This window comes from Streptomyces sp. NPDC004539 (genome assembly GCF_040610055.1).
Lineage (GTDB): Bacteria > Actinomycetota > Actinomycetes > Streptomycetales > Streptomycetaceae > Streptomyces.
In genome coordinates, this window is sequence record NZ_JBEXLS010000013.1 from 1 (window position 1) to 57,169 (window position 57,169).

The window sequence follows — 57,169 nt, forward strand, 5'->3', positions numbered from 1 at the left end:
TGAGACTTCGAACACCTCCCCCAACGGCACGGGAGCCTCGTGCGTTGCGCACGCTGTCGACATCACCCGATCGATGGCCAAGCTGAAAACGCTCAGTGAGTGAGTTGCGGGTGAGTCGCAGGCAGTGGGTCGGTGGGTGATACGCGGTTGATCGGGTGCGGGGTCGGCTTGTAGCGTGCCGGGCATGTCGAGCCCCGAGTCGGACAGAGCGCAGCCGCTGGTTCCGCGCGGCTGGACGGTAAACGGTTACTGAGGCCCCTTCGGGGTCGTTTCGGCGTGCGGGACCTGTGATCGGCGTTCGCGCTGTCCCTCGTCTCTCGTCATCCGCTGGAGCGACTTCCCTTGCCTGTTTTTCTGTACGTCCTCGGCCTTGCCGTTTTCGCGCAAGGCACCTCTGAGTTCATGTTGTCCGGGCTGGTTCCCGGTATCGCGCGCGACTTGTCCGTGTCCGTCGGGGCCGCCGCGAGTCTGACGTCCGCGTACGCGGTCGGGATGATCGTGGGGGCGCCCTTGATGGCCCTCGTCGGGGCGCGGTTGCCTCGGCGGACGGCGTTGGGCGGGTTCCTGGCGGCGTTCGTCGTCGTGCATGTGGTGGGGGCGGTGACCTCCGACTTCGCGGTGTTGTTCGGGAGTCGGGTGGTGGCCGCTGTCGTCAACGCGGGGTTCCTGGCGGTGGCGTTGTCCACCGTTTCCTCGCTCGTGGCACCGGAGTTGGCAGGGCGGGCGACGTCCGTGCTGCTCGCGGGGGTGACGTTGGCCTGTGCGGTGGGGGTGCCCGCGGGGGCGTTGCTCGGGGAGTGGTTCGGGTGGCGGGCGGCGTTCTGGGCGGTGGCGGGGTTGTGTGTGCCGGCGTTGGGGTGGGTTGTGCGGGTGGGGGGTGGGGGGTCTGTGAGTGGGGCCTCTGGGGGGTCTCCGGGTCGGGCCTCGGGTGGGGCCTCGGGGGCGTCTTCGGGTGGGGTGAGTGGTTCTGGGGTTCGGGCCGAACTCCGGTTGTTGGGACGGCCGTTGCTGCGGCGGGCGTTGGGGGTGGGAGCTGCTGTCAACGCGGCCACGTTCGCCGGGTTCTCGTATCTCGCCGTGATCGGTACGGAGGTCGCCGGGCTGTCCGAGGGGGTCGTTCCGGTGTTGCTCGCGGTGTTCGGGGTGGGGGCGTTCGTCGGGGTGACTGTCTCCGGGCGGGTGGGAGAGCGGTGGTTGGGGGTGGTGCTGCTCGTATTGCCGTTCGCCTGGGCGGTGTTGGCCGTGACCGGGGAGTGGGGCGGGGTGCTGTTCGGTGGGGCCCTGGTGGTGGGTGGGCTGTCGTTCGGGGCCGGGTCGGCTTTGGTGGGGCGGGTGTTGTACGTCGCGAGTCCGGAAGCGCCGGTGATGGCGGGGGCGTTCGCCACCGTCGCGCTCAACTTGGGGGCGTTCGTCGGGCCGTTGGTCGCCGGGGGTGTCACCGAGGTGAGCGGGGATTATCGGGACGCGGTGTGGGTGAGTGTGGGGTTCGCGGTGTTGGCGGTGGTCGGGGGTGGTCGTCGCCGGACGCGGGATGAGGAGGGTGCTTCTCTCGGGTGATCTCGCTGGGGTTGGCCTCGGCTGGCCGGCAGCCTTGTCTGGCTCATCGGGCTTGCCCTGGCCTCCGGCCTCGCCCTGGCCTCCGGCCTCGCCCTGGCCTCCGGCCTCGCCCTGAGCGTCAGCCTTGCCCTGAGAGTCAGGCTTGCCCTGAGGGTCGGGCTCCTCACCTCGCCGTCAGCTTCACCTCCCCGTCCAGGCACCAGTCCAGCACCGACGGCCAGGGCCCGTACCCGTCGTCCGGGGTCAAGTGGCCCGCGCCCGGGAGGACTTCGGCGGTGATGCCGAGGGGGTCGCCGTAGGCCCGCTGGGCGCCTTCCGGGCAGTACGGGTCGTCGTCCCCGGCGACGATGCGGGTCGGGGACGGCGGGGTGAGGCCGGTCAGCGGGGGCAGGGCGAACCCGGCGATCTCGGGGAAGTCGGCGGCGGTCGTGACGGGGGCGGCGAGCAGGACGCGCTCGACGGTGTCGAGGCCGGGGAGGTCACGGGAGACGGCGTGCAGCCAGGTGACGGTGGCGAGGCTGTGCGCGACGACCAGCTTGCGGCCCGGGGTGGTGAGGTGACGCTCGAACTCGCCCAGCCAGACAGCGAGTTCGGGGGTGTCCGGGTCCGGCAGCTGCGGGTAGGCGACGTCGTGTCCGAGGGCGGTCAGGCGGCCGGCGAGCCAGTGCTGCCAGTGGCCCTCGGGACGGTGGTTCTGCCAGCCGTGGAGGATCAGGAACGAGGAGGTCATGGGCCGATCATCCCCGGCCGGAATCCATCAGGTCCAGTTAATCTTTCCTGGTGGAACCCTTAAGCACGGCCTTCACCATCGACCTTCGCCGCCTCACCGTCCTGCGCGAGCTGCAACGCCGAGGCAGTGTCGCGCGGACCGCCGAGGCGCTGCACCTCACGCCCTCGGCCGTCTCCCAGCAACTCTCCGCGCTCGCCCGTGAGTTCGGCGTACCGCTCACCGAACGGGACGGCCGGGGCCTGCGGTTAACCGGTCAGGCCCGGGTGCTCCTCTCGCACGCCGACCTCATCGCCGCCCAACTGGAGCGGGCCCGTTCCGACTTGGCGGCGTACGCGGAAGGCGGGCGGGGGACGGTCGTCGTCGGCTGCTTCTCCAGCGGCATCCTCGGGTTGCTGCCCCCGGCACTGCGGGCCCTGCGGGAGCGGTTGCCGGAGCTGCGCGTGGACATCGTGGAGGCCGAACCGCCGGACCTGTTCACGGCGTTGGACGGTGGCCAGGTCGACGTGGCCGTCGCCGTCGACTTCGCGGCGGCGCCCGCGCACACCGACGCCCGCTACACCCGCGAGGACCTGCTGACCGACGTCCTCGACATCGCCCTGCCCCGAGGGCACCGGCTCGCGGGCCACGCCGAGGTGCGGTTGCGGGATCTCGCCACCGAGCCGTGGATCATCGGCCGGGCCTCCAGTTGCTGCGGTGCGGTGACCCGTTCCGTCTGCGCGGCGAGCGGTTTCACCCCGGACGTCCGGCACGCCGTGGACGACTGGGCCGCGCTGTCCGGGCTCGTCGAGGCGGGGGCGGGGGTCGCGCTGGTCCCCCGGCTGGTGCGATCCGTGTACGCCGGGCGGGAGTTGGCGATCCGGCCTGCCGCGGGGGCGGCTCCCTCGCGGAACGTGTTCGTGGCCGTGCGGGCGGGGGCCGAGGGGGACCCGGTGCTGAGGGTCGTGCGGGAGGAGTTGCGTGCGGCGGCGAACGTTCTTCGGGGCTGAGGCGTCACGGTCGTGACGAGTCGTACGTCCGCTGGTCGGCGTCCGAGTCGTCGGCCGTCAGCCGTAAGTCGCCACTCGCCAGTGGTCCGTCGTCCTGAGGGGGTTCTGCGGTGAGAGCCGTAGCAAGCCGTTTCACCGTGTTGCTGTTCCTTGCCGCCGGGTGGGCTGTCGGCGGCTGCTCCGCAGGTGGCGGGGAGGGCGCGGCGTCCTGCGCGTTCGTCGCCGACTACGACGGGCGGCGGTACTCCGACCTGTCCGGGGCCGAGTTCACGCTCGGGGAGGCCGTCGGCACGGCGGTGCTGCCGGCCTGCGACGACACGGGCGGGGACGGGGACCCCGGGATCGGGGAGCGGCAGGTGGTGGCGTACTCGGTGGTCGGGGTGGACCCGGCCATGGCGATCGTGGTGGACGAGGTCGCCGACACGTTGCTGGTGGCGCACGAGACGCGGGACCGGCTTCCGCCCGAGGTGAGGAAGTTGCTCAGGCGGTGATCCGGTGGCGGGCCACTCGTTCCAGCAGGGCGGATCTGCGTCGCGGCCACTCCTCGGCGGTGAGGGAGAAGATCGCCGAGTCGCGCAACGCGCCTTCCTCCCCCGGGTACTTGGAGGGGGACCAGTTGCGCAGGACGCCTTCGAAGGTGGCGCCGACGCCGGTGATCGCCGCGCGGGAGCGGGCGTTGCGGGCGTCGGTCTTGAGGTCGACGCGGGAGACCCGCCAGACCTCGAACGCGTGGCGGAACAGCAGGAGTTTGGCCTCGGCGTTGACGCCGGTGCCCTGGGCGGAAGCGGCGAGCCAGGTGTGGCCGACCTCGACCGCGTCCAGGTGGTCCGGGGTGCGCCAGGCGCGGGGTTCGCAGTAGGCCGTCACACCGACCGCGCGGCCGGTGGCGGTGGAGATCTGCGCGTACGGGGCGATCGATCCGTCGGCGGCGCGGGCGAGTTGGAGGTCGAGGTAACGGTCGATGTCCTCGGCTCGGGGGACCCAGGTGAAGTCGTACGTCTCCCGGTCCTCCTCCGCCGCGAGCGCCAACTCGGCCGCGTGACGCCGCTCCAGGGGCTCCAGTCGTACGAAGTCGCCTGCCAGGAGCGGCTGTTGTCCCGCCTCGAATCTCACCCGGTGACGTCCTTCCCCAACTGCGTGCTCAACTCCGCGAAGGCTTCGTGGAAACCGGGGAAAGTCTTGCGGACGCAGCCGGGGTCGTCGAACGAAATACCCTGCGTACGAAGGCTCGTGACCGCGAAGGACATGACGATGCGGTGGTCACCGTAGGTCTTGATCTCGGCGGGCTCGGGGGTGCCGGGGTGGATCTCGATCCAGTCGGGGCCGGTCGTGACGTCGACACCGAGGCGGCGCAGGTTCTCCGCGCAGGCGTCGAGGCGGTCGCACTCCTTGACGCGGGTGTTGGCGACGTCCTCGATACGGACCGGGCCGGTGGCGAAGGGGGCGATGGCGGCGAGCGTCGGCATCGTGTCGGAGATGTCCCGCATGTTGACCGTCACGCCGTTCAGGCTGCCGGTGCCCCGGACCGTGGTGCGGTCGGCCGCGATCTCGACGTGCGCGCCCATCTTGCGCAGGACCTCCACGAAGCCCAGGTCGCCCTGGAGCGCGCCCTGTCCGAGGCCGGGGACGGTGACCTCGCCGCCGGTGAGGGCGGCTGCGGCGAAGAAGTAGCTGGAGGTGGAGGCGTCGGGCTCGATGGGGTAGGTGGTGGCGCGGTAGCCGCCGGGCGGGACGGTGTAGACGCGTTCGCCCGAGCCGGCACCGTCTCCGTTTCCGTAAGCGGTTGCCCCCTGTTTCACCTCCACTTTCACCTCCACCCCGAACGCCCGCATCATCGCGATCGTGATCTCCACGTACGGCACGGAGACCAGGTCGGTGACCCGGATACGCAGGCCGGTTCGGGTGAGGGGGCCGAGGAGGAGCAGCGCGGTGAGGTACTGGGAGGACTGACCGGCGTCGAGGACGACCTCGCCGCCCTCCACCCCGGCCGCGTGGACGGTGAGCGGGTGGTGCCCCTCCGCGTCCACGTGGCGCAGGTCGACTCCCAGGTCGCGCAGGGCACGGGTGAGCGGAAGGAGAGGGCGGCGGCGCATCTGGGGCGAGGCGTCGAAGCGGAACGTGCCGTGGCCGGCGGCGGCCAGCGTCGGCAGGAAACGGGCGGTCGTCGCGCCGTCCCGGCAGTAGACGTCGGCCTCGGTGACCGCCGGGCCCTGCGGGCGGCCGTCCACCTGCCAGGCGTCCGGCGACCGGCCGACCCGGTAACCGAGGCTGTTCAGCCCCTCGGCGAACCCCTCCGTGTCGTCCGAGCGCAGGGGGCGTACGAGAGTCGTGACACCGTCCGCCGCTGCGGCGAGGAAGAGGGCGCGGGCGGTGAGGGACTTGGAACCGGGGATGTCGACGAGGGGCATGCCCCTCATGATCTCGCGACGGGAGTGCCGGGCGCGGGAACGTCCAGGGGATGGAACGGGGAGTTCGTCAGGTCGGCGGAGGGGGCGGGGGTGTCGCGGGCCGTGGGGACGGTGTCGTAGGTGTCCGGGTTTGTGGGAGCGGTTGTGGAACGGGGGGTGTTGGGGCCGTCTGCGGGCATTGCGTAACCGCTCCCACAACGGGCGGCGCCGGGATCATGGTCCGGGGTTGTGTAACCGCTTCCACAACGGGCGCCGCCAGGATCGCCGTCCGGGGTTGTGCAACCGCTTCCACAACCGGTGCAGCCGGAACCACCACCCCGGCTTGCGCAACCGGTTCCACAACCCGCGCCCTCCCGTCGGCCTCCATCGTCTGTGCAGCCGCTTCCACAACCCCCCGCCCCGGTGCCAGTGACGTCAGCGCCACGCCGCCCACCAGCAGCGCCGCCGCGCACCACCGCAGGGGGCTGATCTGTTCGCCGAGGAAGAGGGCGGCCGAGGACATGCCTAAGACGGGGACGAGGAGGGAGAAGGGGGCGACGGTGGAGGCGGGGTGGCGGCGCAGGAGCCAGCCCCAGGCGCCGAAGCCGAGGACGGTGGAGATCCAGGCGACGAAGAGGACGGTTCCGACGCCGGCCGGGTCGAGGGCGCGCAGGGCGTCGAGGTCGCGGCGCGGCCCTTCCGTCAGCAACGACAGGGCGAGCAGCGGCAGTACGGGGACGGTGCTGACCCACACCATGAAGTTGAGGGCGTCGGGCGGGGCGGCCTTGCGGGTCAGGACGTTGGACACGCCCCAGCACGCGGCACCGGCGACGACGAGCGCGAACGCCCCCAGCGGCCCGGACGTTCCCTCGTCGACGGCGGCGACCCCGATGCCCGCGAAGGCGACGCCCATCCCGAACACCCGTAGCCGCGTGGGCCGTTCCCCCAGTACCGCGAACGCGATCAGCGCGGTGAACACGGCCTGGATCTGGAGGACCAGCGAGGACAGCCCGGCCGGCATCCCCGCGTCCATCCCGACGAAGACGAACCCGAACTTCGCGACGCCGAGCGAGAGCCCCACGCCCACGATCCACTTCCACGCCACCTTCGGCCGCCCCACGAGGAACACGGCGGGCAGGGCCGCGGCCAGGAAGCGCAGGGCGGAGAAGAGCAGCGGCGGAAAGTGGTCGAGACCGATTTCTATGACCGTGAAGTTGACGCCCCAGACCGCGGCGACGAGGACGGCGAGGAGGAGGTGTGCCGGACGCATGCGTCGAGCATCCGCTGTACGGACTGTGTAGCACCAGCGATGATTGCTGCACGACAGAATGAAGCAACGCTAACTCTTGGGAGCCCGGTCATGCTCGACCTCCAGCGCCTGCGGGCCCTGCACGCGGTCTCCGTCCACGGCACGGTCGGCGCCGCTGCCGCCGCGCTCGGGTACACCTCCTCGGCGGTGTCGCAGCAGATCGCCAAGTTGGAGCGGGAGACCAGGACGGTCCTGCTGGAGCGGGAGGGCAGGGGTGTGCGGCTGACCGACGAGGCGTGGGAACTCGCCGAGACGGCACAGGAGTTGCTGGCGATCGTCGAGCGCGCGGAGACCGGTCTCGAAGAGCGCCGGGGGCTGCCGGCGGGGCGGCTGACGATCGCCGCGTTCGCCTCGGCGGCGCGCGGGCTGATGCCGTCCGTCCTCGCGGACCTGGCCCGTCGGCATCCGGCCCTGGACGCCCGGCTGGCCGAGGTCGACCCGCATCTGTCGGTGGACCTGGTGGCCAAGGGCGCGGTCGACCTCGTGGTCGCCCACGACTGGGACATCGCCCCGCTGCCGGCCCCTACGGGTCTGGAGCAGGTGCACTTCGGGGACGACCTGTGCGATCTCCTCGTACCTGAGGACCACCCCTTCGCGGGTCGTACGGGGGTGCGGCGCGAGGAGTTGGGCGGTGAGCGGTGGATCTGCCAGCCGCCGGGGCGGGTGTGCCACGACTGGCTCCTGCGTACCCTGCGGTCGGCGGGCCACGAGCCGGACGTGGTCCATCAGGCGGACGAGAACCCGACCCTGGTGGCGCTGGTCGCGGCGGGGCTGGGGGTGGCCCTGATCCCGCGCCTGGGCCGGGGCCCGCTCCCGCCGGGTGTGGTCGAGGTCCCCCTTGAGCCGGTACCCGTACGCCATCTGTACGCCCTGTGGCGCAAGGGCGCGGCCCGGCGCCCGGCGATCGCGGAGACGGTCCGGACGCTGCGCGAGCACTGGCCGATGGTGACGGCACGGTGAGGGTCGTCCCGTAGTACCTCAGAGGGAGCGGCCCGCCCGCCGCCCGCCGCCCGCCGCCCGCCGCCCGCCGCCCGCCGCCCGCCGCCCGAGGGAGGGAACCGCTCGCGCCCCCGCCACGTCCAACCCGAAACTGCCGGACGTTTCACCACGGTGCGGTGTCGGCGTTCGCGGCTGGCCGTGATCGCCGACCCACCCTCTCCGCCGTACCGAGGCCGGCAGCGTGCCGTCATCGGCGTGCCCCCCTCCAAAGCGCCGATGGCGGCCCCCAGGGGGCGCACGGTGCGCGGATGTCCCGGCGAGCGCCCTTGTCCGGCCGGACGCCGCCTCCCTGTGCCGGTCGGACGCCGAGTGTGAACTCCTCATGTCAGCGCCGCCGACCGGCGGATTCGAGGCCGTAGGGTGGGCCGATGCGCGCGGGGATCGGGCTCAGGGAGGTGGCCGAGCGGGCCGGGGTGTCGATGCGGACCGTGTCGAACGTGGTCCGCGGGACGGGCCGTTTCTCGGAGGCGACGCGGGAGAAAGTCGCCCGTGCCGTCGAGGAGTTGGGGTACCGGCCGAACACGGCCGCCCGGCGGCTGCGCACCGGCCGCAGCGGGGTGCTGCTGCTGGCGGTGCCCAATCTGTCGATGCCGTACTTCGCCGAACTCGCCGGTCACGTCCTGCGGGAGGCGGCGGCCCACGGCTGCACGCTCCTCGTCGAGGCGACGGGCGGCGACCCGGAGGCGGAGTTGGAGATCGCCCTCGGGAGGACCGACCCGATGGTGGACGGCGTCATCCTGAGCCCCCTCGCGCTGGACGACACGAAGGCGTCGACTGCCGTCCGCAGCAAGCCTCTTGTGCTGCTGGGCGAGCGACTGCACGACCTTCCCCACCCGCACGTCACCATCGACAACACGGCGGCGGCCCGGGAGGCGACCGCCCGGCTGCTGGCGCGCGGTCGGCGCCGTATCGCCGTGATCGGCCGGCAGACCGTCCCGCACGCGGCGACCTCGACGACGCGCCTCAAGGGGTACCTGGAGGCGTTGGCGGCGTGTTCCGTGCCGTACGACGAGGCTCTGGCGCCGCCCGTCCCCGCGTACGACCGCGCGTCGGGGGCGGCGGCGCTGCGCACTCTGCTCGCGCTGCCCCGGCTCCCGGACGCCGTCTTCTGTTTCGCGGACGCGCTCGCGGAGGGGGCGCTCCACGTGGCCCGGGAACGCGGGGTGCGGGTGCCGGAAGACCTTGCAGTAATCGGTTTCGACGACGTCGAGGCGGCCCGGTACACCGCTCCCCCGCTGACCACGGTCGCCCCCGACAAGTCCGGGCTGGCGAGGCTGGCGGTGACGTCGCTGCTGAGCGGGATAGCGGGGGCGGACCGGGCCTCGCTGCTGGTCGCGGGGCATCGGCTGGTGGTCCGCGAGAGCGGGTGAGACCCGCCTCCGCTCCCGCACGCCTCCCCGCGCACCTCCCCTGCTCCTCCTTTCTTCTCCTTTCTTCTTCCTCCCTCTTCCCTTGCCCCACAGGTGAGTTGCGCCGTCCGCGCGCCCTATGCCCTCTGGTGCCACGGCCGTTGCTCCGATAACTTCCGCCGCACACACCAACTTCACAGGTATGCAGGGAGGGTGCACGCGCATGCGCAAGGCGCTCAGATGGCTGCTCGCGCTCACGGTGCTGATAAGCACGCTGGGCACGGCGACGGCGGCGACCGCCGCCGAACCGGAGGCCACCGACATCAAGGACCGGCTGCTGGCGATCCCGGGCATGAGCCTGGTCCAGGAGAAGCCGTACCCCGGTTACCGCTTCTTCGTGCTGAACTACACCCAGCCGATCGACCACCGGCACCCCTCCGCCGGGACGTTCGAGCAGCGCATCACGGTGCTGCACAAGGACGTGAACCGGCCGACGGTCTTTTACACAAGCGGTTACAACGTCTCCACGACGCCGGGCCGCCGCGAGCCCACCCAGATCGTGGACGGCAACCAGGTCTCCATGGAGTACCGGTACTTCACCCCGTCCCGGCCGGCCGAGCCCACCGACTGGAGCAAGCTGACGATCTGGCAGGCCGCCAGCGACCAGCACCGCATCTTCGAGGCGCTGAAGCCGGTCTACGCCAAGAAGTGGCTCTCCACGGGCGGTTCGAAGGGCGGCATGACCGCCACGTACTACGAGCGTTTCTACCCGCGTGACATGGACGGCGTCGTCGCGTACGTCGCCCCCAACGACGTGGTGAACGACGAGGATTCGGCCTACGACCGGTTCTTCGCGAGCGTCGGCACCAAGGAGTGCCGCGACCGGCTGAACGGGGTGCAGCGGGAGGCGCTGGTGCGCCGGGAGCCGCTGGAGAAGCGGTACGCGGCGTACGCGGCCGACAACGGGTACACGTTCACCACCGTCGGCAGCCTCGACAAGGCGTACGAGGCGGTCGTCCTGGACTACGTGTGGGGCTTCTGGCAGTACAGCCTGCTGTCCGACTGCGCGTCGATCCCGGCGGACGCGAAGAACGCGACCGACGACGAGATCTGGGACTCGGTCGACGCGATCTCCGGGTTCTCCTTCTACACGGACCAGGGTCTCGACCCGTACACCCCGTACTACTTCCAGGCGGCCTCCCAGCTCGGTGCGCCGACCATCCGCTTCCCGCACATCGAGCGGAGGTACATCCGGTACGGGTACCAGCCGCCGTCGAACTTCGTGCCCGCGAGCGTGCGCATCCCGAAGTTCGACCGGTTCGCGATGGCCGACGTGGACAACTGGGTGCGGCACAACGCCCGGCAGATGCTCTTCGTGTACGGGCAGAACGACCCCTGGGGCTCGGAGCGGTTCCGGGTCGGCAAGGGCACGAAGGACTCGTACGTGCTGACCGCGCCGGGGCTGAACCACGGCGCGAACGTCGCCGGGCTCGTCCCCGCCGAGAAGGCGTTCGCCACCGCCCGCATCCTGGAGTGGGCGGGTGTCCCGGCCGCCGCCGTGGAGGCGGCGAAGCCGCTGGCGAGGTTCGACGCGAAGCTGGATGTCCGGGACGTGGAGCGGGAGCCCGCGCTGCGTCCGTGAGTCCTACGGGTCACCCGTAGTACCTGAGAGCCACCCTGACGGCCGACCGGCCCATATTCCGGTCGGCCGTCGTGTCATTTACGGACTGTGTGTATAGTCCCGGCCCATGGATTCCGGAGTCGAGCTCGTCAAGCGCGCGCACGTGGACCTGCTCAGGGTCGCCACCGCGCTGTGTAGCTGACCCGTCACGCCGCCGTTCGGCACATCCTCTTCTTCTCGTTCTCCCGCTTCGTACGCTTCCGTGCCATCTTCGCCGGGCGTTGATTCAACGTTGCATCCACCTTGGTGACCCGTCTCCTGGAGATCCCATGACCGTGCGCCTGCACTGGTTCCTGCCCACCACGGGCGACGACCGTGACGTCGTCGGCGTGACCGCCCGTGACTCGCTCCAGTCCCGGAAGACCACCCGCCCGCCGACGCTGGACTACCTCGCGCAGGTCGCCCGCGCCGCCGAGTCGGCCGGTTTCGAGGCCGTGCTGACCCCCACGGGCAGCGACTGCGAGGACTCCTGGCTCACCACGGCCGCGCTGATCCCGCAGACCACCCGGCTGAAGTTCCTGGTCGCGTTCCGCCCCGGCGTGATCGCGCCGCCGCTCGCCGCCCAGATGACGGCGACCTACCAACGGCTGTCCGGCGGACGGCTGTTCCTCAACGTCGTCACCGGTTCGGACGCCGACGAGCAGCGCGCCTACGGCGACTTCCTCTCCCACGACGAACGCTACGGCCGCACCGCCGAGTTCCTCGACCTGTTGCGGACGGCCTGGGCGGGCGAGGCGTACGACTACGAGGGCGCCCACTACCGGGTCGCGGGCGGGCGGCTGCGCAAGCCGCCGGCCGAACTGCCCCCGGTGTTCTTCGGCGGCTCCTCGCAGGCGGCCCTCCCGGTGGCCGCCAAGTACGCGGACACGTACCTCACTTGGGGTGAGCCCCCGGCTGCGGTCGCCCAGAAGATCGCCCGGGTAAGGGAGTTGGCGGCGGCCGAGGGGCGGGAGCTGTCGTACGGCATCCGGCTGCACGTGATCAGCCGGGACACCGCCGCCGAGGCGTGGGCGGAGGCCGACCGGATTCTCGGCAGTCTGGACCCGGCCGCGATCGCCGCCGCCCACGAGCGGTTCAAGACCTCGGAGTCGGCCGGGCAGCGGGCGATGGCCGCGCTGAGCGGCGGACGCACGGACCGGCTGGAGATCCACCCCAACCTCTGGGCCGGATTCGGTCTGGTACGGCCCGGCGCCGGTACCGCGCTGGTCGGCAGCCACGAACAAGTCGCCGAGCGCATCGAGGAGTTCGCCTCGCTCGGCATCGAGCACTTCATCCTCTCCGGCCAGCCGCACCTGGAGGAGGCGATCCGCTTCGGCGAGTGCGTCCGCCCGCTGCTCGCCCGCCAACTCGCCACCGCCTGAACCGACTTCACGAGAAGAGAGAACCGAGCCATGTCCCGTACGCTCGACAGACGAGCCGCCCTCCGCCTCTTCGCCGCCTCCGGCCTCGGTCTGGGCCTCGCCGCCTGCGCCGGACCGGGCGGCGGCGGAGCGTCCTCGGCGAGCAGCGACTCGCCCACGGCGCTCGCCACTTCGGGAGACGTCAGGGGAACCGTGTCCTTCGCCCACTGGCGGGCCGAGGACAAGGCGGTGATAGCCGAGCTGGTCGAGTCGTTCGTGAAGAAGTATCCGGACGCGAACGTCGAGCAGGACATCTCCCCGTCCGCCGACTACCAGTCGACCGCGCTGCGCCGCATCCAGGGCTCGAAGACGGGCGACCTGTTCACCGCGTTCCGGGGCGCGCAGTTCCAGCAGATCGTGAAGGCGGGCGTGTACGCGCCGCTGACCGGCACGGACGTGGTGGGCAAGTACCAGCCGAGCCTGATCACGCCGGGCGCGCAGGCGGGCCAACAGTACGGCCTGCCCTACCAGTTGGTGTTCAACATGCCGCTCGCCAACACCGACGCGCTCGACAAGGCGGGGCACACCAGCGCGCCGAAGGACTGGAACGGCTTCCTGCAACTCCTCGACGATCTCAAGGCGAAGGGGTACACGCCGATCGCCTGGCCGGGCGGGGACACCGCGAACGCGGGGCAGTTGCTCAACACGATGGTCATGAACAACGCGCCGAGCGACGACATGTTCACGAAGATCGAGTCGGGCGCGTACAAGGTGACCGACGACTGGTTCCTCAAGACCCTCGGCCAGTACGCCCAGTTGGCGCCGTACTTCCAGGCCCGCGCGACCGGTTCGACGACGGACGCGGTGACGCAGTTGTTCGCCTCCGGCAAGGCGGGGCTGCTCGCGACCGGCTCCTTCCAGATGGCCGGGGTGCGGGCGCTGGGGGCGAAGTTCCCGTTCGACCTGGTCGCGCCGATCACGACGACAGCGGGGCAGGCCAAGTACGAGGGCGTGTTCAACGCGACGTTCGTGCTCGGCGTGAACAGCGCGTCGAAGGTGCAGCCGGCGGCGTACGCGTTCCTGGAGTTCCTCAGCGACCCGGTGAACGCGGCCTTCTACGCGAACGGCACCGGGCAGCACGTCACGGTGAAGGACGTCGCGTACACGAACACCGACCTCAAGGCCGTGTCGCCGTGGCTGACCCGCAAGACGCTGCTCGCGCCGCGCTTCCAGTTCCTGAACCTGGACATCCGCTCGGCCGTCGAGAACGCGGCCGTCGCCGTCGTCGGGGGCAAGAAGCCGGCGCAGGCGGCCGAGGAGGCCCAGCGTGTCATCGACCAGAAGCGCGCGTAACCGCCGTGCGCCGCGGGCACTGTGGTTCTTCCCGGTGCCCGCGCTGGCCCTCTACCTGTTCTTCTTCGCGTACCCGACCGTGCAGGCGGTGCAGTACGCGCTGACGGACTGGGACGGCTACAGCGCCACGTACCACAGCGTCGGACTGGACAACTTCCGTCAACTCGCCACCGGTGACGACGTGTTCAGGAACGCGGCGGAGAACAACCTGAAGCTGATGGTGGTGGTCGTCCTCGCCCAGACGGCGCTGGCGCTGTTCCTCGCGCTCTACCTGGTCCGCACGACCCGCGCCTCGACGTTCCTGCGCGCGCTGTTCTTCCTGCCGACGGTGCTGTCCTCGGTGGCGGTCGCCTTCGTGTGGCGGTTCGTGTACGACCCGGACGGCGGGCTGCTCAACTCGGGCCTGCGCGCAGTGGGGTTGGGCGGTCTCCAGTCGGTGTACCTGGGTAACCCGGACACCGCCGTGTACTGGCTGGCGCTGACGCAGGTGTGGTTCCACGCCGGTCAGATGATGGTCGTCTTCATCGCCGGACTCCAGGCGATCCCACGGGAGTTGTACGAGGCGGCCGAGCTGGACGGCGCCGGGCGGTGGGCCAGGTTCCGGTATGTCACCTGGCCGTTGGTGGCTCCGGCGACCGGGATCGTCGTCGCCTACACGACCGTGCAGTCCTTCAAGGCGTTCGACCTGGTCCTCGGGCTCGGCGGCAACCCCCCTGGCCCGGCACTGGACTTGCTGTCCACCCGGGTCTACACCACCTTCTCCAACAACCAGTTCGGCTACGCCGCCGCCCAGTCCCTGCTGTTCATGGCGCTCATCGCGCTGCTCACCTGGGTCCAGCGGCGGGCGATCCGGAGGGCGACGCGATGACGAAGACCCTGCGACCCCTGGTCCTGATGCTGGGCGCGGCGACGGTCGTACTCCCTTTGCTGGTCGTGGTGTTCGGCACGTTCAAGACGTTGCCGCAGCTCTTCGACTCGCCTTTGTCGCCGCCGAGTTCACCGACACTGGACAACTACCGGCGCGCGGTCGACGAGGGCGGGCTCGGGGCGGCGTTCGGCAACAGTGTGATCGTGACGGCGGGTGCGGTGGCGCTGACGCTGGTCCTCGCGAGCCTCGCCGCGTTCTTCTGCGCGCGGGTGCCGGGGCGGGCCGGCTGGATCGTGTTCGGTGTCCTCGTCGCGGGGCTCGCGGTGCCCGCGCAGGCGGCGATCGTCCCGCAGTACGTGCTGTTCGACCGGCTGGGGCTCACGGACAGCCTGCTCGGGCTGGTCCTCGTGGACACGACGATGACGCTGCCGACGGCCGTGTTCATCCTCGGCGGTTTCCTGCGCACGATCCCCGAAGAGCTGTACGAGGCGGCCGAGTTGGACGGGGCGGGGCCGCTTCGCTCGTTCGTGTCCCTCGCGCTCCCGCTGACCCGGCCCGCGCTCGCCACGACCGGCATCTTCCTGTTCGTCATGGACTGGAACGACCTGCTCTACCCGCTCCTGTTCATCCGCTCCCACGAGCACCGGACCCTGCCGCTGGCCCTGCTGGACTTCCAGGGCGAGTTCCTCACCCAGTACCCCTTGCTGTTCGCGGGAGTCGTCATCGCGTCGGTGCCGGTGGTGGTCGTGTACGTGCTGCTCCAGAAGCACTTCGTGTCGGGGCTGACGGCGGGGGCGGTACGGGGGTGAGCCATGACGGCAACCCGTCCGATGACAACAACTCGTTCAACATAATGAGTTGACGTGTTTTCGTTCAAATCCGATGCTGGGCGCATGACTTCAGACCCGTTCACCGCACCCGACCCCGAACAGGCCCGCGCCCGGCGCGTGTACCCCTCCCTCTTCCGGATAGCCGAACGGCACGCGGCCACGGACGCGCAGCGCGCCCGGCAGACCAACCCCGCAATCCTGGCGCCGCACGAGGCGGTGCGGCTGGTGGCGTTCCTGCTCAGCGGGGCGGCCCTGAAGGAGGACGGGGAGGAGGCCGTCGACCGGGCGGACATCACCGCCGCGTTGACGCTTCTGCCGCTCGTGCGGGCCGAGTTGGACGAACTGGAGGCGGGGCTGCTCCAGATGGCCCGGGGGCGCGAGATGACCTGGCAGGAGATCGCGTTCGGGCTGGGCCTGGGGACTCCGCAGGCAGCCCGGCAGCGGTACGAGCGGCTGGCGAGCCGGGTGGGGGACGAGGGCGAGTAGGCGTCCGGGCGGGGTCAGTCGCCGGTCCGGCAGGTCGTCAGCACAAGATCCACCCCGACTTGACCTCCCCGCGCCCCACCTGTCCCTCCACCCGCACGCACCGGTGTCCGGCGTGGACCGTGACGGCCGGGGAGGTGCGGGTGTCGGACCAGCCGCGCCGTACGGGGGCGTTGCCCCGGGCCTGGACGGTGACGGAGATGCTCTGCTTCGGGCCGGGGCGTTTGGCGAGGGTGACCGCGCAGACGTAGCCGGGGCGCTTGTAGACGACGACCGTGCCGGTGGAGAAGGGGAGCGTGCGGACCTTGCGGCCGAAGCAGGCGGTGGGGACGGGCTGTTTCCCGGCGGCTCTGTCCGGCGCCGCCGCCGCGATCGCCGGCGTCGCCAGGGCGAGCACCCCGGACGCCGTGAGGACGGCCGTCACGAGCGCCAGCCGTCGTCGTATCGCGCGTTTCTCCATGGTCCCCACCCGTGAGTCGTCCGCCCGTACTGATGTACGGACGCATGACATGTGTCGCACGGTTGCACGACCGTCACGAGGACACGGCTCCCCCGCGTACCCCCTGAGAGTCAACCCTCTGGTCCCCCCGTACGCATCCCTCCCGAGGACTACGCGCGGGCATCGGTCATGAGGAGGACACCGCGTCGACCGGCTCCCCCACGAACGTCCGCCACAGCACGGCGTACCGGCCGTCGCGGGCGAGGAGTTCCTCGTGGGTGCCGTCCTCCGCGACCCGCCCGTCGGCCATGACGACGACCCGGTCGGCGCGGGCGGCGGTGGTGAGGCGGTGGGCGACGACGAGGGTGGTACGGCGCCCGGCGAGCCGTTCGGTGGCCTGGTTGACCTGCGCTTCCGTCGCGAGGTCGAGGGCCGCCGTCGCCTCGTCGAGGAGCAGGACGTCGGGGTCGACGAGCTCGGCGCGGGCCAGGGCGATGAGCTGGCGCTGCCCGGCGGAGAGGTTGCGTCCGCGCTCGGCGACCTCGTGGAGGTAGCCGTTCTCCAGCGTGGCGATCATCTCGTGCGCCCCGACGGCCCGCGCCGCCGCCTCGACCTCGGCGTCGGTCGCCTCGGGACGGCCGTACGCGATGGCGTCGCGGACCGTCCCCTGGAAGAGGTACGCCTCCTGGGGGACCACCCCGAGGCGGTGGCGGTACGACGTGAGGTCGAGGTCGCGCAGGTCGGTGCCGTCGGCCAGGACCCGTCCGGACGTCGGGTCGTAGAACCGGGCGACGAGCTTCACGAGCGTCGACTTGCCGGCTCCGGTCTCGCCGACGAACGCGACGGTCTGTCCCGCCGGAATCCTCAACGTGACGCCGCCGAGGGCCTCTTCGTCGTCGGTGTAGGCGAAGTGGACGTCCTCGAAGGCGATGTCGCCGCGCAGCGAGAGCACGTCGAGGGGTTCGTCGGCGGACTTCGTGGAGGTCGGTTCCTGGAGGAGTTCCTGGATGCGGCCCAGCGACACGGACGCCTGCTGGTAGCCGTCGAAAACCTGGGAGAGCTGCTGGACGGGCGCGAAGAACAGGTCGATGTACAGCAGGTAGGCGACGAGCGCGCCGGTCGTGAGCGTCGCCGCCTCGACCCGCCCCGCGCCCGCGACCAGGACGGCCACGGCGGCGACGGACGACAGGAGCTGCACGAACGGGAAGTAGACCGAGATCAGCCACTGCCCGCGCACCCGGGCCTCGCGGTACGACGTGCTGCCCGCCGCGAACCGGGCGGCGCCGTCGTCCTCGCGCCGGAACGCCTGGACGATCCTGAGGCCGGCCACCGACTCCTGGAGGTCGGCGTTGACGGTGGAGATCCGCTCCCGGGCCAGCTCGTAGGCGCGCACGCTCGCCCGCCTGAAGTAGTACGTGGCTACCACCAACGGGGGAAGGGTCGCGAAGACGACCAGCGCGAGCTGCACGTCGATGACGACGAGGGCGACCATGATCCCGAAGAAGGTGACGACGGAGACGAACGCGGTGACGAGCCCGGTCTGGAGGAACGTCGACAGGGCGTCCACGTCCGTCGTCATCCGGGTCATGATCCGGCCGGTCAACTCCCGTTCGTAGTAGTCGAGTCCGAGCCGCTGGAGCTGGGCGAAGATCTTCAGCCGCAGGGTGTAGAGGACTCGTTCGCCGGTCCGCCCGGTCATCCGGGTCTCGCCGATCTGGGCGGCCCACTGCACGAGCACCGCGAGGAGTGCGAGGAGCGACGCCACCCACACCGCGCCGAGCGCCGCCTCGGTGACGCCGCTGTCGATGCCGTGCCGGATGAGGACCGGCAGCAGCAGGCCGACGCCCGCGTCCACGGCGACGAGCCCGAGGCTGATCAGCAGCGGTGTCCGGAATCCGCGCAGCAACCGCCGTAGCCCGTAGGACTGTTCGGGGGTGACGGCGCGCGCCTCGTCGATGCCGGGGGTGTCGGTCGCCGGGGGCAACGCCTCGACCTGGGCGAGGAGTTCGGGGGTCGACGGGGTGCCCGAGAGGGCCGTGTCGCCGGTCCGCCGCTCCCCCGCCCACAGCCGGGGCGTGAGACCGCGCTCGGCGTCGAACTCGGCGTCCAGTTCGTCGCGTACGGTCGTGTCCTCGGCGGCCTGGACGGGCCGGGCGTGGCCGGGGCTGACGCCGCCGAGGCCGTCGGGGTCGGTCAACAGCCGCCGGTACAGCGGGGATCGGCGTTCCAGTTCGGCGTGCGTGCCGATGTCGGCGAGGCGTCCGGCGTCCAGGACCGCGATGCGGTCGGCGAGGTTCAGGGTGGAGCGGCGGTGGGCGATCAGCAGCGTCGTACGGCCGGTCATGACCTGGGCGAGCGCCTCGTGGATCTCGTGCTCGACGCGGGCGTCGACGGCCGACGTGGCGTCGTCGAGGACCAGGAGCCGGGGGTTGGTGAGGATGGCGCGGGCGAGGGCGACGCGCTGGCGCTGGCCGCCGGAGAGGGTGAGGCCGTGTTCGCCGACCTTCGTGTCGTACCCGAGAGGGAGGTCGGCGATGAAGCGGTCGGCCTGGGCGGCGCGGGCGGCGGCCTCGATCTCGGCGTCGGTGGCGTCGGGGCGGCCGTAGGCGATGTTGCTGCGGACGGTGTCCGAGAAGAGGAAGGAGTCCTCGGGTACTAGTCCTATGGCGGTACGCAGCGAGTCGTACGTCAGCTCGCGGACGTCGTGGCCGCCGATCAGGACCGCCCCGCGGGTGACGTCGTAGAAACGCGGCAGCAACAGCGACAGCGTGGATTTTCCGGAGCCGGAGGCGCCGACGATCGCGAGGGTCTCCCCGGGGCGGATCTCGAAGCTGAGGCCGTCGAGGACGGGGCGTTCGTCGTCGTAGCCGAAGGTCACGTCGTCGAACTCGACGGTGGCCGGGGCGTCGGCGGGCAGGTCCTTGGTGCCCTCGCGCATCGTCGGCTCGGTGTCGATGAGTTCGAGGACGCGTTCGGTGCCCGCGCGGGCCTGCTGGCCGACGGTCAGGACGAGGGCCAGCATCTTAACGGGGCCGACGAGTTGGGCGAGGTAGGTGGAGAACGCGACGAACGTGCCGAGGGTGATGTGGCCGCGGACGGCGAGCCAGCCGCCGAGGGCCAGCATCGCGACCTGGCCGAGCGCGGGGACGGCCTGGAGGGCGGGCGTGTAGCGGGAGTTGAGCCGGATCGTGCGCAGCCGTCCCGCGAACAGACGGCGGCCGACCTCGCGCAGTTTCCCGGTCTCCTGGTCCTCCTGCCCGAAGCCCTTGACGACGCGTACGCCGCTGACGGCGCCGTCGACGACTCCGGCGACGGCGGCGGCCTGGGCCTGCGCGTACCAGGTCGCGGGGTGGAGCCGGCGGCGGCTGCGGCTCGCGATCCAGATCAGCGCGGGGCCGACGGCGAGGGCGACGAGGGTGAGCGGGAGGGAGAGCCAGGCCATGACGGCGAGGGAGATCACGAACAGGGCGATGTTGCCGATCGTCATCGGCAGCATGAAGAGGAGGCCCTGGATGAGCTGGAGGTCGCTGGTGGCCCGCCCGACGACCTGGCCGGTGGACAGCTCGTCCTGGCGGCGGCCGTCGAGACGGGTGATCGTCCCGTACATCTCGGTACGCAGGTCGTGCTGGACGTCGAGGGCGAGGCGGCCCCCGTAGTACCTGCGGATGTACGTCGTGACGTACACCACGAGAGCCGCCCCGAGCAGGGCGCCCGCCCAGGGGGCCATCGAGCGGGAGTGGTCGCCGATGACGTCGTCGATGATCACCTTCGTGATCAGCGGGACGACCGCCATGACCGCCATACCCGCGAGGGAGGAGCCGAGGGCCAGGAGCGTGTCCTTCGGATACCGCCAGGCGTATCCCGCCAGCCGTCGTGCCCATCCCCGTTGCGCTGCCACGCGGTGCCCTCCTGATGTCCGGACGTACCTCTCCGGAGGGAGTCAACACAGGCAGAAGCGGATTTCATCCCTCCGCAACAATTCCGGGGATGATCTCCGCTTCTCTCACGCTTTCAGCGCGTCCTCACTCTCAGGTAGTAGAACCGCGTCGTCTGTACGGCGTTCTGGTTGTCGTCGCTGACCAGGGTCACCCGGAGCCGGTCACCGGTCCGGCCGGTGACGGCCATGCCCTCGATGTTGTCGAGCAGCGGGTTGGGCTGGGGCTGCTTCGCGGTGGCGCCGAGGCTCGGGCAGTCGGCGAGGTCGGCGAGGAGCGTCTTGCGGACGACCCTGACCCCGGGCTGCCCGGTGAGGTACTCCACACCGCTCGTGTCCGTCGCGCGGCGCGGGTCGGCGAGGTAGAGGCGGACGGTGTTGCCGACGCCCGCGGTGAACCCCCGCTCCAGGACGAGGAGCCGTCCGTCGGGCAGCGCCTGCACCTCGGGGACGCCGAGCCCGGCGTCGGTCCGGTAGGCGTACTGCGCGCCGAGCACGAAGCCCCGGCCGTGCCGCCTCCAGGTCTGGAACCGGACGGTCCCGGCGGTGTCGCCGCTGAGCGCGTACTCCATGGAGGCCAGCAGCGCACGGCCGCCGTCCGTCCAGGTCAGCCCCTCGAAGGTGCCGTTGGACACGGCCCGCCCGGCGGGCGCGACCTGGAGCGCGGCGGGCACGGGGAGCCGGTCGAGGACGTGGCCCGCGCGGTCGTAGCGGCGGACCGACGGCTCGGTCTCGGAGGTGATCAGCCGGGTGCCGTCCCGGTCGATGACGAGCCCTTCGGAGTCGAGTGCCGCGCCCTTCTCGTCGGCGAGCTGAACGACCTTGCGGGGCTGGAGAGTTCGCCGGTCGAGGGAGAAGAGGGCCGACCGGTCGGAGAGGGCCGCGAGGGTGCCGTCCGGATCGAGGGCGAGCGCGGAGAAGTTGCCGGTGAAGTTCCCCTCGTACGACGTCTTGTCGAGGGAGTCGGAGAAGCCGTCGATGGCCACGGTGGGCGAACAGGCGTTGCCGCCCGCCGAGTCGACGGCGACGGCCGGGCCCGCGGCGGTCAGTGTGGTGGCCGCCGCCAGGCCGGCGGTGAAGGTCGCGAGTACGGTTCTCAGGCGCATGGACGGCACCGTAGGACGAGTGGGTGTCGTCCGGGGGAACACCATGCCAAGAGCGCCGGTTTCAGGACGCCTTGAGGTCCGCGTGGATCACCTTGGCGACGCCCTGGATGGTCGTGATCCCGTAGTTCATGGTGCTGTTGCCGTGGGTGAGCACGGTGATCGTGTAGTCGTGCCCGCCGCCGGTGAAGGTGCCGACGCTGTGCACGCGCCAGCCGTTGGTCGCCCGCTGGAGCCAGCCGTTCTTGACGCGGACGGCGACACCGGCCGGGGCGCCGTAGGGAGTTCCCCAGCGCTGGGACGAAATCACCTTGCTCATCAGGCCGTTGACGTAGGAGCGGGAGGCGTCGGTGAGGACGGTGTTCTTCGCGTGCAGCAGCTTCAGGAGCTTCTGCTCGTCGGTGACCGTGATCTGGGTGAGCCCCCAGTAGCCGTTCGCGCCCGGCTTCGTCTGGGTCATCGCGGCGGCCGTGAGGAAGTTCTTCACCTTGGTGACGCCGAGTTGCTTCCACAGGGTGCTGGTGGAGGCGTTGTCCGACTTGGTGATCATGGCGGTCGCGAGGGTCTTCTCGCGGGCGGTGAGGGAGCGCTTCGTCTTCTGCGCGTCCCAGAGAAGGGTGGAGAGAACGGTTACCTTGACGACGCTCGCCGAGTCGTAGGCCGAGGAGGCGCGCAGGGTGCAGTTGGTGTTGGTCGTGCGGTCGTAGAGGCCGACGGCGACCGTGCCCTTGCGGGAGGCGAGCGCGGCGGTGATGTCCTTCTTGAGTTTGGCGGCGAGGGCCGCCTTGGACGACGTACAGCTCACGGCGGGCGCGGCTGCCGAGGCCGGGGCGGCGGCGGTTATGAGCAGTCCGGTGCCGAGGGCGGCGACCAGGGCCGCTCTAGCACGTCTCGAAGTCGACAGAGTCATACCAGAGTTGACTCATACGTTCGAGGTAAGGGTTGTACGGTCCACCGACACGGTTGGGCAAAGGTTGCACAACGCGTTACCGCGCCCTGTGCGGTTTCACAGGTGACGGCCAGCTTCGGCACAGCCGCCGCCAACGCGGGCTTCGCACCATGCTCGGGTGACATCTGCCACCGATCCCCACCCCCACACGACCGAGTCGACCGTCTCCCCGGACCGGCCGCCGCCCGAGCCCGCAGCGCCCGGCACCCCGGAGAAGGCGCCGCGCTGGTCGCTGCCCGCGCTGCTCGCGATCCTGGTCCTGGCGGCGGTCCTCTACTCCTGGAACCTCTCCGGGTCGAGCCTCAACAGCTTCTACAGCGCGGCCGTGCTGAGCGGCACCGAGAGCTGGAAGGCGTGGTTCTTCGGCTCGCTGGACGCCGGGAACTTCCTGACCGTCGACAAGCCGCCGTTCGCACTGATGGTGATGGGCCTGTCCTGCCGCGTCTTCGGCTTCGGCACCTGGCAGATGATGCTGCCGATGGTCCTGGTCGCGCTCGGCACGATCTGGATTCTGCACTCGTCCGTGAAGCGGGTGTGGGGGCACGGCGCGGCGGCCGTCGCCGCGCTGGTCCTCGCGCTGACCCCGATCACCGTCGCCATCAACCGCGACAACAACCCCGACACGCTGCTGGTGTTCCTGATGGCGGGCGGCGCGGCCCTCGCGCTGCGGGCCGTCCACAACGGCAGGCTGCTGCCGCTGCTCGGTTCGGCCGCGTGCTTCGGGCTCGCCTTCAACACCAAGATGCTCCAGGGCTACATCGCGCTGCCGGCCGCGTTCGCGGTCTACCTGTACGCGGCGAAGCCCCGGCTGGTGAAGCGGATCGTCAACCTGGCTCTCGCGGGTGTCGTCCTCGCGGTCTCGTCGTTCTGGTGGGCGGCGGCCGTATCCGTAGTACCCGCGGAGGACCGCCCCTACATCGGAGGTTCGACGGACGGCAGCGCCTGGAACCTGATCATGGGCTACAACGGCCTCGGCCGGGTCTTCGGCGGCGACGGCAACATGGGCGGCGGAGGCGGGGGCGGTGGGGGCGGCGGAGGCTTCTCCGGCACCGCGGGGATCGGCCGGATGTTCAACGACATCCTCGGCGGGCAGATCTCCTGGCTGCTGCCGTTTGCCGCAATCGCTTTCATCGGCGCGGTGATCCTGTGCGGGCGCGCCCCGCGCACCGACCTGACGCGGGCCGCGGTCCTGATGTGGGGCGGCTGGCTGGGCCTGCACTTCCTCACCTTCAGCATGGCCGAGGGCACGATGCACCCGTACTACACGACCGCCATGGCGCCCGGGATCGCGGCGCTGTGCGGCGGCGGTGGCGCGATGCTGCTGCGGGCGATGCGGACGGACAAGCGGTGGGCGTGGGTGCTGCCGGTGGCGCTTGCGGTAACCGGTATCTGGGCCGTTGTGCTGCTGCGGCGGGCGTCCGGCTGGAACACCTGGCTGTGGCCGGCGATCGGTGTGCTGATGGCGGCGGCCGTCGTGGGGCTGATCGTCTTCCGGTCCGGGAACCGGGTGCGGCTGCTGGCGGCCTCCGTCGCGGCGGCGGTCGTCGCCTCGGTGGCGGGGCCCGCGGCGTACGCGTGGTCGGTGCCGTCGGGGTCCGGCGGAGGTATGGGGGGCACCAACCCCACGGCCGGTCCGACGACCGGCAGCGGCGGCTTCGGCGGCGGTCCCGGCGGGGGCAACCGCGGGGGCAACCGCGGGGGCGGCATGGGCGGCGGGCAGGGCGGGTTCCCCGGCGGCCAGGGTGGTCAGGGCGGCCAGAACGGGCAGTCCGGGCAGGGCGGTCAGCAGGGCGGCGGTCAGATGACGCCGGGCGGCGGGAACGGCGAGCTGCCGGGCGGGGCCCAGGACGGGACGGGGCAGAACGGGTCCGGCCAGAACGGCTCCGGGCAGAACGGCCAAGTCCCGGGCGGTCAGGGCGAGTCCGGTCAGTCCGGCCAGGCGCCCGGCGGCCAGAGCGGTGAACTCCCCGGCGGTTTCGGTGAGATGGGCGGTACGCCGCCCGGCGGCACCGGCGGCACCGAGGGCGGCGGCGAGTCCGGCACCGAGGGCGGCATGACCGGCGGCGGCCCCGGCGGTGGCGGCATGGGCGGCGGTGGCGGTATGGGGATGGGCGGCGCGAACAGCGAGCTGATCACCTACCTGAAGAAGCACCAGGACGGCGCCAAGTGGCTGCTCGCGGTGTCGAGTTCGCAGAGCGCGGCCCAGCTGATCCTCAGCAGCGGGCAGCCGGTGATCTCCATGTGGGGCTGGTCCGGCAGCGACAAGGCGATGACCCTCGCCAAGCTGAAGGAGCTGGTCAAGAAGGGCGAGCTGCACTACATCCAGATCGGCGGCAGCGGCATGGGCGGTGGCCCCGGCGGCGGTTCGAACGTCAGCTCCGAGGTCACGGAGTGGGTGCAGAAGAACGCGACGGCGGTGAAGGAGAGCGACTACAGCAAGAGCGCGTCGACGTCGACGGGTTCGACGGCCACGGAGTCCGGCTCCGAGTCGGCCGAGTCGGCTGAGTCGTCCGGGTCGTCCTCCACCTCCACGTCGAACACCTCGACGATCTACCGGCTGGACCCCTCGGACGTGAGCTGACCCTCACCCCGCACGTCAAGCGGCCCCCGACCCACCAGGGTTGGGGGCCGCTTCACGCGTTCACGAGGTCAACTCGCGTAGATCACCACTGATTTGCCGTTTCTTGACACCGAACAGACACGTCGGATTCATTTACATGACCTCATGTGCATGTCACGCTCCCCCTGTTGCCCCCCACTCAACACGCGTAGACAGGACACTCCTTATGCTGGCGACACGCATACGCCGCCGCTGGAAGTCAGTGGCTCTGACGACCACCGCGGTCCTGGTGGGCCTCACCGCACCAGCCATGACGGCGACCCCGGCCGCCGCCACGACGACCGCGTACGACGCGACGTACTACAAGGACGCGGTCGGCAAGACGGGCGCGAGCCTCAAGTCCTCGCTGCACACGATCATCAGCAGCCAGACGAAGATCTCGTACTCGGCGGTGTGGAACGCGCTGAAGGCGACCGATCAGGACCCCAACAACAGCAGCAACGTGATCCTGCTCTACAGCGGCGTCTCGCGCAGCAAGTCGCTCAACGGCGGCGACGTCGGCGACTGGAACCGCGAGCACGTGTGGGCCAAGTCGCACGGCGACTTCGGCGAGGCGACCGGCCCCGGCACCGACCTGCACCACCTGCGGCCGGCGGACGTCCAGGTCAACAGCACGCGCGGGAACCTGGACTTCGACAACGGCGGCAGCTCCGTCACCAACGGCGGCGGCAGCAAGGTCGACTCGGACTCCTTCGAGCCGCGTGACGCGGACAAGGGCGACGTCGCCCGCATGATCCTCTACATGGCCGTGCGCTACGACGGCGGTGACGGCTTCGCCGACCTGGAGCCGAACGAGAAGGTCAACAACGGCAGCAACCCGTACATCGGCAAGCTGTCCGTCCTGAAGGCGTGGAACGAGCTGGACCCGCCGAGCGCCTTCGAGGAGCGCCGCAACCAGGTCATCTACGACACGTACCAGCACAACCGGAACCCGTTCATCGACCACCCGGAGTGGGTCGAGGCGATCTGGTAGAAACCGGTATCAGCAACGAGGGCCCTCTTCCCGCCGGGGAGGGGGCCCTCGGCGTCGGCGGGGCACCGAGTCAGCCGCGCCCCTCGCTCCCCCGGCGGGCGGCGAGGGCGACCAGCGCGCCGACCGCACCCGAGGCAGCCAGCACCCCACCCATGAGCATCCCGTAGTACGCCCCGCCCGATACGACGCCGCTCACAAGCAGTGCCGCCATCACCGACAGGGCGACGGCGAGCGCCAGCAGCGCCGACGCCATCCCGCGCGCCTCCTCCAAGGCCCCTCCCCACAGCTCGGACACAATGATCCACAAGCTTACACAGCCGCCTCGGAAAATCCCCGACTCCCTTTTCCCGCAAGGGAGTTGGCCTTCCGGCGCCGGGCAACGGATCATGGGCGGAGCGGTCGAGCGGGAGGGGATGGGACGACGGTGAGCTATGCCCTGGAGATGAGCACGGGGGACATGCGGCAGGTGGTGCGGCTGCTGACGGCGGTGGAGCGGACGCCGGAGCAGGAGGAGCATCTCGGCAGGGTGCGGGAGCGCTGCAAGGCCCTGGACATCAGACTTCAGAGCCAGGGGGTCGACTTCGAGGTGCCGGTGATCCGGGCGCTGGAGGAGCTGATCGACGGCGCCCCGTCCCGGAACATGTGCCAGGCGTACACGCACGCCTTCCACGAGGTCGTGACGTCCTGTTTCTCGTACACCACCGACCTGGGCAGCTGGCGCCGGATGTCCTGGTTCCAGACGGTCTCCAACGACCTGGCGCGCAACGGCATCCCGGCCGCCCTGCTGCCCGAGACGTTCCTCTTCTCCGGCCCGCCCCTCCCCCTGCCCGACACCGGCGACATCCACCCGAGGATCGGCACCCTCTCCATGCGCCGGGCCGCCGAGGCCGCGACCGCCTACACCGCCGTCCTGGACCGGGTCCACCCCGACTGCCAGGACACGGTCCGCCGCTTCACCGAGGCGTTCCGCTTCGAGGTGGACGACTGGCGGCCCCACTCGACGGCGGACACCCTCTTCTTCTGGTTCGACTGATCCAGGCTCACCCGATGATCGCCGCCCCCAGCAGTTCCATCTCGGCTTCGGCGTGGCCGACTTGGACGAGCCCGGGCCGCAACTCCTCGCCCTGGGTGCCGAACTCCTCGACACGGGCCCGCCGAACCGCGGTTGGCGCGTCTACGCGAACCCGGCGGGACATCCCCTGTGTCCGGTCAGGCGGCGCGCACGGTAAGTCAGGCCCACAGCAGGGGAGTTCCGGCCGCAAGGGCGGGGTTCACGCCGCCACCGCCTCCACCACCGAAAGCACCGAGTCCGTCGGGATCACCCGCGCCAGCTTCAGTCCGGCCGCCTCGAAGAGTTCGGCGAAGTCGCTCGCGGTGCGCTCCCGGCCGCCGAGGGAGGCCATCATCATGATGTCGAGGGTCTTGGACTGGTGCGGCGCGTTGCCGGGCGGGACGACGGCGTCGAGGACGAGGACCCGCCCGCCGGGGCGCAGGGAGCGGCGGCAGTGGGTGAGGAGGGTGACGCAGTCGTCGTCGTACCAGTCGTGGGTGATGCGCTTCATCATGATGACGTCGCCGGCGGGCACGGCGGTGAAGAAGTCGCCGTCCTCCAGGGCCCAACGCCCGGCGATCTCCGGGTCGTCGGCCAGTCGGTGGCCCGCGAGGACGTGGGCGCGGTCGTACAACACCCCTTCCAGGCCCGGGTTCTGACGGAGCGTCTCCTGGAGGAGCCCGCCGTGACCGCCGCCGACGTCGACGACCGTCCCGGCGGCCGGGAAGTCGTACGCGGCGGCGATGACCGCGTTCTCGGGGTCGGACATCGCGGCCATCCCGACGTGGAAGACGGCCGCCGTCCGCTCGTCCCGCGCGAAGTGGTCGAAGAACGGCATCCCGAACATCACGTCGAACGCGGGCAGTTGACCGGAGAGACAGCCGGCCAGCTCCCCGGCGGGCTGCCACATGCTCCGATCGGTGATCATCTGTACGGCGCTGCGCGCGGAACCCGGCACGTCGCTGCGGAGCGCCTGCCCCGTCTCGGTCAGGGTGAACTCGCCCCGCGCGTCCTCCTCGACGATGCCCCGGGTCGCGAGCAGCCGCAGCACGCGGTAGAGCCCGCGCTCGTCGACGCCGGTCGCGACGGCGAGCTGGGCCGGGGTGCGGGGGCCGTCGGCGAGGTGGTCGGCGACCCCGATCTCGGCCGCCGCGCGCAGGGCGGCGGGATGAAGAAAGCCGAGCGCCTCGTCGATGAGGAAGGCGGCGGAACGGCGCAAGCGGTTGCTCTCCGTTTCCGGGGCCCCTGCCGTACCGGTCCCCCGACCAGCTTCGTCCTGCCGCATGCCGTCCTCCTCGCACCGAAAGCCGAAAGTAACTTTCTCAGCACTCAGAGTGACAGATGGGGTGAGTGGAGCGGAACGCCCGAAAGAGCCAACCTGTCCGGCCGACGGCGCCCTCCACGGACGCGTCGGCTACAGGTGCGCCGGCTACGGAGCTGTCGGCTACAGGTGCGTCGGCGCGAACATCCGCAGCAGCGCCGGCAGCACCACCACCGAAGGCCCGGGCTCGGCAAGGGACTTGGCGAGATCCTCGGCGAGCGTCTCCGGCGTGGTCCGCACCCCGGGCACCCCGAACGACTCGGCCAGCGCGACGAAGTCGGGGCGGGCCAGCTCAGTCCCGGTGGCCTCGCCGAACGCGTCGGTCATGTACTCCCGCAGGATGCCGTACCCGCCGTCGTCGACGATGAGCCAGGTCACGTCGTACCCGTACTGCCGGGCCGTGGCCAGCTCGGCGATCGAGTAGAGCGCGCCGCCGTCCCCGGACACCGCGAGGACGGGCCGTGTCGGATCGGCGGCGGCGGCGCCGAGGGCCGCCGGGAACGCGTACCCGAGCCCGCCCGCGCCCTGGGCCGAGTGCATCAGGTTGGGCGCGCCCGCGTCGAAGGCGGCCCATGCCCAGTAGGCAAGGATCGTCATGTCCCAGAACGACGCGGCCTTCTTCGGCAGCGCGCGCCGGACGGACGCCAACACCTGCTGCTCCAGCCCAAGTTGCTGACCGGACAGCCGCTCCCCCACCTTGGCGAGCAACTCCCGTACCCGCTCCGGCGCTTGGGGGTCGTCGCGGTCGTCGACCGTTTCGAGGAGCGCCTGCACGGCGAGCCGCGCGTCGGCGTGGATGCCGAGCGCCGGATGGTTGGACTCCAGCTTGCCGAGGTCCGCCTCGATCTGGATCACCCGGCCTCGCGGCGCGAACGTGTGGTAGTTGGAGGAGAGTTCACCGAGTCCGGAGCCGACGACGAGCAGTACGTCGGCGTCCTCGAGGAGGTCGGTGGTGTGCCGGTCCTCCATCCACGACTGGAGGGACAGCGGGTGGTTCCAGGGGAAGGCCCCCTTGCCGCCGTACGTCGTGACGACCGGCGCGGAGAGCCGCTCGGCGAGTCTGCGCAGTTTCCCGGCGGCGTCCGAGCGGACGACCCCGCCGCCGGCGACGATCACCGGGCGCTCGGCGCGGGAGAGCAGGTCCGCGGCGACGGCGGTGAGTTCGGGGCGGGGCGCCAGCTCCTCCGGGGTCGCGTCGACGCCGGTCACGACGGGGAGCGCGGCCGGGGCGAGCAGGACGTCCTGCGGGATCTCCACCCACACCGGTCCGTGCGGCGCGGAGAGCGCCGAGCGCCACGCCTCGGCGATCGCCGAGGGGATCTGGGACTGGCTGCGGACGGTGTGGACGGACTTCACGACGCCCCTGAACGAGGCCGCCTGGTCCGGGAGTTCGTGGAGGTAGCCGTGCCGGCCGCCGCCGAGGCCCGCGCGCGGGACCTGGCTACAGATCGCCAGCACGGGCGCCGAGGCGGCGGCGGCCTCCTGGAGCGCGGCGAGCGAGGTCAGCGCGCCCGGACCGGTCGACAGCAGCAGCGGGGCCGCCTCGCCCGTGACCCGCCCGTAGGCGTCGGCCGCGAACCCGGCGTTGTTCTCCACCCTGAGACCGACATACCTGAGACCGGAGCGGCGCAGCGCGTCGAACATGCCCAGCGCGTGCTGGCCGGGCAGTCCGAAGACGGTCGTCGCACCGAGGCCGGAAAGCGTTTCCACAACCAGGTCCCCGCCGATCCGCCCGGCGGGAGGGTTCAGCGCGGCCTCGGTCTGGGCCGCCGTGGGACGGAGGACGAGGTCATGGTCGTGAGTCACTGTGCGCGGGCCTCGGCAATCTGGCGGGACATGAGGGTGACCAGCTCGTACGCCGTGTGGGAGGCGGCGACGGAGGTGATCTCGGCGTGGTCGTAAGCCGGAGCAACCTCTACCACATCGGCGGAAACGAGGTTGCACCCGGACAGCCCGCGCAGAATCTCCAGCAGCTCGCGGGACGTCATACCGCCGGCCTCGGGGGTACCCGTACCCGGGGCGTGCGCGGGGTCGAGGCAGTCGATGTCGATCGAGACGTACAGCGGCCGGTTGCCGACCCGCTGCCGGAGCTGGTCGGCGACCTCGTCGACGCCGCGCCGCATGACGTCGGCGGAGGTGACGATCCCGAAGCCCATCTTCTCGTCGTCGGTGAGGTCCTGCTTGCCGTAGAGCGGCCCCCGGGTGCCGACGTGGGAGAGCGCGGAGGTGTCGAGGATGCCCTCCTCGACCGCGCGGCGGAACGGGGTGCCGTGCGTGTACTCGGCGCCGAAGTAGGTGTCCCAGGTGTCGAGGTGGGCGTCGAAGTGCAGCAGGGCGACCGGGCCGTGCTGCTTGGCGACGGCCCGCAGGAGGGGCAGCGCGATGGTGTGGTCGCCGCCGAGGGTCATCAACCGGGCGCCGCCGTACAGGAGTTGGTCGGCCGCTGCCTCGATCGTCTCGACGGCCTCGTTGATGTCGAACGGGTTGACGGCGATGTCGCCGCCGTCGGCGACCTGCGCGAGCGCGAACGGCGAGGCGTCCTGCGCCGGGTTGTACGGCCGCAGCAGCCGGGACGCCTCCCGGATCGCGTTGCCGCCGAACCGCGCCCCCGGCCGGTAGGAGACGCCGGAGTCGAACGGCACGCCCACGACGGCGACATCGGCCTTCCCGCCGACCTCGTCGAGCCTCGGCAGCCGTGCGAACGTCGCGGGTCCGGCGTAGCGGGGAATCCGTGAGGAGTCGACGGGTCCGCGCGGCGTCTCGTGCTCAGCCATGGTCAAGTGCCTTCTTTCTCACGCCTGTTGGGCGCGCCTTGAATGTCTCCTACGACGAGGTCGTCGCCGTGCGGAGCTGGTGGTCCGTCAGTTCCGGTGCGTGCCCGGCCAGTCGCTCACGCCAGGCGGCGAGGACGGCCTCGTCGGTCGGCGGGGTCGCGAGCGAGACCAGGACGTAGGCGGCGAGGGAGGCCAACAGGCCGTAGTACACGGGCTCGTTGGCGAGGATGCCGTACGTCGCCATCAGCGCGATCACCGAGCCGCCGCCGACCACGACCGAGGCCAGCGCGCCGTGCACGGTCCCCCGCTTCCACAGCAGTCCGCCGAGGATGGGGACGAGGAGGCCGCCGACGAGCAGGTTGTAGGCGACCGTCAGCGCCTCCACCACGTTGTTGAGCGCGACCGCCGTACCGATCACGGCGACCCCCATGACCAGGATGAACAGCCGGTTGTCACGGACCTCGTCACCGCTCTCGGCGCCGGCGGCCCGGCCGCGCAGCCGCGCCCAGATGTCGTTGTTCGCGACCGTCGCGCAGGCGATGAGCGCGCCGGACGACGTCGACATCACCGCCGCGAGCGCCGCCGCCAGCACCAGGCCGCGTACGCCGACGGGGAGTTCGTCCTTGACGATCGTCGCGAAGGCGTCGTCCGCCGAACCCAGGTTCGGGTACAGGACCTTGGCCGCCGTACCGATCACCGCGCCCGCGACGGCGTACGCGAGGCAGTACGAACCCGCCACGGTGCCACCCCACTTGGCGGTGCGGTCGGTCCTCGCGGTGAACACCCGCTGCCAGATGTCCTGGCCGATGAGCATGCCGAAGGTGTAGATGAGGACGTACGTGAAGATCGTCTCGCCGCCGATGCCCAGCGGGTCGAAGTACGACGTGGGCAACTCGTCGCGCATGGCGGCGAATCCGCCCGCCTTGACGACGGCGATCGGCAGCAGCAGGAGCAGCACGCCGATGGTCTTGACGACGAACTGCACCATGTCCGTCAGGGTGATCGACCACATCCCGCCGAGGGTGGAGTAGGCGACGACGATCGAGCCGCCGAGGACGATCGCGAGGGTGCGGTTCATGTCGAAGAGGACGTCGAAGATGGTGGCGTACGCGATGGTCGAGGTCACCGCCAGCATCAGGGTGTAGGCCCACATCACCACCCCCGAGACGATCCCGGCCCGGCCGCCCCCGTACCTCAGGTCGAGCATCTCGGAGACGGTGTACACCTTGAGGCGGGCGATGCGGGCGGAGAAGAAGACGCTGAGGGCGAGCAGGCCGAGGCCGATGGTGAAGACCATCCAGGCGCCGGAGAGGCCGTACTGATACCCGAGACCTACCCCGCCGATGGTGGACGCGCCGCCGAGGACGATCGCCGCCATGGTCCCGGAGTACATCACGGGGCCGAGCCGGCGCCCCGCGACGAGGAACTCGCTCTTGGAGCGGGCGCGGCGCATGCCCCACCAGCCCATGGCCAGCATCCCGGCCAGGTAGACGGCGATCACGGTGTAGTCGACGGCCATGGAATCCCTCACTCAGGCTGCGCGCCCTGGGGCGCTCGTTGTCGCCGTGCGGGTGACGGACTCCGACATTAGGTGGCCGGAAAGCGACTGCGAAGTGTACGTTTCCCACACCGTCGCGGTACAGGATGGAGGAAACGCACATGCATGGCGAACCGTCGGCCGCTTCCCCGCCCCCGGCGGTCCCGCCCACCCCGCCCGTCCCCCTCGCCGCCCTCCTGGCCCGCGAGGATCTCGCCCTGCGCCAGATCGCGGGCCCCGCCGACCCGGCGACGGTCCTGTACGGCGCCCTCACCTCCGAGATGGCCGACCCGTACCCGTACCTCCTGGGGGGCGAGCTGCTCCTGACGGCCGGCGTGCACATCCCGGAGGCGAGCGGGTCGGGGACCTACTTCGACGACTACGTCTCCCGGGTGATCGAGGCGGGCGGCGTGGCTCTCGGGTTCGGGGTCGCCCCCGTCCACGACACGGTCCCCCGGGCCCTGGTCGCCGCCTGTGAGTCGTACGGGTTGCCCCTGATCGAGGTCCCGGAGGCGACGACGTTCGCGGCGGTCGCCCGCGCGGTGTGGCAGCTGATGGAGCGGGCCCGCACCTCGGAGCTGCGCCGGGTGACGGAGGCCCAGCAGAGCCTCGCGGCGGCGGCCTCCCGTCCCGACCCGGTCCCGGCGGTGCTGCGGCAGCTCGCCCAGCGGACGGGGGGACGGGCGGTGCTGTTCGGGCCGGACGGGAGGGAGGTCGCGGCGGCGGGGACGGCGGGCGGGGGTTCCGGGACGTCCGGGGCTCCTGGAGGTTCCGGGACGCCCGGGAGCGACGTGGACGACGTGCTCGCCGCGCTGGCCCACCTCGTCACGACCCGTGCCTCGACGACGGCCACCGACACGGACCCGGCGACCGGGTTGCACCTGGCGGCGTACGCCTTGGGTACTACGGGGTCCACAGGGACGGGGACTACAGGGCCTACGGGGCCCACGGCCCTGACCGGCGGGCGCGCCGCAGGTACTACGGGTACTACGGGCGGCCCCACCCCCCGCCGCCCCCACGCCCTGGCCGTGGCCTCCCCCCACCGCACCCCCGCCGACCACACCATCACCTCGGTGGCCGCCGTCCTCCTCACCCTCCTCACCGACGAACGCCAGAGCACCCCCGAGACGACCCGTACGACCTCCCTCGTCCGCCTCCTCCTGGGCGCCCGCCCCGAAGAGGTGGCCCCGCTCCTCACCCCCGGCACCACTCCGAGCCCCGCCCCCGGCACCGCCCCCGCTCCCGACCCCGGCCACACTCCCGACCCCGCTCCCACCACCCCCCTCTCCACCCCCGCCCACTGGATCGTCGTCCACGCCCGCCGGACCAGCCCCGTCCCCCGGGAGACCCACACCCCCTCCACCCTGGCCGCAGCCCTCGGCACCCCGCTCGTCGACGCGGGCGCCGACGTCGTACGCCTCCTCCTGCCGGCCGGGGAGGACCCGTACCCCGCCCCGCCGCCTCAGCCGGGATGGACACTCGGGGCGAGCGCCCCCGTGGAACCCGTCGACTGGCCCGCCGCCGACGCGCAGGCGGCGCGGGCGCTCGCGCGGGCGCTGGCGACCCGTGTCCCCGTGGTCCGGCACACGGCCCGCACGAGCCTCACCGCGCTGATCGCCCCGCAGGACGCCGAGGCGCACGCTCGGACGCTGCTCGCGCCGGTCGCGGGCAGCCCCGCGCTCACCGAGACACTGCGCAGTTGGCTCTCGCTGCACGGGAGTTGGGACCGGACGGCGGTCGCGCTCGGCGTGCACCGCAACACCGTGCGCCAACGGATCGCGCGCTGCGCGGGGTTGCTGGGTACGGACCTGGACGATCCGGACGTACGGATGGAGTTGTGGTTCGCGCTCAGGGAACGCGCGGGTGGCGAGGGGTGATCGTCGACGTGACCCACGTCCCAGCGGCTGGAACTGCGCAGACGCGCACAGGCCGCTGGACCAGAATGGGGGCATGCCGATACCCCGGATTCCCACCCGCACCGAGCTCGTCGACCACCTGGTGAAGACCCGCATCGCGGGCCAGGTGGCCACGCCGCGCGAGAACAACCTCTCTCACTACCGTCAACTCGCCAACGGGGTGCGGAACTTCTGGCTCGGGCTGGAGCTGGGCGACCGGTGGGCGGACGAGCAGGACGTGCTGGCCGTGATGGCGGAGCGGGTCGGGGTGAACGACGATCCGGAGTACCGGTACGGGCAGGACACGATCGACCCGGAGCTGACGGTCGACGCGCTGGACCGGATGGCGGCGCGGCTGCGGAAGGCGGCGGACGGACATCAGCGGGTGCTGTTCGCGACGGGGCACCCGGGCGGGCTGCTGGACGTGCACCGTACGGTCGCGGGGGCGCTGCGCGCGGCGGGCTGCGACATCGTGGTGATCCCGGACGGCCTCCAGACGGAGGAGGGGTACGTCATGCAGTTCGCGGACGTCGCGGTCCTCGAACACGGCGCGACCCTCTGGCACACGCACTCCGGCGAGCCGATGCGGCAGATCCTCACCGCCCTCGAACGCACCGCCCGCGACCTGCCCGACCTCGTCGTCGCCGACCACGGCTGGGCCGGGTACGCCGGTCAGCACGGCATCGACTCCGTCGGGTACGCCGACTGCAACGACCCCGCCCTGTTCCTCGCGGAGTCGGAGGGCACGCTCCAGGTCGCGGTCCCGCTGGACGACCACGTAGTCAGCCCCCGGTACTACGACCCGATGGTGACGTACCTGCTGGCGGAGGCGGGGCTGAGATGACCCGTAGTACCCGTAGTACCTGCGGCGAGGCGCCCCACACCGGCCCCTACCCCTCCCGAGGGACCCTGACCACACCCTCCTGGATCACCGAGATCGCGAGCTGCCCCTCCCGCGTATAGATCCGCGCCTGCCCGAGCCCCCTCCCCCCGTGCGCCGACGGCGACTCCTGGTCGTACAGGAGCCATTCGTCGGCGCGGAAGGGCCGGTGGAACCACATCGCGTGGTCGAGGGAGGCCCCGACGACATCCCCTACGGCCCATCCCCCACGCCCGTGGGCGAGCAGGACGGAGTCGAGGAGGGTCATGTCGGAGACGTAGGTCGCGAGTACTACGTGGAGCAGCGGATCGTCGGCCAGCTTGCCGTTCGTGCGGAACCACACCTGGGAGTGCGGCTCCCGCGGCTCACCGAACTGACCGTAGGGCGGCTCCTCGACGTACCGCAGGTCGATCGCCTCGCGGGATTCGAGGAAGCGCTCGACGACCTCGGGGGCGAGATGCCCGTACCCGCGCAGCCGTTCATGGCTGGTCGGCAGGGTCTCCGGGTCGGGCGCGGGCGGCATCGGGGTCTGGTGGTCGAGCCCGTCCTCGTACAGCTGGAAGGACGCGGAGAGCGCGAAGATCGGCCGACCGTGCTGGACGGCGACCGCGCGGCGCGTGGTGAAGGAACGGCCGTCGCGCAGCCGCTCGACCGTGTAGACGATCGGCGCGCCGGGGTCGCCGGGGCGCAGGAAGTAGGCGTGCAAGGAGTGCGCGAGCCGGTCCGGCGGGACCGTGCGCCCGGCGGCGACCAGCGCCTGCGCGGCGACCTGCCCGCCGAAGACCCGGGGGACGACGGCGGAGCGGGACTGGCCGCGGAAGATGTTCTCCTCGATCTGTTCGAGGTCGAGCAGATCGAGGAGATCCTGAAGTGCCTCGGTCATGGCCCCTATTTCTACTGACTGATCGTTACGGGGGCCTTGCCGGATTCCTACAGGCCCATGTTCTTGGCGATGATCGTCTTCATGATCTCGCTGGTGCCGCCGTAGATGCGGTTGACGCGGTTGTCCGCGTACAGGCGGGCGATCGGGTACTCGTTCATGAAGCCGTAGCCACCGTGCAGCTGGAGGCAGCGGTCGATGACGCGGTGCGCGACCTCGGTGGTGAAGAGCTTCGCGGAGGCGGCCTCGGCGGGGGTCAGCTCGCCCGCGTCGAGCGCCTCGGTGGCGCGGTCGACGACGGCTTCGGCGGCGTCCACCTCGGCCTGGCAGGCGGCCAGCTCGAACTTGGTGTTCTGGAAGGCGGCGACCGGCTGGCCGAAGACGACGCGGTCCTTGACGTACTGCGTGGCGAACCGGATCGCGGCCTTGGCCTGCGCGTACGCGCCGTAGGCGATGCCCCAGCGCTCGGAGGCGAGGTTGTGGCCGAGGTAGGAGAAGCCCTTGTTCTCCTCGCCCAGCAGGTCCTCGACGGGGATCTTGACGTCGACGAACGCCAGCTCGGCGGTGTCGGAGGTCTTCAGGCCGAGCTTGTCGAGCTTGCGGCCGACGGAGTAGCCCTCGGCCTTCGTGTCGACGACGAAGAGAGAGATGCCGTGGCGGCGGTCCTCGGCGGTCGGCGCGGAGGTGCGGGCGCAGACGATCATGCGGTCGGCGTGGACGCCGCCGGTGATGAAGGTCTTGGCGCCGTTGAGGACGTAGTGCGTGCCGTCCTCGGAGAGCTTGGCGGTGGTCTTCATGCCCGCGAGGTCGGAGCCGGTGCCCGGCTCGGTCATCGCGATGGCCCACATCTCCTCGCCGGAGACGAACTTCGGGAGGTAGCGCTTCTTCTGCTCGTCGGTGGCGAGCAGCTTGACGTACGGGAGGCCGAGCAGCGTGTGGACGCCGGAGCCGCCGAAGGTGACGCCCGCGCGGGCGGTCTCCTCGTAGATGACGGCCTCGAACTTGTACGAGTCGATGCCGGCGCCGCCGTACTCCTCGGCGACCTGGATGCCGAAGACGCCCAGCTCGGCGAGCTTGTAGTAGAACTCGCGCGGCGCCTGCCCCGCGGCGAACCACTCGTCGTACACGGGTACGACCTCGGCCTCGATGAACGCCCGAAGGGTCTCCCGGAACGCCTCGTGATCCTCGTTGAACACCGTACGGCGCACGCCGCCACCTCCCACTACATGTCTAAGCGCTTGCTCATACCCCAAGATACCGGTGGGTAGCGAGCAGCGTCCAGAGATACAGGTCACTCCGGGGGAACAGGCACGCACGCGCGTGCATCATCCGCCGGAAAACGCGCTCCACGCGTGCGTGGACGACGCGTACGACACACCCCACCCCGACGCGCACGAGGCACCCCTCCCCGACGCGTACGACACACCCCTCCCCATCACCCCCTCACTCCCCCTCCGCAGCCGCCGCGAACGCCCCCCGAGCCATCCGGTGCAGCAGCAGCGCCGTGTCCCCCCTCCCGGGAAGCGACCCCGCGCGCCCCAGGTGAGGCGTGGAGTTCAGGAGCCCGAAGACGGAGTGGACGGCCGACCGCGCGGCGGGCTCGGCCAGCCCCGGATAGACCTCCCGGACGACGCCCACCCACAGCTCGACGTACTGCCGCTGGAGCTGCCGCACGAGCTTGCGGTCGCTCTCGCGCAGCCGGTCCAGCTCGCGGTCGTGGAGGGTGATCAGCGGACGGTCGTCCAGGGCGAAGTCGATGTGCCCCTCGACCAGGGAATCGAGCACCCGGGAGGGCGACGTACCGTCGGCCGCCTCCTGGAGGCGCCTGCGCGCGCCGGTGAGGAGCCGGCCGCTGATGCCGACGAGCAGTTCCGCGAGCATCGCGTCCTTCCCGGCGAAGTGCCGGTACAGACCGGGCCCGCTGATGCCGACGGCCGCACCTATCTCGTCCACTCCGACGCCGTGGAACCCGCGCTCGGCGAAGAGGCGCGCGGCTGCCCCGAGGATCTGGTCGCGCCGGGTCGAGGCGTCGGTTCTGGTGCCCATGAAATCGATTCTAGACAGGCTTGTTAGCGGTCGTTAACATGGAGGCATGAGTTAACGCTCATTAACGTCAGCCCACTGTTGCGGAAGGGGAGCGCGAGATGGCGCAGGAACCGGTGCTGACCAGCGCGGCAGACCCCGCGTCGGAGTCCTGGCGGGCCAACGAGGCGGCGCATCAGGCCCTCGTCGAGGAGCTGCGCGGCAAGCTCGCGGCGGCCCGTCTCGGCGGCGGCGAGAAGGCCCGCGCCCGGCACACCGCGCGCGGCAAACTCCTCCCCCGCGACCGCGTGGACACCCTCCTGGACCCCGGCTCCCCCTTCCTGGAGCTGGCCCCGCTCGCGGCGGACGGCATGTACGACGGCCAGGCCCCGGCCGCCGGGGTGATCGCCGGCATCGGGCGCGTGAGCGGGCGCGAGTGCGTGATCGTCGCCAACGACGCCACGGTCAAGGGGGGCACGTACTACCCGATGACCGTGAAGAAGCACCTCCGCGCGCAGGAGGTCGCCCTGGAGAACCGCCTCCCCTGCGTGTACCTGGTGGACTCGGGCGGCGCCTTCCTCCCCATGCAGGACGAGGTCTTCCCGGACCGCGACCACTTCGGCCGCATCTTCTACAACCAGGCCCGCATGTCCGGCGCCGGCATCCCGCAGATCGCCGCCGTCCTGGGTTCCTGCACGGCGGGCGGCGCGTACGTCCCCGCGATGAGCGACGAGGCGGTGATCGTCCGCAACCAGGGGACGATCTTCCTGGGCGGCCCCCCGCTGGTGAAGGCCGCCACCGGAGAGGTCGTCACGGCCGAGGAGCTGGGCGGCGGCGAGGTCCACGCGCGCGTGTCGGGTGTGACCGACCACCTCGCGGAGGACGACGCGCACGCGCTGCGCATCGTCCGGAACATCGTCGCGACGCTCCCCGCGCGGGGCCCGCTCCCCTGGGCGGTGCGCCAGGCCACCGAGCCGAAGGTCGACCCCTACGGCCTGTACGGCGCGGTCCCGGTGGACCCCCGCACCCCGTACGACGTCCGGGAGGTCATCGCGCGTGTCGTCGACGGCTCCCGGTTCGCCGAGTTCAAATCGGAGTTCGGCCAGACGCTGGTCACCGGCTTCGCGCACATCCAGGGCCACCCGGTGGGCATCGTCGCCAACAACGGCATCCTGTTCTCCGAGTCGGCCCAGAAGGGCGCCCACTTCATCGAGCTGTGCGACCAGCGCGGCATCCCCCTGGTGTTCCTCCAGAACATCTCCGGGTTCATGGTCGGCAGGGACTACGAGGCGGGCGGCATCGCGAAGCACGGCGCGAAGATGGTCACGGCCGTGGCGTGCACGCGCGTGCCGAAGCTGACGGTCGTGATCGGCGGCTCGTACGGCGCGGGCAACTACTCGATGTGCGGCCGGGCCTACTCCCCCCGCTTCCTGTGGATGTGGCCCGGCGCCAAGATCTCCGTCATGGGCGGCGAACAGGCCGCCTCGGTCCTCGCGACCGTCAAGCGCGACCAGCTGGAGGCGCGCGGCGAGCAGTGGCCCGCCGAGGAGGAGACCGCCTTCAAGGACCCGATCCGCGCCCAGTACGACCGCCAGGGAAACGCCTACTACGCGACCGCCCGCCTCTGGGACGACGGCGTGATCGACCCCCTGGAGACCCGCCAAGTCCTCGGACTCGCCCTGACCGCCTGCGCGAACGCGCCCCTGGGTGCACCCCAGTTCGGCATCTTCCGGATGTGAGGGCTGCCTTTGCGACTAAACCGCCGCCGCTCTCGCGGACCTGGTTGCTCGCCGTCGTGGTTCCTCAATTGATGGTTGCGGTGATCTAGTGGAAAGAGAATCCTTCATGTTTGGGACCGTTCTGGTCGCCAACCGGGGCGAGATCGCCGTCCGCGTCATCCGCACGCTCCGCGCGCTGGGCGTCCGCTCGGTCGCCGTGTACTCGGACGCCGACGCGGACGCGCGGCACGTCCGCGAGGCCGACACGGCCGTACGGATCGGCCCGGCGCCCGCGGCGGAGAGCTATCTGTCGGCGGAGCGCATCCTTGAGGCCGCCGCCCGCACCGGCGCCCAGGCGGTCCACCCCGGGTACGGCTTCCTCGCGGAGAACGCCTCGTTCGCGCGCGCGTGCGCCGAGGCGGGGCTCGTCTTCATCGGGCCGCCCGCCGAGGCGATCGCCCTGATGGGCGACAAGATCCGCGCCAAGGAGACCGTCGAGGCGGCCGGCGTCCCCGTCGTCCCGGGCGGCCGTGACCCCGAACTCGCCGAGGCGGCCCGCGCGTTGGGCGCCCCCGTGCTGCTCAAGCCCAGCGCGGGCGGCGGCGGCAAGGGCATGCGCCTGGTCCGGGACATGACCACGCTGGACGACGAGATCGCGGCGGCCCGCCGCGAGGCCCGCGCCTCCTTCGGGGACGACACGCTCCTGGTCGAGCGCTGGATCGACCGCCCCCGGCACATCGAGATCCAGGTCCTGGCCGACGGCCACGGCAACGTCGTCCATCTCGGCGAGCGCGAGTGCTCGCTCCAGCGGCGCCACCAGAAGGTCATCGAGGAGGCCCCCTCGGTCTTCCTCGACGCCGCCGCGCGCGCGGCGATGGGCGAGGCGGCGGTGCAGGCGGCCCGCTCCTGCGGGTACGTCGGGGCGGGGACCGTCGAGTTCATCGTCCCCGGCGCCGACGCCTCGCAGTACTGCTTCATGGAGATGAACACCCGCCTCCAGGTGGAGCACCCGGTCACCGAACTCGTCACCGGCATCGACCTCGTGGAGTGGCAGTTGCGGGTCGCGGCCGGGGAGAGGCTGCCGTTCGCGCAGGAGGACATCGCCCTCAAGGGGCACGCGGTGGAGGCGCGGATCTGCGCGGAGGTCCCCGCGCGCGGGTTCCTCCCCTCCGGGGGGACGATCCTGAGGCTCCGCGAGCCCGAGGGCGCCGGCGTCCGCACGGACTCCGGGCTCAGTGAGGGCACGGAAGTGGGCAGCCTGTACGACCCGATGCTCGCGAAGGTCATCGCGTACGGGCCCGACCGCGAGACGGCCCTGCGCAAGCTCCGGGCGGCCCTGGCGGAGACGGTCACGCTGGGCGTGCAGACGAACGCCGGGTTCCTGCGCGCGCTGCTGGCCCATCCGGCGGTCGTCGCGGGCGAGCTGGACACGGGGCTGGTGGAGCGGGTCGTGGCGGACCTGGTCTCCGACGCCGTACCGGAGGAGGTGTACGAGGCGGCGGCTGCCGTACGTCTCGACGCGCTCCGGCCCGCCCGGGAAGGGTGGGTCGACCCCTTCTCCGTACCGAGCGGGTGGCGGCTGGGCGGCGTGCCCAAGCCGGCCGCCTTCCACCTCAAGGTGCAGGAGCCCCGGGAGTACGCCCCGCGCGGCACCCACACCGTCACCGGCGACCAGGTGACCGTCACCCTCGACGGCCTCCGCCACACCTTCCACCGGGCAGCCGACTGGCTCGGCCGCGACGGCGAATCCTGGCACGTCCGCGACCACGACCCGGTCGCCGCCTCCCTCACCACCACGGCCCACGCGGGAGCCGACGCCCTCACCGCCCCCATGCCCGGCACGGTCACGGTCGTCAAGGTCTCCCCCGGCGACGAAGTCACCGCCGGCCAGAGCCTGTTGGTCGTCGAGGCGATGAAGATGGAGCACGTCATCGCGGCCCCCCACGCGGGCACGGTCACCGAGCTGGACGTCAAGCCGGGCACGACGGTCGCCATGGACCAGATCCTCGCCGTGGTGACACCCCAGCCCCGCGAGGAGGCCCCCGATGCCTGAACTCCCCATGACCGTCCGGGCCGACGGCCTCCCCGGTCGCGTACGCATCCACGAAGTCGGCGCCAGGGACGGCCTCCAGAACGAGAAGACGACCGTCCCCACCGAGATCAAGGCGGAGTTCATCCACCGCCTGGCCGCCGCCGGCCTCACCACCATCGAGGCGACGAGCTTCGTCCACCCCAAGTGGGTCCCCCAACTGGCGGACGCCGAGGCCCTGTTCCCGCAGATCAGCGAACTCCCCGTCGATCTCCCCGTGTTGGTCCCCAACGACCGCGGCCTCGACCGCGCCCTCACCCTCGGCGCGACGCGGATCGCCGTCTTCGCGAGCGCCACCGAATCCTTCGCCAAGGCCAACCTCAACCGCACGGTCGACGAGTCGCTCGCGATGTTCGAACCGGTCGTCACCCGCGCGAAGGAACACCAAGCCCACGTCCGCGGCTACCTCTCGATGTGCTTCGGCGACCCCTGGGAGGGCCCGGTCCCGATCGCCCAGGTCGTCAAGGTCGCCAAGGCCCTGTACGACATGGGCTGCGACGAGTTGAGCCTCGGCGACACGATCGGCGTGGCGACACCGGGCCACGTGAAAGCGCTGCTCACAGCACTCGACGACGCCCAACTCCCTATCTCCGCCCTGGCCGTCCACTTCCACGACACCTACGGCCAGGCCCTCGCCAACACCCTGGCCGCCCTCCAGCACGGCGTCACCACCGTCGACGCCTCCGCGGGCGGCCTCGGCGGCTGCCCGTTCGCCAAGTCGGCCACCGGCAACCTCGCCACCGAAGACCTCGTGTGGATGCTCCAGGGCCTCGGCATCGACACCGGCACCGACCTCGGCCGTCTCGTCGCCACGAGCGAGTGGATGGCCGGCCGGCTGGGCCGCCCGAGCCCGTCCCGCACCGTCCGCGCCCTCTCCCACCAGGACCACCCGGACCACAAGGAACAGTGATGGACTACCGCCTCTCCCCCGAGCTGGAAGAACTCCGCCGCACGGTCGAGGAGTTCGCGCACGACGTCGTGGCCCCGAAGATCGGCGACTTCTACGAACGGCACGAGTTCCCCTACGAGATCGTCCGCGAGATGGGCCGCATGGGCCTGTTCGGCCTGCCGTTCCCCGAGGAGTACGGCGGGATGGGCGGCGACTACCTGGCACTCGGCGTCGCGCTGGAGGAACTGGCCCGCGTCGACTCGTCGGTGGCGATCACCCTGGAGGCCGGCGTCTCGCTCGGCGCGATGCCGATCCATTTGTTCGGCACGGCCGAGCAGAAGCGCGAGTGGCTCCCGCGCCTGTGCACGGGCGAGATCCTCGGCGCCTTCGGCCTGACGGAACCGGACGGCGGCAGCGACGCGGGCGCGACGCGCACGACGGCCCGCCTCGACCCAGAGACGAACGAATGGGTGATCAACGGCACGAAGTGCTTCATCACCAACTCGGGCACGGACATCACCGGGTTGGTGACGGTGACGGCGGTCACCGGCCGCAAGCCGGACGGCAAGCCGCTGATCTCGTCGATCATCGTCCCGTCCGGCACCCCGGGCTTCACGGTCGCGGCCCCGTACTCGAAGGTCGGCTGGAACGCCTCGGACACCCGCGAGCTGTCCTTCGCGGACGTCCGCGTGCCGGCCGCCAACCTCCTCGGTGAACTGGGGCGCGGCTACGCGCAGTTCCTGCGCATCCTGGACGAGGGCCGGATCGCGATCGCCGCGCTGGGGACGGGTCTCGCGCAGGGCTGTGTGGACGAGTCGGTGAAGTACGCGAAGCAGCGCGAGGCGTTCGGGCGGCCGATCGGCGCCAACCAGGCCATCCAGTTCAAGATCGCCGACATGGAGCTGAAGGCCCACACCGCGCGCCTGGCGTGGCGGGACGCGGCGGCCCGGCTGGTCGCGGGCGAACCCTTCAAGAAGGAGGCGGCGCTGGCGAAGCTGCACTCCTCGACGGTCGCCGTCGACAACGCCCGCGACGCGACGCAGATCCACGGCGGCTACGGCTTCATGAACGAGTATCCGGTGGCCCGGATGTGGCGCGACTCGAAGATCCTGGAGATCGGGGAGGGTACGAGCGAAGTGCAAAGGATGTTGATTGCAAGGGAGTTGGGCCTCGTGAGCTGACAACATGCGAGCCACAGGGCGCTCATAGCTTTCGATCCAAGGCCCTCACCCCTAGGAAGATCTTCTGAGGTTAGGCTAACCTATCTTTCGATCTGTCCGGCGGTGATCCCGCACGTTCGAAAGCAGCCACCCTCATGCCCAACGCCAGAGCCACCCACCTGACCCGCCGCGGCATCCTCGCCGCCGGCGGTGCCCTCGGCCTCGGAGCCGTCCTCGCGGCCTGCGGGGACGACGACGCGAAAAGCGGTGGCTCTGACTCGTCGTCGAGCCCGAGCGCGAAGGCCACCGCCGCCGGCCCGTGGACGTTCAAGGACGACCGCGGCACGACCGTGAAGCTCGACAAGACCCCCTCGACGATCGTCGCCTTCGTCGGCGTCGGCGCCGCGCTCCACGACTACGGCGTCGAGGTGAAGGGCGTCTTCGGCCCGACCAGGACCGCCGACGGCAAGGCCGACGTCCAGGCCGGCGACATGGACGTCACGAAGGTCGAGATCCTCGGCAACATCTGGGACGAGTTCAACGTCGAGAAGTACGCCGCCCTCGCGCCGGACGTCCTGATCTCCACCATGTTCGACTCGGCCGGCACCCTCTGGTACGTCCCCGAGGCGTCCAAGGACAAGATCGCCAAGCTGGCGCCCAGCGTGGGGATCTCGGTGTTCGACCGTCAGCTCACCGCGCCGCTGGAGCGGATGTGGGAGCTGGCCGAGTCGCTCGGCGCGGACATGACGGCCGCGAAGGTGACCGCAGCGAAGAAGCGGTTCGAGGACGCGGCGACCCGACTGCGCGCCGCCGCGAAGGCCAAGCCCGACATCAAGGTCCTCGTCGGTTCCGCGAGCGCCGAGCTGTTCTACGTTTCCGGCAGCAACCTCTCCATCGACCTGGAGTACTTCAAGGCCCTCGGCGTGAACTTCGTCGAGCCGCCGGCCGACGTCCTCAAGGCGAGCGGCGGCTGGTACGAGTCGCTGAGCTGGGAGAACGTCGACAAGTACCCGGCGGACGTCATCCTGATGGACGACCGCACGTCCGCGATCCAGCCCGCGGCGATCACCAAGGAGACCTGGAAGAAGCTGCCCGCCGTCAAGGCCGGCCAGGTCATTCCGCGTTCGACCGAGCCGATTCTGTCGTACGACAAGTGCGCCCCGCTGCTGGAGAACCTCGCCGAGGCCATCGAGAAGGCCAAGAAGGTCTCGTGATCGCCTGATGACCGATTCCGCCGAGTCCCCGTTCCGTTTCTTTTCCCTTCACGTGACGAGGACTCGGCGGATTTCGCCGTCTCTCGTCCGTGTCTCTTTCGCCGGTGACGATCTCCGGCATTTCCATTCCCATGGGTACGACCAGTCCCTGTCGCTGTTCGTCCCGCATCCCGGCCAGCGAGAACCGCGCGTCCCGATCGAACTCGGCGACGGCTGGTGGCAGGGCTGGCGCGACCTCCCCGACGACGTACGGGCGGTGATGCGGTCGTACACCCTGCGGGAACTGCGCTGCGGGCCCGACGAGATCGACATCGACTTCGTGCTCCACACCCCGGCCGGGCCCGCCTCCGCGTGGGCCGAACGGGCCGCGCCCGGCGACCGGGTGCTCCTCCTCGGGCCGGCCGTGGCCGACAACCGGGCGATCCGTTTCCGGGCGCCCGAGGACGCCGATCTCCTGGTCCTGTGGGGCGATTCGACCGCGCTCCCGGCCATCGCCGCGATTCTTGAGGCGCTTCCGGAACGCCAGAAGGTCCGGGTGTGGATCGACGTCCATGACACCTCGGACGTCATTCACCTGACCGCCCCTCCCGACACCGAGATCAATTGGCTGGTCGGCGAGGATTCGCTCGCCCATCTTCGCGCCGCCTCATTGCCGCCCGCCGAACTTCCGTACGTCTGGATCGCCGGGGAATCCGGTTCGGTGAAAGCGCTTCGGCGGCATTTCGTCCAGGAGCGCGGCATCGACCGACGCCGGGTCACTTTTGTCGGTTATTGGCGACAGGGGATGTCCGAAGAGGAATTGCGGGCCGCCGGGGAGTAAACGTGATCACGGTCACCGCACGGTCGCGATTTCGAACAGCAAACTTAGGCTAGGCTAACCTTACTTTGATCACCTCGCGATCGTCCCCCACTCGCGCCGATCACCCCCCACGCCGCCACCGTCCCCTTCCCCCGGAGGACCCCCGCATGCGCTCGCACCTGCTCAACGACACGACCGCGGAGCAGTACCGCCGCTCCGTGACCGACGGAGTGGCACGGGTGGCCGCCAAACTCGCCGCCACCGACCGGCCGTTCACCGGCGTCACGGTCGACGCCCTCGCCCCCCGCATCGAGCGGATCGACCTCGACAAGCCGCTGTACGACACCTCGGCGGTCCTCGACGAGCTGGAGGAGGTCTACCTCCGGGACGCGGTCTACTTCCACCACCCGCGCTACCTCGCCCACCTCAACTGCCCGGTCGTCATACCGGCGGTGCTCGGCGAGGCCGTCCTGAGCGCGGTCAACTCCTCGCTGGACACCTGGGACCAGTCGGCGGGCGGCACGCTGATCGAGCGGAAACTGATCGACTGGACGACCGAGCGCATCGGCCTCGGCAGGTCCGCGGACGGTGTCTTCACCTCCGGCGGCACCCAGTCCAACCTCCAGGCGCTGCTGCTGGCCCGCGAGGAGGCCAAGACCGACGACCTCGGGAAACTGCGCGTCTTCGCCTCGGAGGTCAGCCACTTCAGCGTGAAGAAGTCCGCCAAACTCCTCGGCCTGTCCGCCGATTCGGTCGTCTCGATCCCCGTCGACCACGAGAAGCGGATGCAGACGGTCGCCCTGGCCCGGGAGTTGGAGCGCTGCGAGGCCGCCGGTCTCACCCCGATGGCCGTCGTCGCCACCGCCGGCAGCACGGACTTCGGCTCCATCGACCCGCTTCCCGAGATCGCCGAACTCTGCGCCCAGTACGGCACGTGGCTGCACGTCGACGCGGCGTACGGCTGCGGCCTGCTGGCCAGCGTGAAGTACCGCCACCGCATCGACGGCATCGAGCGCGCCGACTCCGTCACGGTCGACTACCACAAATCCTTCTTCCAGCCGGTGAGTTCGTCGGCCGTCCTGGTCCGGGACGCGGCGACCCTGCGGCACGCGACCTACCACGCCGAGTACCTGAACCCGCGCCGGATGGTGCAGGAGCGCATCCCGAACCAGGTCGACAAGTCCCTCCAGACGACCCGCCGTTTCGACGCGCTCAAGCTGTGGATGACGCTGCGCACGATGGGGTCGGACGGCATCGGCGAACTCTTCGACGAGGTCTGCGACCTGGCGGTGGAAGGCTGGCAACTCCTCGCCGCCGACCCGAGGTTCGACGTCGTCGTGGAGCCGTCGCTGTCCACGCTGGTCTTCCGCTACATCCCGGCCGCCGTCACCGACCCGGCCGAGATCGACCGCGCCAACCTGTACGCCCGCAAGGCCCTGTTCGCGTCCGGTGACGCGGTGGTCGCGGGCACGAAGGTCGGCCACCGCCACTACCTGAAGTTCACCCTGCTCAACCCCGAGACGACGCCGGACGACATCACCGCCGTCCTCGACCTGATCGCCGGCCACGCCGAGCAGTACCTGGGAGAGTCCCTTGACCGCGCGTCCTGACACCACTCATGACTTCGTGGGCATCGGCCTCGGCCCCTTCAACCTCGGCCTCGCCTGCCTGACCGAGCCGATCGCCGAACTCGATGGCGTCTTCCTGGAGTCGAAGCCGGACTTCGAGTGGCACGCGGGCATGTTCCTCGACGGCGCCCACCTCCAGACCCCGTTCATGTCGGACCTGGTCACCCTCGCCGACCCCACCTCGCCCTACTCCTTCCTCAACTACCTGAAGGAGAAAGGCCGCCTGTACCCGTTCTACATCCGCGAGAACTTCTATCCGCTGCGGGTGGAGTACGACGACTACTGCCGCTGGGCCGCCAACAAGCTGACCAGCGTGCGCTTCTCTACGACGGTCGAAGAGGTCACGTACGACGGCGAGTCGTACGCGGTGAAGACCACCGCCGGTGACACCTACCGCGCCCGCAGGCTGGTTCTCGGCACCGGCACCCAGCCGTATCACCCGGCGGCCGTCGCGGGGCTCGGCGGCGACTTCATCCACAACTCCCGTTACATGGAGCACCGTTCGGAGCTGGTGAAGAAGGAGTCGATCACGCTGGTCGGCTCGGGGCAGTCCGCCGCCGAGATCTACTACGACCTGCTGAGCGAGATCGACGTCCACGGCTACCGGCTGAACTGGGTGACGCGCTCCCCGCGCTTCTTCCCGCTCGAATACACCAAGCTGACGCTGGAGATGACCTCCCCGGAGTACATCGACTACTTCCGCGCGCTCCCCGAGGCGACCCGCTACCGGCTCGCTGCGCAGCAGAAGGGCCTGTTCAAGGGGATCGACGGGGACCTCGTGAACGAGATCTTCGACCTGCTCTACCAGAAGAACCTCGGCGGCCCGGTCCCCACCCGGCTCCTCACCAACTCCGCGCTGAACGGGGCGACTTACGACAGCGGTCACTACACCCTGACGTTCCGTCAGGAGGAGCAGGAGAAGGACTTCGAGCTGACGACGGAGGGCCTGGTCCTGGCGACCGGCTACGTCTACAACGAGCCCGAGTTCCTCGCCCCGATCCGCGACCGCCTGGTCTACGACGGCCACGGCAACTTCGACGTCGCCCGCAACTACGCGATCGACACGACCGGCCGGGGCGTCTTCCTCCAGAACTCGGGCGTGCACACGCACAGCGTCACCTCTCCCGACCTGGGGATGGGCGCGTACCGCAACAGCAGCATCATCGCGGAGCTGCTGGGCCGCGAGTACTACCCGGTGGAGAAGACCATCGCATTCCAGGAGTTCGCGATATGAACTTCGCCTTCCGCCCCGTCGACCCCCTCACCGACGCCGAACTCCTGCACTCCTGGCTGACCCACCCCAAGGCGGCCTACTGGATGATGCTGGACGCGAGGCTGGAGGACGTCGAGCGCGCCTACATGGCCGTCGCCGCCGACGAGCACCAGGAAGCCTTCCTCGGCCTGGAGGACGGCGTCCCGGTCTTCGTGATGGAGCGCTACGACCCCGTCCACCGCGAACTGCCGGGACTCTACGACCCGTTGCCCGGTGACGTCGGCATGCACTTCCTCACCCCCGCGACCGACACCCCCCGCAGCGGCTTCACCCTGGCCGTCATCACCGCCGTCATGGCCCACCTCTTCGAGGACCCGGACGTCCGGCGGGTCGTCGTCGAACCGGACGTCTCCAACAGTGCCGTCCACGCCCTGAACGAAGCCGTCGGATTCGTCGCCGAGCGCGAGATCCAGAAACCGGAGAAGACAGCGTTGCTGAGTTTCTGCACCCGCGAACAGTTCCTCGCGAAGCGCGCGACGGCGGTGACCGCGTGAGCCTCGCCGACGCCGTGGCCCATCTCTCCCCGGAGCGCTGGGAGAAGGCCAACCGCCTGCTGATCCGCAAGGCGCTCGCCGAGTTCGCGCACGAGTGCCTCCTCGACCCCGAGGAGCGGGACGGCGGTTACGTCGTGCGCAGCGACGACGGCGAGACCGCCTACCGTTTCACGGCCGTCCGCCGCGCCCTCGACCACTGGCAGGTCGACGCGGACTCGATCACCCGCACCCGTGCCGGGGCCGAACTCCCTCTCGCCGCAATGGACTTCTTCATCGAGCTGAAGGACACCCTCGGCCTCGGCGACAAGGTCCTGCCGGTCTACCTGGAGGAGATCTCCTCCACCCTCTCCGGCACCTGCTACAAGCTCACCAAACCCCAGCTGACCTCCGCCGAGTTGATCGACGCCGGTTTCCAGGCGATCGAGACCGGCATGACCGAGGGCCACCCCTGCTTCGTCGCCAACAACGGCCGGCTGGGCTTCGGGGTGCACGAGTACCTGTCGTACGCGCCGGAGACCGCGCACCCGGTCCGTCTGGTGTGGCTCGCCGCGCACCGCTCGCGCGCCGCGTTCACGGCGGGCGTCGGCATCGAGTACGAGTCGTTCGTCCGGCAGGAGCTGGGCGCGGAGACCGTCGAGCGGTTCCATGCCCGGCTAAGTGAACAGGGCCACGACCCGGCCGAGTTCCTCCTCATCCCGGTCCACCCCTGGCAGTGGTGGAACAAGCTGACGGTGACGTTCGCGGCCGAGGTCGCGCGCGGCACGCTGGTCCCGCTCGGCGAGGGCGACGACGAGTACCTGGCCCAGCAGTCGATCCGGACCTTCTTCAACAGCAGCAGCCCCGAGAAGCACTACGTCAAAACGGCGCTGTCGGTCCTCAACATGGGCTTCATGCGCGGGCTTTCGGCCGCCTACATGGAGGCGACCCCGGCCATCAACGACTGGCTGGCCCAATTGATCGACAACGACGCCGTGTTGAAGGCGTCCGGGCTGTCGATCATCCGGGAGCGGGCCGCCGTCGGCTACCGCCACCTGGAGTACGAGGCCGCCACGGACCGCTTCTCCCCGTACCGCAAGATGCTGGCCGCCCTCTGGCGCGAGAGCCCCGTCTCCGCCCTCCAGGACGGCGAACAGCTCGCGACGATGGCCTCGTTGATCCACGTGGACCACCAAGGCCGTTCGCTGGCCGCCGAGTTGATCGCGCGGTCCGGACTGGAGCCGGCCGACTGGCTGCGGCGCTACCTGGACGCCTACTACACGCCGCTGCTGCACTCCTTCTACGCCTACGACCTGGTGTTCATGCCGCACGGCGAGAACACGATCCTGGTCCTGCGGGACGGGGTCGTGCAGCGGGCGGTCTACAAGGACATCGCCGAGGAGATCGCCGTCATGGACCCGGACGCGGTGCTGCCGCCCGAGGTCCGGCGGATCGCCGTCGAGGTCCCCGAGGACAAGAAGCTGCTGTCGATCTTCACGGACGTCTTCGACTGCTTCTTCCGCTTCCTCGCCTCCGACCTCGCCGCGGAGAACGTCCTCACCGAGGACGACTTCTGGCGGACGGTCGCCGAGACGACCCGCTCCTACCAGGAGGCGCACCCCGAACTCGCCGAGAAGTTCCGGCAGTACGACATGTTCGCCCCCGAGTTCGCGCGCTCCTGCCTGAACCGGCTCCAGCTGCGCGACAACCAGCAGATGGTCGACCTGGCCGATCCGGCGGGCGCCCTCCAGCTGATCGGTACCTTGAACAATCCCGTCACGGGGTACTGATCAAAGAGACGGGCGCCCCCGAGTACGGTCCTCGGGGGCGCCCGTCACCTTCTGGTGGACAATCATGTCATGGCGGAAATCATCCAGAAGGACGGCACCTGGGTCTTCGACGGCGACCGGCTGAGACTGACCCCCGGCCATGACAAGAACGTGAGTCCGCTCCGCAAGGACCTGGGTGAACTCGCTGTCCCGCTGGAGGCGTTGGCCGGTGTCTCGTTCGAACAGGGCAAGAAGAACGGCCGGTTGAGACTGCGCCTGCGTGACGGCGCGGACCCGCTGCTGCTGGCGACCGCGGGCCGGCTCGCCGAACCCCACGACCCCTATCAGCTGGTCGTCGAGTCCGACCGGTACGGCGTCGCCGAGTACCTGGTGGACGAGGTCCGTAACGCGCTGCTCCTGGAGCAGGTGCCGGGCACCCCCGTGGACGCGTTCCTGCTGCCGGGGCCCGCCGTACCGCTCTCGGTGTCCGCCGGGGACGGCAGCGCGAGCTTCGACGGGGACGTCGCCCGGCTGGAGTGGAACTGGAAGACCGAGGACGCCAAGTCGGCCGCCGGGAAACGGCAGTTGGCGATCGGGGACATCCTCGGTGTGGAGTGGCAGCCGGCCGCCGGGCTGGAGAACGGGCATCTGCGGTTCACGGTCCGGGGCGCGGTCACGAAGGCGCCGCCGAAGTACGACCCCAACGCCGTCGAGCTGTGGGGGTTCAAGAAGGACCCGCTGATGGCGCTGGTCGCGGCGGCGGTCCAGGCGCGGCTGCCGCATCCGGCGCGGGGCGCCGCCGACGCCGTCCCCGCGATCCCCTCGGCCACCCCGCCCGTCACCGGAGACGACCACGACGCGATGCTGCGGCGGCTGCGGGAACTGGGTGAGCTGCATCGTGACGGGGTGCTGACGGCCGAGGAGTTCACGCTCGCCAAACAGGCGATCCTCAAACGACTGTGACGATGTGTCACTTCGCTTGAGAACCGCCTGTCGGTCAACTCACCTGTGTGCCCCGCCTTCTGGGCGCACGGGTCACTTCGCCCGGCGGGCCACCGTGAAGTGGTCGACCTGCTCGCCGGTCTCGGCGATGCCGCGCACGGTCAGCGTCGCGGTGCGGCCCTTCGCGGCCGGGGTGACGTCGACGCGCAGGAACGAGTAGTCGAGGTAGCGCACGCGCGACCAGGTGACCGTCTCGTTGACCTTGCCGTCCTTGGTGTTGATGAAGGAGGCGACGGAGTCGACCTCGTTCTCGTGGCCCTCGTAGGACAGCGGCGCGGTGAACGCGTACAGGCTGCGGCCCGCCGCGCCCGCCGTGACGTAGACGACGCCGTCGGTCTCGGGGTAGGCCGTGCCGCCGATCGGGAGCTTCTTGGTGACCGCGCCCTTCTTGATGACGTCGGTGCGCTCGTACTGGTGGTTGTGGCCGTTGATGACCAGGTCGACCGTGTACTTCTCGAACAGCGGCACCCACTCCTGCCGGACCCCGCCCTCGGAGGCGTGCGCGGTGGAGGTGCAGTAGGCGCAGTGGTGGAAGAAGACGACGACGAAGTCGATGTCCTTGGAGGCGCGGTACTTCTTGAGCTGCGCCTCCAGCCATTTGGTCTGAGTGCCGCCGGAGATACCGAGGTTGGCCGGGATCTCGAACGAGATGTCGTTGGCGTCCAGCGAGATGATCGCCGTGTTGCCGTAGGTGAAGGTGTAGACGCCCGGCAGGTTCTTCTTGTCGGGGCCGTTGTCGGGGAGGTTCCAGCGGGCCTCCTCGCCGCCGTAACCGTTGGGCGAGTACCAGGCTTCCATGTCGTGGTTGCCGTAAGCGGGCATCCACGGAACGGACTTGGCGACCGACTCGGTCTGGGCGAGGAACTGGTCCCACACGCGCGAGTCGAAGCCGGTGTCGGCGGTCTTGCCGGCGCCGGTCGGGTCGGCGTACGCGATGTCGCCCGCGTGCAGGTGGAAGGCCGGGTTCTGGCCCAGGAGAAGGGAGTTGTTGGCGAGGCCGTGGTAGCTGACGCCCTCGTCACCGAACGCGGTGAACGTGAACGGCGTCTTGTGGGCGGGGGCGGTGGTGAACGTGCCCAGGGTGCCCAGGAGACGGGGCTCGGCCGGGTCGAAGCCGGCGTGGCCGACGCCGTAGTAGTACGTCTTGCCGGGGCGCAGGTGGGTCAGCTTGGCGTGCAGGTAGTACTGCGTGTGGTCGCCGCTCGCGCCGACGCCGGCCGGCGTGTACAGCGTGCGGACCTCGGCGTCGATCTTGCGGGAGAGGTCACAGGGGTGGGCGCCGATGCGGATGAACGGCTTCTTGACGGCGACCGGGACCTGCCAGGAGACGGTGATCTCGGTGCGGGGGTCGTTGCCGTAGGCGAGGTGGCGGCCGAAGGGGGCGACGAGGGAGCCGTCGACCTTTTCAGCAACCGTTTGCTGAGACGGGGTGCGGGGTGCGGCCTGGGCGGTGGCGCCCGGCACGAAGACGCCGCCGGCGACGGCGCCGAGGGTCACGGCGCCGCCTCTCACCATCGACCGGCGGGAGAACTTGGCGCGCAGGTACTCGTGCTGCTCCGCCATCGTCATGCGGGCGGCGAGCTGCTCGGGTACGCCCATGCGAGGAGTGTCCATGAGGTCTGAAATTCGTCCTTCAGGACGACGGCGCGCAAGACTCCGAATGGACGATTCCCGAACAAGGGCTCATGAGACCTTCAACGCCGCCCCAAGAGTTTCCCTCACGGCTCTCCCACAGGCGCGTGCCCGATAGCGGGCAGATTTCTTGCGAAACGGGTCCCGGTACCCCAGGATCTACCGGGTGCACGACGAACTCGTTGATCATCTGATGCGGTCCACGCCCCTCCAGCGGGGCGAGGCGCTGCGGGTGATCCAGGACGTGCTCGCCTACTTCGACGAGACGACGGAGGACTACGTCCGTCGCCGCCACCGCGAGCTCCAGGCCCAGGGCCTGGTGAACACGGAGATCTTCGAGCGGATCGAGGCGGATCTGAAGTACAGGGCGGTCGCGCCGCCGGAGCTCTCGCTCCGGCAGTTGCGCCGCATCGTCTACGGCTGAGGAATAGCTTTTATATGTGCGGAATTGTCGGTTACATCGGCAGGCGTGACGTGGCCCCCCTCCTCCTTGAGGGTCTCCAGCGGCTGGAGTACCGGGGGTACGACTCGGCGGGCATCGTGATCACCTCCCCGAAGTCCACCGGGCTGAAGGTCGTCAAGGCCAAGGGCCGGGTCCGCGACCTGGAGGCCAAGGTCCCGGCGCGCTTCAAGGGCACCACCGGCATCGCGCACACCCGCTGGGCCACCCACGGCGCCCCCTCCGACGTGAACGCGCACCCGCACCTCTCGGCCGACCTGAAGGTCGCCGTCGTCCACAACGGCATCATCGACAACGCCTCCGACCTGCGGCGCAAGCTGGAGGCGGACGGCGTCGAGTTCCTCTCCGAGACCGACACCGAGGTCCTCACCCACCTGATCGCCCGCTCGCAGGCCGAGAAGCTGGAGGACAAGGTCCGCGACGCCCTGCGCCTCGTCGAGGGCACGTACGGCATCGCCGTCATGCACGCCGACTTCAACGACCGCATCGTCGTCGCCCGCAACGGCTCCCCGGTCGTCCTCGGCATCGGCGAGAAGGAGATGTTCGTCGCCTCGGACATCGCCGCGCTGGTCGCCCACACCCGCCAGGTCGTCACCCTCGACGACGGCGAGATGGCCACGCTGAAGGCGGACGACTTCCGTACGTACACCACGGAAGGGACCCGTACTACCTCGGAGCCAACCACTGTCGAGTGGGAGGCCGCCTCCTACGACATGGGTGGCCATGACACCTACATGCACAAGGAGATCCACGAGCAGGCGGACGCCGTCGACCGCGTCCTGCGCGGCCGGATCGACGACCGCTTCTCCACCGTCCACCTCGGCGGCCTCAACCTCGACGCCCGCGAGGCCCGGCAGATCCGGCGCGTGAAGATCCTCGGCTGCGGCACCTCGTACCACGCGGGCATGATCGGCGCCCAGATGATCGAGGAGCTGGCCCGTATCCCCGCCGACGCCGAGCCCGCCTCCGAGTTCCGCTACCGCAACGCGGTCGTCGACCCCGACACCCTCTACATCGCCGTCTCCCAGTCCGGCGAGACGTACGACGTCCTCGCGGCCGTCCAGGAGCTGAAGCGCAAGGGCGCGCGCGTCCTCGGCGTCGTCAACGTCGTCGGCTCGGCGATCGCCCGCGAGGCGGACGGCGGGATGTACGTCCACGCCGGTCCCGAGGTCTGTGTCGTGTCGACGAAGTGCTTCACGAACATGACGGTCGCCTTCGCGCTGCTGGCCCTGCACCTCGGGCGTACGCGTGACCTGTCGGTGCGCGACGGCAAGCGGATCATCGAGGGGCTGCGCAAACTCCCGGGCCAGATCGCGGAGATCATGGCGAACGAGGCCGAGTACGAGAAGCTGGCGGCCGAGTTGGCGGAGGCCCGCTCGATGCTGTTCATCGGGCGCGTGCGGGGTTACCCGGTCGCCCGGGAGGCGTCCCTCAAGCTGAAGGAGGTCTCGTACATCCACGCCGAGGCGTACCCCGCCTCGGAGTTGAAGCACGGCCCCCTCGCGCTCATCGAGCCCGCCCTCCCGACCGTCGCGATCGTCCCCGACGACGACCTGCTGGAGAAGAACCGCGCCGCCCTGGAGGAGATCAAGGCCCGCAGCGGCCGGATCGTCGCCGTCGCCCACCGCGAGCAGGAGAAGGCCGACCGCACGATCGTCGTCCCGAAGAACGAGGACGAACTGGACCCGATCCTGATGGGCATCCCGCTCCAACTCCTCGCGTACTACACGGCGAAGGCGCTGGGCCGGGACATCGACAAGCCGAGGAACCTGGCGAAGTCGGTGACGGTCGAGTAGTTCTCGCGGGGAGTTCTCGCTCCCGCCAAACGGAACGGACCCCTTGTGATGCCACCTTCACAAGGGGTCCGTTCATATGTGCCGGGGCCGCCCAACTCCCCGGCTGCGGCTGCCTTTTAGCCGGTGGCCGTCACCCCCCGGCCGGCAGCGCGTCCACGTCGGGGCAGGGCGGTGGGCCAGTGGGCCAGGGCCGCGGTCGCGGCGTACCAGGCGACGGCGCCCGCCGCGACGGCGAACCAACCGCCCACCTTGGTCAGGGAGTCGGGGCCCCACAGCCGCGCGACGGCCATGAGGACCAGCGCGACGAGGAACAACCCGTAGGTCCCCTGGGTGAGTTGGTCCCCGCCGGAGACGGTGAGGGACAGGGCGATGAGGGCGAACAGCAGCAGGAACAGCCCCGCCGCGTTGTCGGAGACCTGGTTGCCGGCGGACACGGCCCAGGTGAACCAGAACGCCCCGACCGCCACGAACCCGGTCCCGTTCAGGGTGTCGTGGTCCCGGAAGGCGAGGAGTCCGGCGACGAAGAGGGTGACTCCGCCGACGTAGTGGGCGACGGAGACGGCGTCGGCCGCCGAGACTCCGTCGATGACATCGGCGTACCCGAGGCCGAAGGCCAACAGGGTGACGGCGAGGGCGAGTCGGCCGGCGATGGTGGAGGTGCCTGCGCTGATTCCCGCAGAGACGTCGTTGGCCACGGCGGGGGCTCCCTTCAAGCATGTGCAGTTGTGCGGTGTGCGTTATATGCCCTTCACAAGGACACAAACACCTCTACGCATCGGTAGCTTCATACCTGAGAGGGACGGGACCTACGGGATGACCACCACGGGCCGCTGCGCCCGCTTGGCGAGCCGTCCCGCGACCGAGCCGAAGATCCGGCCGACGATGCCGTGCGTGGAGCCGACGACGATCGCGTCCGCCTCGTACTCCCGCCCGACCTCTTCGAGTTCGTGACAGATGTCACCGCCGCGCTCGACCAGAATCCACGGCACCTCGGACAGGTACTCCGCGCAGGCGAGTTCG

48 protein-coding genes and 2 pseudogenes (1 of these 50 cut by a window edge) are annotated in these 57,169 nt (G+C 70.5%); 31 read left to right on the top strand and 19 right to left on the bottom strand.

The window, feature by feature from the left end; genetic code table 11:
• Nucleotides 1–342: 342 nt before the first annotated feature.
• The gene (locus ABZX85_RS25710; RefSeq protein ID WP_355872963.1) at nt 343–1,557 is read left to right on the top strand and encodes an MFS transporter; all 1,215 of its coding nucleotides are present in this window, start codon (nt 343–345) and stop codon (nt 1,555–1,557) included.
• 163 nt (nt 1,558–1,720) lie between these two features.
• Here the strand turns inward: ABZX85_RS25710 and ABZX85_RS25715 are convergent, their stop codons facing one another.
• Entirely contained in the window at nt 1,721–2,287 is a 567-nt protein-coding gene (locus ABZX85_RS25715; RefSeq protein WP_355872966.1) for an alpha/beta hydrolase, read from the bottom strand.
• A 50-nt stretch (nt 2,288–2,337) separates the two neighbouring features.
• Between ABZX85_RS25715 and ABZX85_RS25720 the strand changes: the two genes are divergently transcribed.
• Complete coding sequence (locus tag ABZX85_RS25720) at nt 2,338–3,273, top strand: LysR family transcriptional regulator (RefSeq protein WP_355872969.1); 936 nt, start codon at nt 2,338–2,340, stop codon at nt 3,271–3,273.
• Between the two features lie 110 nt (nt 3,274–3,383).
• Nucleotides 3,384–3,764, top strand: coding sequence for a DUF6281 family protein (locus ABZX85_RS25725; RefSeq protein WP_355872972.1), 381 nt, complete (start codon nt 3,384–3,386; stop codon nt 3,762–3,764).
• On the opposite strand, the gene ABZX85_RS25730 is transcribed toward ABZX85_RS25725, so the two are convergent.
• The 3 genes and pseudogenes from ABZX85_RS25730 to ABZX85_RS25740 all read right to left on the bottom strand — a co-directional run.
• A complete protein-coding gene (locus tag ABZX85_RS25730) occupies nt 3,754–4,386 on the bottom strand; it encodes a GNAT family protein (RefSeq protein WP_355872975.1) in 633 nt (210 codons plus the stop codon). The genes ABZX85_RS25725 and ABZX85_RS25730 overlap by 11 nt on opposite strands.
• On the bottom strand, nt 4,383–5,681 hold the full coding sequence (aroA, locus tag ABZX85_RS25735) for a 3-phosphoshikimate 1-carboxyvinyltransferase (RefSeq protein WP_355872978.1): 1,299 nt from the start codon (nt 5,679–5,681) through the stop codon (nt 4,383–4,385). Before aroA ends, ABZX85_RS25730 begins: the two co-directional genes overlap by 4 nt.
• 406 nt (nt 5,682–6,087) lie before the next feature.
• Nucleotides 6,088–6,930, bottom strand: a pseudogene (locus ABZX85_RS25740) (EamA family transporter); the annotation flags it as partial.
• Between the two features lie 90 nt (nt 6,931–7,020).
• On the opposite strand from ABZX85_RS25740, the gene ABZX85_RS25745 reads away from it, so the two are divergent.
• The 9 genes from ABZX85_RS25745 (at nt 7,021) to ABZX85_RS25785 (ending at nt 15,875) form a co-directional block, all read left to right on the top strand.
• On the top strand, nt 7,021–7,929 hold the full coding sequence (locus tag ABZX85_RS25745; protein ID WP_355872981.1) for a LysR family transcriptional regulator: 909 nt from the start codon (nt 7,021–7,023) through the stop codon (nt 7,927–7,929).
• Between the two features lie 407 nt (nt 7,930–8,336).
• Nucleotides 8,337–9,338 carry a LacI family DNA-binding transcriptional regulator gene (locus tag ABZX85_RS25750; protein ID WP_355872983.1) on the top strand — a complete coding sequence of 334 codons (1,002 nt, stop codon included), beginning with the start codon at nt 8,337–8,339 and terminating at the stop codon, nt 9,336–9,338.
• A 202-nt stretch (nt 9,339–9,540) separates the two neighbouring features.
• Nucleotides 9,541–10,959: a S28 family serine protease gene (locus ABZX85_RS25755; RefSeq protein WP_355872986.1), complete on the top strand. Its 1,419-nt coding sequence runs from the start codon at nt 9,541–9,543 to the stop codon at nt 10,957–10,959.
• Nucleotides 10,960–11,065: 106 nt separating this feature from the next.
• Complete coding sequence (locus ABZX85_RS25760) at nt 11,066–11,140, top strand: putative leader peptide (RefSeq protein ID WP_355873567.1); 75 nt, start codon at nt 11,066–11,068, stop codon at nt 11,138–11,140.
• A 127-nt stretch (nt 11,141–11,267) separates the two neighbouring features.
• Nucleotides 11,268–12,359: an LLM class flavin-dependent oxidoreductase gene (locus ABZX85_RS25765; protein WP_355872989.1), complete on the top strand. Its 1,092-nt coding sequence runs from the start codon at nt 11,268–11,270 to the stop codon at nt 12,357–12,359.
• A 30-nt stretch (nt 12,360–12,389) separates the two neighbouring features.
• Nucleotides 12,390–13,691 carry an extracellular solute-binding protein gene (locus ABZX85_RS25770; protein ID WP_355872991.1) on the top strand — a complete coding sequence of 434 codons (1,302 nt, stop codon included), beginning with the start codon at nt 12,390–12,392 and terminating at the stop codon, nt 13,689–13,691.
• A complete protein-coding gene (locus tag ABZX85_RS25775) occupies nt 13,666–14,559 on the top strand; it encodes a sugar ABC transporter permease (RefSeq protein WP_355872993.1) in 894 nt (297 codons plus the stop codon). Before ABZX85_RS25770 ends, ABZX85_RS25775 begins: the two co-directional genes overlap by 26 nt.
• Complete coding sequence (locus ABZX85_RS25780) at nt 14,556–15,368, top strand: carbohydrate ABC transporter permease (RefSeq protein ID WP_355872995.1); 813 nt, start codon at nt 14,556–14,558, stop codon at nt 15,366–15,368. Before ABZX85_RS25775 ends, ABZX85_RS25780 begins: the two co-directional genes overlap by 4 nt.
• A gap of 84 nt (nt 15,369–15,452) precedes the next feature.
• The gene (locus tag ABZX85_RS25785; RefSeq protein WP_355872997.1) at nt 15,453–15,875 is read left to right on the top strand and encodes a DNA-binding protein; all 423 of its coding nucleotides are present in this window, start codon (nt 15,453–15,455) and stop codon (nt 15,873–15,875) included.
• Between the two features lie 37 nt (nt 15,876–15,912).
• Here the strand turns inward: ABZX85_RS25785 and ABZX85_RS25790 are convergent, their stop codons facing one another.
• From ABZX85_RS25790 to ABZX85_RS25805, 4 genes are all read right to left on the bottom strand, one after another.
• Nucleotides 15,913–16,332 carry a hypothetical protein gene (locus tag ABZX85_RS25790; RefSeq protein WP_355873000.1) on the bottom strand — a complete coding sequence of 140 codons (420 nt, stop codon included), beginning with the start codon at nt 16,330–16,332 and terminating at the stop codon, nt 15,913–15,915.
• A 166-nt stretch (nt 16,333–16,498) separates the two neighbouring features.
• Entirely contained in the window at nt 16,499–20,209 is a 3,711-nt protein-coding gene (locus ABZX85_RS25795) for an ABC transporter ATP-binding protein (RefSeq protein ID WP_355873002.1), read from the bottom strand.
• A gap of 113 nt (nt 20,210–20,322) precedes the next feature.
• Complete coding sequence (locus ABZX85_RS25800) at nt 20,323–21,351, bottom strand: esterase-like activity of phytase family protein (protein ID WP_355873005.1); 1,029 nt, start codon at nt 21,349–21,351, stop codon at nt 20,323–20,325.
• Between the two features lie 61 nt (nt 21,352–21,412).
• Complete coding sequence (locus tag ABZX85_RS25805; RefSeq protein ID WP_355873007.1) at nt 21,413–22,258, bottom strand: serine hydrolase; 846 nt, start codon at nt 22,256–22,258, stop codon at nt 21,413–21,415.
• Between the two features lie 157 nt (nt 22,259–22,415).
• Between ABZX85_RS25805 and ABZX85_RS25810 the strand changes: the two genes are divergently transcribed.
• Nucleotides 22,416–24,878, top strand: coding sequence for a glycosyltransferase family 39 protein (locus ABZX85_RS25810; protein WP_355873010.1), 2,463 nt, complete (start codon nt 22,416–22,418; stop codon nt 24,876–24,878).
• 205 nt (nt 24,879–25,083) lie between these two features.
• Nucleotides 25,084–25,890: an endonuclease gene (locus ABZX85_RS25815; RefSeq protein ID WP_355873013.1), complete on the top strand. Its 807-nt coding sequence runs from the start codon at nt 25,084–25,086 to the stop codon at nt 25,888–25,890.
• A gap of 70 nt (nt 25,891–25,960) precedes the next feature.
• On the opposite strand, the gene ABZX85_RS25820 is transcribed toward ABZX85_RS25815, so the two are convergent.
• The gene (locus ABZX85_RS25820; RefSeq protein ID WP_355873015.1) at nt 25,961–26,161 is read right to left on the bottom strand and encodes a hypothetical protein; all 201 of its coding nucleotides are present in this window, start codon (nt 26,159–26,161) and stop codon (nt 25,961–25,963) included.
• 153 nt (nt 26,162–26,314) lie between these two features.
• Between ABZX85_RS25820 and ABZX85_RS25825 the strand changes: the two genes are divergently transcribed.
• Both ABZX85_RS25825 and ABZX85_RS25830 read left to right on the top strand, forming a co-directional pair.
• The gene (locus tag ABZX85_RS25825; RefSeq protein ID WP_355873017.1) at nt 26,315–26,923 is read left to right on the top strand and encodes a hypothetical protein; all 609 of its coding nucleotides are present in this window, start codon (nt 26,315–26,317) and stop codon (nt 26,921–26,923) included.
• A 1-nt stretch (nt 26,924) separates the two neighbouring features.
• Nucleotides 26,925–27,119: pseudogene (locus tag ABZX85_RS25830) on the top strand (VOC family protein); the annotation flags it as partial.
• 42 nt (nt 27,120–27,161) lie between these two features.
• Here ABZX85_RS25830 and ABZX85_RS25835 read toward each other — a convergent pair.
• The 4 genes from ABZX85_RS25835 to ABZX85_RS25850 all read right to left on the bottom strand — a co-directional run bounded on the left by ABZX85_RS25835 (nt 27,162) and on the right by ABZX85_RS25850 (nt 32,555).
• On the bottom strand, nt 27,162–28,226 hold the full coding sequence (locus ABZX85_RS25835) for a methyltransferase (protein WP_355873019.1): 1,065 nt from the start codon (nt 28,224–28,226) through the stop codon (nt 27,162–27,164).
• Between the two features lie 159 nt (nt 28,227–28,385).
• The gene (locus ABZX85_RS25840) at nt 28,386–30,068 is read right to left on the bottom strand and encodes a thiamine pyrophosphate-binding protein (protein WP_355873021.1); all 1,683 of its coding nucleotides are present in this window, start codon (nt 30,066–30,068) and stop codon (nt 28,386–28,388) included.
• Entirely contained in the window at nt 30,065–31,036 is a 972-nt protein-coding gene (gene speB / locus ABZX85_RS25845) for an agmatinase (protein ID WP_355873024.1), read from the bottom strand. The genes ABZX85_RS25840 and speB overlap by 4 nt, the downstream gene beginning before the upstream one ends.
• 49 nt (nt 31,037–31,085) lie before the next feature.
• Nucleotides 31,086–32,555, bottom strand: coding sequence for a sodium:solute symporter (locus tag ABZX85_RS25850; RefSeq protein ID WP_355873027.1), 1,470 nt, complete (start codon nt 32,553–32,555; stop codon nt 31,086–31,088).
• Nucleotides 32,556–32,695: 140 nt separating this feature from the next.
• Here ABZX85_RS25850 and ABZX85_RS25855 point away from each other — a divergent pair, with 140 nt between their 5' ends.
• Together ABZX85_RS25855 and ABZX85_RS25860 are read left to right on the top strand one after the other, a co-directional pair.
• Complete coding sequence (locus ABZX85_RS25855; RefSeq protein WP_355873029.1) at nt 32,696–34,450, top strand: helix-turn-helix domain-containing protein; 1,755 nt, start codon at nt 32,696–32,698, stop codon at nt 34,448–34,450.
• 73 nt (nt 34,451–34,523) lie between these two features.
• A complete protein-coding gene (locus tag ABZX85_RS25860) occupies nt 34,524–35,312 on the top strand; it encodes a phosphatase (protein WP_355873032.1) in 789 nt (262 codons plus the stop codon).
• A gap of 46 nt (nt 35,313–35,358) precedes the next feature.
• Here ABZX85_RS25860 and ABZX85_RS25865 read toward each other — a convergent pair whose 3' ends face one another.
• The 3 genes from ABZX85_RS25865 to ABZX85_RS25875 form a co-directional block, all read right to left on the bottom strand.
• Nucleotides 35,359–36,231, bottom strand: a complete 873-nt coding sequence (locus ABZX85_RS25865) for an acyl-CoA thioesterase II (RefSeq protein ID WP_355873034.1) — start codon at nt 36,229–36,231, stop codon at nt 35,359–35,361.
• Between the two features lie 47 nt (nt 36,232–36,278).
• Nucleotides 36,279–37,436 (bottom strand): acyl-CoA dehydrogenase family protein, encoded by a 1,158-nt coding sequence (locus ABZX85_RS25870; protein WP_355873037.1) that lies wholly within the window; start codon nt 37,434–37,436, stop codon nt 36,279–36,281.
• 235 nt (nt 37,437–37,671) lie between these two features.
• Complete coding sequence (locus ABZX85_RS25875) at nt 37,672–38,274, bottom strand: TetR/AcrR family transcriptional regulator (RefSeq protein WP_355873040.1); 603 nt, start codon at nt 38,272–38,274, stop codon at nt 37,672–37,674.
• A gap of 98 nt (nt 38,275–38,372) precedes the next feature.
• On the opposite strand from ABZX85_RS25875, the gene ABZX85_RS25880 reads away from it, so the two are divergent.
• The 11 genes from ABZX85_RS25880 to ABZX85_RS25930 all read left to right on the top strand — a co-directional run bounded on the left by ABZX85_RS25880 (nt 38,373) and on the right by ABZX85_RS25930 (nt 52,222).
• The gene (locus tag ABZX85_RS25880; protein WP_355873043.1) at nt 38,373–39,989 is read left to right on the top strand and encodes a carboxyl transferase domain-containing protein; all 1,617 of its coding nucleotides are present in this window, start codon (nt 38,373–38,375) and stop codon (nt 39,987–39,989) included.
• A gap of 106 nt (nt 39,990–40,095) precedes the next feature.
• Nucleotides 40,096–42,021, top strand: a complete 1,926-nt coding sequence (locus tag ABZX85_RS25885; protein ID WP_355873046.1) for a biotin carboxylase N-terminal domain-containing protein — start codon at nt 40,096–40,098, stop codon at nt 42,019–42,021.
• A complete protein-coding gene (locus tag ABZX85_RS25890; protein WP_355873048.1) occupies nt 42,014–42,967 on the top strand; it encodes a hydroxymethylglutaryl-CoA lyase in 954 nt (317 codons plus the stop codon). The genes ABZX85_RS25885 and ABZX85_RS25890 overlap by 8 nt, the downstream gene beginning before the upstream one ends.
• A complete protein-coding gene (locus ABZX85_RS25895; protein ID WP_355873051.1) occupies nt 42,967–44,127 on the top strand; it encodes an acyl-CoA dehydrogenase family protein in 1,161 nt (386 codons plus the stop codon). The genes ABZX85_RS25890 and ABZX85_RS25895 overlap by 1 nt, the downstream gene beginning before the upstream one ends.
• Nucleotides 44,128–44,261: 134 nt before the next feature.
• Nucleotides 44,262–45,320 carry an ABC transporter substrate-binding protein gene (locus tag ABZX85_RS25900; RefSeq protein WP_355873053.1) on the top strand — a complete coding sequence of 353 codons (1,059 nt, stop codon included), beginning with the start codon at nt 44,262–44,264 and terminating at the stop codon, nt 45,318–45,320.
• A gap of 7 nt (nt 45,321–45,327) precedes the next feature.
• Complete coding sequence (locus ABZX85_RS25905; protein ID WP_355873055.1) at nt 45,328–46,140, top strand: siderophore-interacting protein; 813 nt, start codon at nt 45,328–45,330, stop codon at nt 46,138–46,140.
• A 146-nt stretch (nt 46,141–46,286) separates the two neighbouring features.
• Nucleotides 46,287–47,729 (top strand): lysine decarboxylase DesA, encoded by a 1,443-nt coding sequence (gene desA, locus ABZX85_RS25910; RefSeq protein ID WP_355873058.1) that lies wholly within the window; start codon nt 46,287–46,289, stop codon nt 47,727–47,729.
• Nucleotides 47,713–48,981 (top strand): SidA/IucD/PvdA family monooxygenase, encoded by a 1,269-nt coding sequence (locus ABZX85_RS25915; RefSeq protein ID WP_355873060.1) that lies wholly within the window; start codon nt 47,713–47,715, stop codon nt 48,979–48,981. Before desA ends, ABZX85_RS25915 begins: the two co-directional genes overlap by 17 nt.
• The gene (locus ABZX85_RS25920; protein WP_355873063.1) at nt 48,978–49,514 is read left to right on the top strand and encodes a GNAT family N-acetyltransferase; all 537 of its coding nucleotides are present in this window, start codon (nt 48,978–48,980) and stop codon (nt 49,512–49,514) included. Before ABZX85_RS25915 ends, ABZX85_RS25920 begins: the two co-directional genes overlap by 4 nt.
• Nucleotides 49,511–51,280, top strand: coding sequence for an IucA/IucC family siderophore biosynthesis protein (locus tag ABZX85_RS25925; RefSeq protein WP_355873065.1), 1,770 nt, complete (start codon nt 49,511–49,513; stop codon nt 51,278–51,280). Before ABZX85_RS25920 ends, ABZX85_RS25925 begins: the two co-directional genes overlap by 4 nt.
• 69 nt (nt 51,281–51,349) lie before the next feature.
• Entirely contained in the window at nt 51,350–52,222 is an 873-nt protein-coding gene (locus tag ABZX85_RS25930) for a DUF4429 domain-containing protein (RefSeq protein WP_355873067.1), read from the top strand.
• Nucleotides 52,223–52,294: 72 nt separating this feature from the next.
• On the opposite strand, the gene ABZX85_RS25935 is transcribed toward ABZX85_RS25930, so the two are convergent.
• Nucleotides 52,295–53,860: a metallophosphoesterase family protein gene (locus tag ABZX85_RS25935; protein WP_355873069.1), complete on the bottom strand. Its 1,566-nt coding sequence runs from the start codon at nt 53,858–53,860 to the stop codon at nt 52,295–52,297.
• Nucleotides 53,861–54,059: 199 nt separating this feature from the next.
• Here ABZX85_RS25935 and ABZX85_RS25940 point away from each other — a divergent pair, with 199 nt between their 5' ends.
• Both ABZX85_RS25940 and glmS read left to right on the top strand, forming a co-directional pair.
• Complete coding sequence (locus ABZX85_RS25940) at nt 54,060–54,317, top strand: hypothetical protein (RefSeq protein ID WP_355873072.1); 258 nt, start codon at nt 54,060–54,062, stop codon at nt 54,315–54,317.
• Nucleotides 54,318–54,331: 14 nt separating this feature from the next.
• Nucleotides 54,332–56,149, top strand: a complete 1,818-nt coding sequence (gene glmS, locus ABZX85_RS25945) for a glutamine--fructose-6-phosphate transaminase (isomerizing) (RefSeq protein WP_355873075.1) — start codon at nt 54,332–54,334, stop codon at nt 56,147–56,149.
• 116 nt (nt 56,150–56,265) lie between these two features.
• On the opposite strand, the gene ABZX85_RS25950 is transcribed toward glmS, so the two are convergent.
• On the bottom strand, nt 56,266–56,844 hold the full coding sequence (locus ABZX85_RS25950; protein ID WP_355873078.1) for a GPR1/FUN34/YaaH family transporter: 579 nt from the start codon (nt 56,842–56,844) through the stop codon (nt 56,266–56,268).
• Between the two features lie 111 nt (nt 56,845–56,955).
• Nucleotides 56,956–57,169 carry the end of a universal stress protein gene (locus ABZX85_RS25955; RefSeq protein WP_355873079.1) on the bottom strand. Its footprint extends 314 nt past the window's final position, so the window shows 214 of its 528 coding nt (coding positions 315–528); its start codon lies beyond the right edge, outside the window; it ends in the stop codon at nt 56,956–56,958.

What these genes read in the sequence shown, in the direction of transcription:
- aroA (WP_355872978.1), bottom strand. Translation starts at nt 5,681, where the DNA reads ATGCCCCTCGTCGACATCCCCGGTTCCAAGTCCCTCACCGCCCGCGCC.
- ABZX85_RS25755 (WP_355872986.1), top strand. Translation starts at nt 9,541, where the DNA reads ATGCGCAAGGCGCTCAGATGGCTGCTCGCGCTCACGGTGCTGATAAGC.
- ABZX85_RS25785 (WP_355872997.1), top strand. Translation starts at nt 15,453, where the DNA reads ATGACTTCAGACCCGTTCACCGCACCCGACCCCGAACAGGCCCGCGCC.
- ABZX85_RS25920 (WP_355873063.1), top strand. Translation starts at nt 48,978, where the DNA reads ATGAACTTCGCCTTCCGCCCCGTCGACCCCCTCACCGACGCCGAACTC.
- ABZX85_RS25805 (WP_355873007.1), bottom strand. Translation starts at nt 22,258, where the DNA reads ATGACTCTGTCGACTTCGAGACGTGCTAGAGCGGCCCTGGTCGCCGCC.
- ABZX85_RS25800 (WP_355873005.1), bottom strand. Translation starts at nt 21,351, where the DNA reads ATGCGCCTGAGAACCGTACTCGCGACCTTCACCGCCGGCCTGGCGGCG.
- ABZX85_RS25855 (WP_355873029.1), top strand. Translation starts at nt 32,696, where the DNA reads ATGCATGGCGAACCGTCGGCCGCTTCCCCGCCCCCGGCGGTCCCGCCC.
- ABZX85_RS25790 (WP_355873000.1), bottom strand. Translation starts at nt 16,332, where the DNA reads ATGGAGAAACGCGCGATACGACGACGGCTGGCGCTCGTGACGGCCGTC.
- desA (WP_355873058.1), top strand. Translation starts at nt 46,287, where the DNA reads ATGCGCTCGCACCTGCTCAACGACACGACCGCGGAGCAGTACCGCCGC.
- ABZX85_RS25885 (WP_355873046.1), top strand. Translation starts at nt 40,096, where the DNA reads ATGTTTGGGACCGTTCTGGTCGCCAACCGGGGCGAGATCGCCGTCCGC.
- ABZX85_RS25895 (WP_355873051.1), top strand. Translation starts at nt 42,967, where the DNA reads ATGGACTACCGCCTCTCCCCCGAGCTGGAAGAACTCCGCCGCACGGTC.
- ABZX85_RS25905 (WP_355873055.1), top strand. Translation starts at nt 45,328, where the DNA reads ATGACCGATTCCGCCGAGTCCCCGTTCCGTTTCTTTTCCCTTCACGTG.
- ABZX85_RS25935 (WP_355873069.1), bottom strand. Translation starts at nt 53,860, where the DNA reads ATGGGCGTACCCGAGCAGCTCGCCGCCCGCATGACGATGGCGGAGCAG.
- ABZX85_RS25765 (WP_355872989.1), top strand. Translation starts at nt 11,268, where the DNA reads ATGACCGTGCGCCTGCACTGGTTCCTGCCCACCACGGGCGACGACCGT.
- ABZX85_RS25780 (WP_355872995.1), top strand. Translation starts at nt 14,556, where the DNA reads ATGACGAAGACCCTGCGACCCCTGGTCCTGATGCTGGGCGCGGCGACG.
- ABZX85_RS25890 (WP_355873048.1), top strand. Translation starts at nt 42,014, where the DNA reads ATGCCTGAACTCCCCATGACCGTCCGGGCCGACGGCCTCCCCGGTCGC.
- ABZX85_RS25770 (WP_355872991.1), top strand. Translation starts at nt 12,390, where the DNA reads ATGTCCCGTACGCTCGACAGACGAGCCGCCCTCCGCCTCTTCGCCGCC.
- ABZX85_RS25715 (WP_355872966.1), bottom strand. Translation starts at nt 2,287, where the DNA reads ATGACCTCCTCGTTCCTGATCCTCCACGGCTGGCAGAACCACCGTCCC.
- ABZX85_RS25880 (WP_355873043.1), top strand. Translation starts at nt 38,373, where the DNA reads ATGGCGCAGGAACCGGTGCTGACCAGCGCGGCAGACCCCGCGTCGGAG.
- ABZX85_RS25900 (WP_355873053.1), top strand. Translation starts at nt 44,262, where the DNA reads ATGCCCAACGCCAGAGCCACCCACCTGACCCGCCGCGGCATCCTCGCC.
- ABZX85_RS25865 (WP_355873034.1), bottom strand. Translation starts at nt 36,231, where the DNA reads ATGACCGAGGCACTTCAGGATCTCCTCGATCTGCTCGACCTCGAACAG.
- speB (WP_355873024.1), bottom strand. Translation starts at nt 31,036, where the DNA reads ATGGCTGAGCACGAGACGCCGCGCGGACCCGTCGACTCCTCACGGATT.
- ABZX85_RS25815 (WP_355873013.1), top strand. Translation starts at nt 25,084, where the DNA reads ATGCTGGCGACACGCATACGCCGCCGCTGGAAGTCAGTGGCTCTGACG.
- ABZX85_RS25835 (WP_355873019.1), bottom strand. Translation starts at nt 28,226, where the DNA reads ATGCGGCAGGACGAAGCTGGTCGGGGGACCGGTACGGCAGGGGCCCCG.
- ABZX85_RS25850 (WP_355873027.1), bottom strand. Translation starts at nt 32,555, where the DNA reads ATGGCCGTCGACTACACCGTGATCGCCGTCTACCTGGCCGGGATGCTG.
- glmS (WP_355873075.1), top strand. Translation starts at nt 54,332, where the DNA reads ATGTGCGGAATTGTCGGTTACATCGGCAGGCGTGACGTGGCCCCCCTC.
- ABZX85_RS25875 (WP_355873040.1), bottom strand. Translation starts at nt 38,274, where the DNA reads ATGGGCACCAGAACCGACGCCTCGACCCGGCGCGACCAGATCCTCGGG.
- ABZX85_RS25860 (WP_355873032.1), top strand. Translation starts at nt 34,524, where the DNA reads ATGCCGATACCCCGGATTCCCACCCGCACCGAGCTCGTCGACCACCTG.
- ABZX85_RS25930 (WP_355873067.1), top strand. Translation starts at nt 51,350, where the DNA reads ATGGCGGAAATCATCCAGAAGGACGGCACCTGGGTCTTCGACGGCGAC.
- ABZX85_RS25745 (WP_355872981.1), top strand. Translation starts at nt 7,021, where the DNA reads ATGCTCGACCTCCAGCGCCTGCGGGCCCTGCACGCGGTCTCCGTCCAC.
- ABZX85_RS25750 (WP_355872983.1), top strand. Translation starts at nt 8,337, where the DNA reads ATGCGCGCGGGGATCGGGCTCAGGGAGGTGGCCGAGCGGGCCGGGGTG.